The organism is Marinobacterium sp. LSUCC0821 (assembly GCF_012848475.1).
Classification (GTDB): Bacteria; Pseudomonadota; Gammaproteobacteria; order Pseudomonadales; family Balneatricaceae; genus Marinobacterium_E.
In genome coordinates, this window is record NZ_CP051666.1 from 205,172 (window position 1) to 261,947 (window position 56,776).

Sequence of the window (56,776 nt, forward strand, 5' to 3'; positions counted from 1 at the left end):
CTATTATCTCATCTGCAGTGCCGCCATCCTTCCACTGGATCTCAAACACCTTCTTAGCGATGTTACCAGAGATGGTGTTGTCCTTGATGCGCACTAGCGTGCCGCCAAGTTGTTCAGCGGTTACAGGACACTGTTCAATTGTTAGATCTTCAGCGTTTAGGTTTTTAGCTAGTTCGCCCATGACCCAGTTTGCAGCCAGTTTTGCATCTTCACAGACCTTAACAACCTCTTCGAAGTAGTCGGCCTGTGAGCGGTAGGCAGAGAGAACACCTGCATCGTACTCAGAGAGCCCATACTCGCTAACAAAACGCGCTTTGCGAGCGTCAGGTAGTTCAGGCAGTGTGGCGCGAATCGCTTCAACATATGCATCATCAACAACCACTGGCAGTAGATCTGGACAAGGGAAGTAACGGTAGTCGTTCGCATCCTCTTTAGATCGCAAACTGCGTGTCTCGTTTTTATCTGGGTCGTAGAGACGTGTCTCTTGAACGACCTTGCCGCCATCTTCGATTAGATCGATCTGGCGTGCTACTTCTGTATCGATAGCACGCTCAATAAAACGGAACGAGTTGATGTTTTTAAGCTCTGTACGCGTACCTAAGGTCTCACTTCCTTTAGGGCGAATTGAGACGTTACAGTCACAGCGCATCGAACCTTCCGCCATGTTGCCATCACAAATACCAAGGGTAGTGACGATTGCATGGATTTTACGTGCATACTCTGCCGCCTCTTTCGAGGTACGCATGTCAGGTTCTGATACGATTTCAACTAGCGGCGTTCCCGCACGGTTTAGATCTATCCCAGATTGACCATGAAAATCTTCGTGAAGCGATTTACCAGCATCCTCTTCAAGGTGTGCATGGTGAATGCGGACGCGACGCGGGCCGCTCTCTTCGGTCTCAATATCTACATAACCTGCTCCTACGACCGGCGCTTCCAGCTGTGTTGTCTGGTAGCCCTTAGGCAGGTCAGGGTAGAAGTAGTTTTTGCGCTCAAATACAGCACGTTTACCAATCTCCGCGTTGATCGCAAGGCCAAACATGATCGCCATGCGCTGAGCACCTTCATTGAAGACGGGCAGGGTGCCTGGAAGTGCTAAGTCAACGGCGCAAGCTTGAGTGTTTGGCTCTGCACCAAATGCAGTGCTAGCACCTGAAAATATTTTTGTGTTGGTCGCGAGTTGAACGTGAATCTCAAGACCGATAACTGTTTCCCATTCCATATCGCTCTCCTTAGACCTCAACCGGTGACTGTTTGTGCCAGCTTGTCGCTTGCTGGAACTGGTGAGCGACGTTTAGTAGACGCGACTCATCGAAGTAGTTGCCGATAAGTTGAAGGCCGACTGGTAGGCCATCGATTTGTCCGCATGGGACTGACATACCTGGAAGTCCTGCAAGGTTGAGTGAAAGTGTGAAAATGTCCTCCATGTACATAGAGACTGGATCGTCACTCTTTTCACCAATCTTGAACGCTGGAGAAGGTGTGGTTGGGCCTGCAATAACATCAACCTCTTCAAAAATACGCATGAAGTCCTGTTGGATCAGTCGGCGTATCTGCTGAGCTTTGCGGTAGTAAGCATCGTAGTAGCCGGCACAAAGTGCATAGGTACCAACCATGATGCGGCGTTTAACTTCTGGTCCGAAACCTTCACCACGTGTACGTTTGTAAAGATCCTCAAGATCCGCAGGGTTGTCACAGCGGTAGCCGTAACGTACCCCATCAAAGCGTGAAAGGTTTGAAGATGCTTCAGCTGGCGCAATGATGTAGTAGGCAGGAATCGACATACGGGTGTTAGGCAGACTTACCGATTTTACGGTGGCTCCTAATCCTTCAAGCTCGCGAATTGCGGCTTCTACCTGCTCAGCCATCTTTGGATCAAGATCTTGGCTCATGAACTCCGCTGGAACACCGACGCGCAAGCCATTGAGCGGTTTGTTGAGTTCTGCGCTGAAGTCTGGAACATCTTTCGCGGCAGAGGTTGAATCCATAGGGTCCTGACCCGCCATGACATTAAGCATCAGTGCACAATCTTCTGCGCTACGAGCCATTGGGCCGCCTTGATCTAGTGAAGATGCATAGGCCACCATACCGTAACGCGAAACTCGACCGTAGGTCGGTTTGATACCGGTGATGCCACAAAATGCAGCAGGCTGTCGAATTGAGCCGCCAGTATCTGAACCTGTAGCGCCAGGAACTAATCGGGCTGCTACTGCTGCTGCCGAGCCACCTGATGAACCGCCTGGAACACGATCTGTGTCCCATGGGTTGCGGCAAATTCCATAAAATGAGGACTCATTCGATGAGCCCATAGCAAACTCATCCATGTTGGTTTTGCCCAACATCACAGCACCAGCGCTCTTAAATTTAGCGGCTACAGTTGAATCATAAGGAGATGCGAAGTTATCGAGCATTTTTGAACCACAGCTCGTCTTCACATTTTCAGTACAAAAGAGATCCTTATGGGCAATTGGAAGGCCAGTAAATAGGCCTGCATTTCCCGCTGCACGGCTAGCATCAGCAGCTTTGGCTTGCTCAAGTGCTAACTCAGGTGTCTGGGTAATAAATGTGTTGTAGTGTGAATCAGTCGCGGCAATTCGATCGATATACGCTTGGGTAATCTCAACGCTGCTAATTGCGCCACTCTTCAGATCGAGCGAAAGCTCAGAAAGTGTCTTTTCAAACATAGTATAGGGTCCGCAATGTCAGCTTATTCAATAACTTTTGGCACAAGGAAAAGGCCGTTTTTAACTGCTGGTGAAACAGCTTGAAGCTTCTCGCGCTGATCGGATTCAGATACTTCATCAACGCGCAGACGTTGGACCGCATCCAGTGGGTGCGCCAGTGGTTCAACGCCGTCAGTATTGATCTGCTGCATCTCATCAACGAGATGGAGAATGCTGCTAAGATTTTTGGTGTAAGCGGGAATGTCCTGCTCGTCCAGCGCTAGGCGCGCTAAGTGAGCAATACGCTCTACGTCAGATCGATCGATTGACATAATTAACCTTTAAATAACATCGTTAGAGGCAAACTAAAGGGGTCGAGTGCTTCGCGAATATCGAAGCGCCCTCTAGTAGAGAAAACCTTTCAAAGGGCAGTAATCTAACACATTTGCGCCTTGCCCAAAATCCCCACCGTTGCTAAGATTCTCTGATCATAAAACTTGCGTTAAACGCTTGGCTGTAAAGAAGGTTTTTTCTCTGATGTTTAAAAAAATTCGTGGGCTTTTTTCTAGCGATCTTTCGATCGATTTGGGTACTGCCAACACACTTATCTACTTACGTGATAGTGAAATCGTGCTCAACGAGCCCTCTGTAGTAGCAATTCGTACTCAGGGGAACCAAAAAACCGTAGCAGCTGTTGGTATGGATGCTAAACGTATGCTCGGTCGTACACCGGGTAACATCACAGCTATTCGTCCACTAAAAGATGGCGTGATTGCCGATTTCCACGTTACAGAGAAGATGCTGCAGTATTTTATCAGCAAAGTACATAACAACAGTTTCTTGCGTCCAAGTCCTCGTGTACTTATCTGTGTGCCGTGTAAATCTACGCAGGTTGAACGTCGTGCCATCAAAGAGTCCGCTTTGGGAGCGGGTGCTCGTGAAGTTTATTTGATTGAAGAGCCAATGGCTGCTGCTATTGGTGCAGGCCTTCCTGTTGATGAAGCGACCGGCTCAATGGTTGTCGATATCGGTGGTGGTACTACAGAGATTGCTGTTATTTCACTGAGCGGTATTGTCTACTCTGAATCTGTTCGTGTAGGTGGTGACCGTTTCGATGAGGCGATTGTGACCTATGTTCGTCGTAACTACGGCTCTTTGATTGGTGAAGCTACTGCTGAGCGAATCAAACAGGAGATTGGTGCAGCTTACCCATCTACTGAAGTGCTTGAAATCGATGTTCGTGGCCGTAACCTCGCTGAAGGTATCCCTCGGATGTTTACCTTGAACAGCAATGAAATTCTTGAAGCGCTGCAAGAGCCGCTACAGTCAATCGTACAGGCAGTTAAAGGTGCACTTGAGCAGTGTCCACCAGAGCTAGCAGCTGATGTGGCTGAACATGGTATTGTATTGACCGGTGGTGGTGCACTGCTGCGCAACCTAGATCGACTTCTTACCGAAGAGACCGGCTTGCCAGTGATCGTTGCCGAAGATCCACTAACCTGTGTTGCTCGTGGCGGCGGTAAAGCACTTGAGATTTTGGATAATCAGGGCTTCGATCTCCTGTCTCGTGACTAATCTGTATTAAGCGCGGAGTAGCCAGTCATGATCTTTCGTAATGGGCCTTCGCGTATTCTCCTTGTGCTGCTGGTAATCGTTGCTGCAGCACTTATCACTCTTGATTTAACATCCGATAAATTCCGTGAGGGCAAATCTGTTGCAGGCGTCGTAGTGACCCCCTTGCAGTGGTTCATAGATGTGCCGACACGAATAGCAGATTCGGCATCCAATCTGTTGGTGGGACGTGCGAGTCTACTTGCTGAAAATGATTCGCTTCGCAAAGAGGCGCTATTGCTTGAACAGCGGGTTTTACAGAACTCATCGTTGGCGACAGAGAATCGCCGATTGCGTGCGTTGTTGAACGCTCGCTCTAAAGTCACTGATGATGTTCAACTCGCGGAGCTTATTGGGGTCAGTTCTGATCCATTTCGTCATGAAATATTAATCAACCTAGGTGTAGAGGAGGGGGTCTTTACTGGCCAACCTGCGCTCGACGCTGGGGGTGTGATGGGTATGGTGACTTCGACAGCACCCGTTACTAGTCGAGTGATGCTGCTAACAGATTCAAGAGCTGCCATTCCTGTTGAAGTGTTGCGTAATGGCTACCGCACAATTGCATTAGGTACTGGCTCTGTAGATGAGTTGAAACTCGATCATATTCCTAATACTGCGGATATTCGTGTCGGCGATCTCCTCATTACTTCAGGTCTTGCTGGTGCCTTCCCACGTGGCTATCCCGTTGCTGAAATATCACAATTCACTCAAGAGCCGGGGCAGCAGTTTGCTGTTGTTCGTGCAACACCTGTTGCGGATCTAAACAAAAGCCGATATCTCCTTCTTGTGAAAATGGTCAACGATGCAGTCTCAGAAGAGGTTGTAAATGAGTGATGATCGATCTGGTAATGGTGGTTATTTAGTCACCTTCGCAACTTTTATTGTTGCGATTGCATTGAGTGAAATTCCTCTCCACCCATCTCTACAGTGGTTTCGTCCAGACTGGCCGCTCTTGGTTTTGTTATTTTGGGTTTTATGGGCCCCTAATCGAGTTGGTCTGATTACCGCATTTTTGGTTGGTCTACTACTTGACCTCATTCGAGGTGGACTGCTAGGGCAGACTGCGCTAACTCTGACTATACTGACTTTTGTAGCGCAGCTTCTATACCAGCGTGTGCGTGTATTTCCTCTTCTTCAGCAGTCGATTGTTGTTGGTTTGTTAGTTTCTCTGAACCAACTTTTCTACTTTGGAATGCAGGGGTTGTTTGGTAACACAGGTGACTCTTTGATGTTTTTAGTACCTGCGTTAACCAGTGCGATTGTATGGCCACTGCATTTTATGCTGATGCGAAAGCTAGCTCGGGCTTTGGATCTCAATTGATGTTGGTTTTAGCTTCTCAATCTCCTCGCCGAAAAGAGCTGCTTGAGCAGATTGGCGTTATTGCAGAATCTGTTCCGGCGGATATTGATGAAACTCCATTAGCAGGTGAGTTGCCCCAAGCCTATGTTGAGCGCCTAGCTCGTGAAAAGGCGGAGTGTGTAGCAGAGATTAAACCAGGTCGAGTGGTGCTGGGATCTGACACAACTGTTGTATCCGATGGCAAGGTGTTGGGTAAGCCCGAGAGTTTTGATGATTTTAAGTCGATGTTCAGTGCATTGGCGGATAATGTCCATCAGGTTATGACGGCGGTTGCCGTGACCGATGGCTCTACTACTCGATCACAAGTAGTGATCACTGATGTTGTATTTGGTCCTGTTAGTGAGCAGCAACTGCGAGCCTATTGGGATTCTGGTGAACCGCAAGATAAAGCAGGCGGTTATGGTATTCAGGGCTTGGCTGCCATTTTTGTAAAGCGAATTGAAGGGAGTTACAGCGCAGTCGTTGGACTTCCATTGTCTGAAACAGCAGAGCTTTTATCTATTTACTCTGTTCCTGTTTGGCAAACTGAGAAAAGTAAGGAGTTTTAGGTGGGTGAAGAGATACTAATTAACTTCACGCCGATGGAGACTCGCGTGGCTGTTATCGAAAACGGCATGCCACAGGAGATCTATGTTGAACGCACTAAGCGTCGTGGCATATTGGGTAACATCTATATCGGCCGTGTTGTACGAGTTCTTCCCGGCATGCAAGCTGCGTTTGTTGATATTGGTTTGGAGCGAGCTGCTTTCATCCATGTTGATGAAGTTGTTTCGCAACAGCTTACTCAAGAGGAGCGCGCCTCGCTCTCGATTGCTCAAGTATTGCGTGAGGGTCAATCGTTAACCGTGCAGGTTACGAAGGATCCAATTGGCAGCAAAGGAGCACGATTAACAACTCATCTTTCTCTCCCTTCCCGTTATATCGTATTGATGCCTGAAGCGGGTCATATTGGTGTTTCACAGCGTATCGAAGATCCAGAGGAAAGAGATCGACTAAAGTCCTTGCTGACCTCATTAGTATCGACACCAGAAACATCAGAGGCCAACTCTGGTTTTGGATACATTCTACGTACAGTGGCTGAGGGTGTCTCCGATCAAGAGCTTGCGGCTGATTTGAAATTCTTACACCGTCTTTGGGACAACGTGCAGACACGTATTCAGGGAGCTAAGGCACCTGCAACTGTATACGAAGACCTTCCACTGAATATGCGCGCCTTGCGTGACATGACCCACTCTGAGGTAGAGCGTATTCGTATCGACTCAAAAGAGACCTATCAACGTGCGATTAGTTTTGCTCGCTCTTTGGTTCCAGAGATCGAAGAGAAGCTGGAGTACTACCCAGGTGAGCGCCCGATCTTCGACCTCTTTAGTGTTGAAGAGGAGATGCAGCGTGCCCTGGGTCGAAAAATTGAACTGAAGTCTGGTGGCTATTTGATCTTTGACCAGACTGAAGCGATGACCACCATTGACATCAATACCGGAGCATTTGTTGGTCATCGAAATCTTGAAGAGACCATCTTTAAGACTAACTTAGAGGCAGCAACTGCAATCGGTAGACAGTTACGCCTGCGAAACCTTGGTGGCATTATCATTATCGACTTTATCGATATGGAAGATCCTGAGCATCAGCGTCAGGTGCATCGCACTCTTCAGCGCGTATTAGAGAAAGATCACGCCAAGTGTAAGGTGACAGGTGTTTCGGAGTTGGGTCTTGTAGAGATGACGCGAAAACGTACGCGTGAAAGTCTTGAACAGGTGCTCTGTGAAACCTGTAACCAGTGTCATGGTCGTGGGACTATTCGTACGCCTGAAACCGTTTGTTATGAGATCTTCCGAGAAATTCTACGCCAGCATCGCGCTTATGATACCGATTCGTATCTAGTGATTGCTGCACGAACAGTAGTGGAGTATCTGATGGAGGATGCATCGGATCATGTCGCTGAACTTGAGGCGTTTATTGGTAAAACAATTCGCTTCCAGAGTGATAATTTCTATAACCCTGAACACTTTGACGTTGTATTACGTTAATCGAGAGTTGATAGCTAGATGGTAAAGCATACCTTTTGGGCAGGATGGTGGAGTTTGGTGATTGGAGCTGTGCTCGCAATCATTCTCTCGGCTATCCGTTTTGCTTTTCCGTTGTTGGGCCAATACAAACCCTATTTAGAAGATCAGATTGGCCAGTTTGTCGGAACTGAAGTTTCGATTGCAGAGCTCAATACCGGCTGGAATGGTCCATTTCCTCGATTTGAAGTTAGAGGCTTCAAAACTCAAGTTGGCGGACCGCTCAATCCACTACTAGACATTAAGGTCGATTCAGTCAGTTTTGAGATCAATCCTTGGCAATCTCTAATCGATCTTGCCCCCATCTTTCAAAAAGCCACTATCGATGGCGTTAATGTAAAGTGGAGTCAGCAGCAGGGGCTGTGGACGTTTAGTTCAGGGGAGCAAAAGTCGGTAGATCCAGATGCCATGGCGCTGCTAGCCCTTCTGGTTCTGGAGCAGCCTGAAATCCTAGTGACCAATGCCCAGTTGCATCTGAAGCCTGACTCAGGACGTTCTCGCTTTATCAATCTTGATAAGATGCAGGTTGAGAGTAGTGAGACAGAACATCAACTGAGTGGCCAGTTTTGGATGCCGGTACTGGGTAAAGATACCCGTATGGATTTCGCACTGCGCTATGATGGCAAACAAGATTCAGGTGTTGATCTTTTTCCCTTCTATTTGAAACTCAACCACCTAGGCCCAGAGCTACCGGCGCTTTTTAATCTAGAGTCCAATTTGAGCTCGATGTCTGCTGATGCGGAGCTATGGGGCACGCTTCGAGGAGCTGCGCTGCAGAGTTTGAACGGCCAGATTAGAGTTGCAGATTTTGTCTATGGGGATAGTAATAATGGCGTTCTATTTTCAGAGGTTCAATCTAACTTCTCCCTGCAATCGATTATGGGGGATTATCAGCTCTTCTTTGATAATTTAACCCTTGCTCAAACAGGCGATCCCGTAACCATTCCGCCGATTGCAATCGATATTCACAAAGGTATTGATGGTTGGGTACCGAATCGTGTTCAGTTGCCCTCTTTATCCATCGATGATCTTTGGAGCGTAACTCAGTATCAGCCATTACCTGAAAAAATGATGGGTATCCTGCGTGATATGAATCCCCAGGGTTCATTAAGTGCTGTATCGGTCGACCTTTCGGGTGGCTTGGGGGCTTTATCATTGAGTGCCAATCTGGATAACGTCTCCATAAAACCTTGGCATGGTGTGCCAGGTGTTCAGAACCTTAATGGTACCTTGGCCTTATCACCGCAGGGTGGCAAGGTGGAAATTGGGTCTAACAATACGGCTTTTCATTTTGCGTCTGTCTATGAAGAAGCGTTGATGTTCGATCAGGTGAATGGATCTGTGCGATGGTCGCTTGATGATGTTGGCGCACGGGTGAGTGCAGATCATCTGAATATCGTGATCAATGGCTTTGATGCCAATGGTGCATTTGCGATTGACCTACCTTATGAATCAACCGAACAGGCGATGTTTAATCTTGCCATAGGTTTAAGGGGTGCTAAAGCGCGTGATGCACTAACGTTGACTCCAAAAAATGTTGTGGGTGAGAAACTCTACACCTGGATGGAAAACGCACTAATTAGCGGTGAGGTTCCTGAAGCGGGTTTAGTCCTAGTTACACCAACACGTGACGTTGAAGATAGGCCAACCCCACTCTCTGAGCTCTATGTAATTACACAAGATGCTCAGTTAGATTATCAGTCACCTTGGCCACAGCTCGAGCATGCTGATTCAGTGGTGCACATTCGTGATGGGGATGTGCGGGTTCAGTTGCAACAGGGTATTGTTGCAGGTACCGAAGTCGCTTACGGTGAAGCATACAAATCACAAGGCTTAGATGAACTCTCGGTCGATCTATCACTAAATGGATTCGCATTCCCTCTTAATACGTTGCTTCGTTCAGGGCCTCTCAATGAGAGCGTTGGTAAATCTCTGACAGATTGGCAAATTTCGGGTGCCCATCAATCGCTTGTGCAGCTCAGCTTGCCGCTCTCTAAGGGTGAGCCAACCATTCTTGTTGATTCTAAAATTAGCGGTGGCATCTTCGCTTCGCAATCGAATCGAATTGCGGTCACTGATATTGCTGGTGAGCTTAAGTTTGATAACCGTAAGGGGCTTTCAGCGAATTCACTCTCTGCTCATCTTCTAGGTCGGCCGGTTACGGCGGATATAAAAAGTAGTGACACCAAGACCGAAGTTGAGATCTCAGGTCGCATGGATAGTACCTATCTTCTCCATTGGGTTGGCGCGCCATTAGAGCAGATCATTACAGGAGAGATACCACTCTTCTCTACATTGACCCTCTGTAAAGCTAAGGGCTGTAGCTCATCGCTACAAATAGAGTCTAACCTTGTTGGTACAACGGTGGATGCGCCTGCATACCTCTATCATGACCCCAAAGATAAGAGTCGGTTGAGTCTATTGGTCTCCTTGGATAAAGGATCACAGTTACAGCTCAACTATGCAGATCGATTACGTGGTGATCTATCAGTAGGTAGTTCACTTTCTGGTAATTTGCGCATCGGTGGCAAACCTGCCTCTGGTAAAGATGTTTCAGGCCTATTAATCGATGGCCAGTTGCCAGAATTAGATCTTTCAGAGTTGTTGACCTTTTTGGCTAACCTAACCCCTAAAGACACCAACTCTAGTGAACCCTTGAAGGTTACATCTGAAGTAACTATTGATAAGTTGGTAGTATCTGAGTCGATTGCATTTGAAGGGATTCATAGCTCTGCACATCAACAAGAGGGTGCATGGGTTGTCTCATTGGATGGCAAACCGGTGCAAGGTGTAATTAATTATCAGCCTGTTGATAACGCCATGGCAATCAACTTTAAACATCTCGTATTAACCACGCCTGAGAGCGAAACTGACGTTGTTGAGTCTGAAATTCCACTCCCAGAACCGACTGATCCATCCCTTTTAGATCAGATCCCTCAAGGTGCGGTGACAATTGATCGTTTAGTTTGGAACGGCGAAGATTGGGGACGCTGGCAGGCTAATATCTCACCTAAGTCAGACCGTGTTGTTCTTGAGGAGCTAACTGCAGATGTTGCGGGGATTAATCTAGCTGGAGAGGTGCAGTGGATTCTTTATGATGAGCGTACCGAACTCAACCTTACTGCAACGGGTAAAAGTTTGGGTAACTATTTGGAGGCGATGGGTGATCCACGCTTTATAGAGACAAAAGAGCTTTCTGGTGCAGTTGATCTTAAATGGCCGGGTGCTCCATGGTCATTTAGTAAATATCGTCTATCTGGCCCAATTAAGTTTGATCTTCGCAACGGGCAATTGACTGAAGCTAAGGGCAACTCAGATTTGCTACGTCTCTTTAGTATTTTGAACTTTGATGCGCTGTTTAGACGTTTGAAACTTGATTTTAGTGACCTATACAAACAGGGGATATCCTTCGATAAGTTGGTCGGTAATTACCAGATTGATAAGGGCGTTGCACACTCATCTCAGCCTCTCTTAATGCGTGGTCCATCTACGGATATGAAAGCGGAAGGCTCGATAGATCTTATCCATAAAACCTTGGATAAACGGGTTGATATCATTCTGCCATTGGTGGGCACTACACCTTTGGCGGCAGTGCTTCTTGGTGCGCCACAGGTTGCTGGTGCGCTTTGGTTAATTGATAAAGTGATTGGCGACAAAATTAACGAAGCGACCAAGATTAGCTACACCCTAACAGGTCCTTGGAGTGAACCTGCTCTCGAGCTTGTAGAGAGAGCGAAGTGAAGTCTCTGATTGCCGTAGCGCAGCTCTGTTCAGGTACATCACCCGAAAAAAATCTAGCCAAAGCGATCTCTTTGATAGAGCACTCTGCTAGTTCTGGCGCTTCGCTAACCTTGCTGCCAGAGAACTTCATTCTTTTTGATTCACTCAATCTAATTAAGTTTGGACAATCGGATGAGGCAAGAATATACCTTGAGCAGTTATCTAACTTAGCGCTTACGCTCAAGCATTGGATCGTATTGGGTAGTTTTCCAGTGCCGTCGAACGATGGCAGAGTCTATTCGCGATCTATGGTTATATCGGAGCAAGGTGAAATTGTAGGTGCTTATGATAAGCGCCATTTGTTCGATGTGATCGTAGATGATGCTAAGGGTTCTTACCTAGAGTCAAAATTTATAGCACCAGGGGACGCACTTTCGGTTGTTGATACGCCTATCGGTCGATTGGGATTAAGTATCTGTTATGACTTGCGCTTCCCTAACCATTACCAGGCGCTTCGCGATTTGGGTGCTGAAATCATTACAGTTCCAAGTGCATTCACCGCAGTGACAGGGGAGGCGCATTGGGAGCTTCTGTTGCGTGCCAGAGCCGTTGAGACACAATCTTACGTATTGGGTGCCAATCAAGTTGGCGAGCACGGTGCAGGTCGGTTTACCTATGGTCACTCTATGATTGTAGATCCATGGGGTAGAGTGGTTGCATCGCTTAAATCTGAGATGGGTGTAGCATTTGCAGAGGTAGATCTCTCTTTGCTAAATAAAGTTCGAAGTGAAATGCCGCTTTTAGCGCAGCGTCGTTAGCTGCACTAAAAGCTGAGAATATCTTAAACGGTCTCGTCGAGAGTTCGCAGGTACTGGAATAGTTTTCTAAAGCTCGCAGGTGGTTTGTTATGCTCTCGCTCTTTTTGCGCATTTCTAATCAGCTGTCTGATATGTTGGATATCACAGTCTGGATAGGCCGCAAGAGTCTCATTCATCGCAGCTTGGTCACCGTCAATTAAGCGCTCTCGTAGACGTTCAAGTGCGTGGAAGCGTTGGTTATGAGCATCGCTCGCTGAGTCAAATCGCTCAATAGCGACTTTAATTGCCTCTTCATCCTCATGCTTCATCAGTTTCCCAATATAGTTGAGGTGACGTTTCTTCGCCCCATGCGAGCTGATACGCGCCATCTCTTCGACAGCCTCGGCTAGTACCTCAGACATAGGTACCTGTGCCTGCTGATCAGGGCGAAGCTCTGTAATCTTTTTGCCAAGATCTTGAAGCGCCTCTACTTCACGCTTCATCTGGCTGCGACTGACGTATTCGATCTCTTCTTCAGGTTCGATATTTAAATCTTTTTTTCTCATAAACTATCCGTAAAAAAATGTCGCTAGGCCAAGAAACGCAAAGAAACCGACCACATCGGTGATTGTCGTCAGCAAGACGCCGCCAGCGAGGGCTGGGTCTATGCCTGCCTGTTTTAAAAACATCGGTAATAAGCTGCCTGCCATTGCGCCTGCCAACAAGTTAATGACTATAGCTAACGCAATGACTATTCCGATGGTGGTATCTTGGAACCAAAGCATAGAGACTGCCGCAACTACGGCAGCCCAAATTATACCGTTTATAAGGCTTACCACCATCTCACGATTGAACAACCAACCGATATTGTGACGTTCAATGTGGCCAAGAGCTTGGCCGCGAATAACCAGAGTCAGCGTTTGGCTGCCAGCGATACCGCCCATTGAGGCGACGATAGGCATCAAAACAGCAAGTGCAACGACACGATCAATGGTGGCCTCAAATAGCCCAATCACAGCTGATGCTAGAAATGCTGTCAGTAGGTTTATACCTAACCAAACTGCGCGTCTGCGGCTGGTACGCATCACAGGAGCGAAGGTGTCTTCATCCTCATCAAGACCCGCCATACTCATCAGTGAGTGATCGGCGTCTTCACGAATAACATCGACGATGTCATCGATTGTGATACGGCCGAGTAGCTGACGCTCCTCATTGACTACCGGTGCAGAGATCAAATCTCGCTGCTCGAATATACGAGCAACATCGAGTTCCGGCATCTCAGCAGGGATCGCGTGGTCTTGCTCTGTGCGCATGATTTCACGAACCAGCATCTGTGGATCTGAAATCAGCAATCGAGTGATTGGAAGTACACCGATTAATGTGTTTTTACGACGGCTTACAACGAAAATGCTGTCAGTATTATCCGGTAGTTCACGGTGACGGCGCAGGTAACGTAGGGCTGTCTCCACTGTGATATCAGGACGCATGGTCACGGTATCAGTATTCATCAGACCGCCAGCTGTATCCTCTGGATAGGATAGGACTGCTTCAACGCGCTCACGGTTTTGAAGGTCCATGTTCTGAAGCATCTCCTGCATGATCGTGTCAGGCAGTTGCTGCAAAATATCGGCAAGGTCATCAGTATCGAGTGATTCTGTCAGAGCTAGAAGCGATGCCGCGTCCATCTCGCTAATGATCTCGGCCTGAATGTCTTCACCTAGGTGCTGTAGAACATCACCCTCATTTTCAGAACTGATAAGGTTCCAGAGAATACGTCGCTCACGAGGCGGTGTTTTTTCAAGAAGGTGTGCTACTTCAACAGGACGCATGCCTTTATTCAGCATGTAGCGTATCTGTTTGAGGTTTTCTGATTGGAGTGCTTCGCTCAGCGTATCGAGTGCGATGTGTGCGCTATCTGTGCTCATCTGTGACTCCTAGCTGATCGAGATTAAAGAGGAGTGTTACTCCTCCTCATCGAAACGGTTGTTAATTAGCGCGACGACTGCATCCATCGCTTCGACTTCGTCTTCACCTTTTGTGGTGATCTTAAGTTCAGTGCCAATAGAGGCTGCAAGCATCATAACGGCCATAATGCTCTTTGCATCGACCTCACGGCCCGCTTTGTCGAGACGAATATCTGCACTGAATCGACTCGTTGTCGCAATCAGTTTCGCAGTCGCTCGTGCGTGCAAGCCCAATTTGTTGATTATAGTAACGTTTTTTTCGATCATTGCGAATTCTAAACCGACAATTCCCTATGGCGAACCTGCACATTTTCCATTTTTTTGGTAAAGATGTCTGCTAGCTGCTCAGCGATAAATACGGATCGGTGCTGTCCACCGGTACAGCCGATGCCGACTGTAACATAGCTACGGTTATTATTTTTAAATTCTGGTATCCAGTCGCTGATAAAACGCTCGATGTCCGCAATCATTTTTTGCACTTCTGGTGAGCTATTTAGAAACTCTTGAACTGGTTTGTCCTTGCCCGTCAGGGAACGTAGTTCAATAAACCAATAGGGGTTCGGCAAAACTCGAACATCAAAGCTAAAGTCCACATCCAGCGGTACGCCATGCTTAAAACCAAAGGATTCAAATTGCAAAGAGAGCGCCTGCTCCTTACGTTGTGCAACCCTTAACTTAATGGTGTCTCTAAGTTCATAAAGAGATAGTCGCGTGGTATCGACCCGCATGTCTGCAGAACTAGCTATCGGTTCAAGGAGGGTTCGCTCACGATGGATAGCCTCCTCTAAGCCTATTTCGGAAGTGCTGAGTGGGTGCTTACGGCGCGTAGCACTGTAACGTTTAATAAGTGTTGCTTCTGAAGCATCTAGAAAGGTGATCTCTAGTGAAATTTCAGAGCGTTTTCTTAGGGTGCTGATGATTTCAGGAAATGCAGCAAGATCACTATCGAGGTTACGCGCATCGATGCTGACAGCAATTAGATTTGTCTTGTCACGATTTTGCCACATCTGCTCCATCAACGATGGAAGTAGGGTGGCAGGTAAGTTATCAATGCAGTAGAAGCCTACATCCTCTAGGGCTTGTAGCGCGGTACTTTTACCTGAACCGCTTCGACCGCTAATGACAACAACACGCATGATAAATGGTCCTAGGAGAACTGATTAATAGTTTCAGTAATCATCTCTGCCGTTGCACATTCGCGAAGTGCCGCAAGTGCTTCTGGTTTGTTGAATAGTTCAGCAAGCCCACCCAGAGTTTGTAAATGTTCATCATTGCCATCATCTGGAACAATCAGCGCACAAATAAGATCAACTGGTTTTTGATCGATCGCATCATAATCTATCCCCTCTTCAAGGGTGATTAGTGCGGCAGTAGCTTTCTCTGCGCCAGATAAACGGCAGTGGGGAATTCCAACACCTGATCCTATTCCTGTGCTTCCAAGTCGTTCACGATTGAGTAGGCCGGTAAAAATTTCATCTTCAGTAACGCCTCCAACGGAAGTGGCCAGCTTGGAGCTGGCCACCTGTAGAACGCGTTTCTTACTGTTTACAGACTCGCGACATGCGATAGCGTCTGTGGTCAGTAGTTCACGTAGTTGCATTGTTTTGGTCGATTATTTGTGTGATTTCATTTTTTCTTTGTGACGAATAATTTGTCGATCCAGTTTATCAACTAGGTTGTCGATAGCTGCATACATATCGTCATTCTCATCTGATGCGACTATCTGTCCACCCGCTAGGTGTACATCCGCTTCAGCTTTTTTACCTTGCTTCTCAACGCTCAGTGTTACTTGTACGTTCTGAATGTTGTCGAAGTGTCGTTCAAGTTTGTCGAACTTCGTGCGAACGTATTCACTGAGAGATTCAGTCAGGTCCACGTGATGGCCAGTGATGTTGATCTGCATATGACTTCTCCTCGTCCAGGGCGGGGTAGAAAATGAGGCCGCCCACCTCAATTAAACCAAACGTTTTCGTTCATTAGAAGGTGGAATGTTCAGTGCTTCGCGATATTTTGCGATTGTTCTACGAGCAACATTAACTCCTTCCTCTTCTAGCAGTGTAGCAAGTTTGCTGTCACTTAGAGGTTTTCTTGGATTTTCTTCTGAAATTAATTTTTTAATGATGGCACGAATCGCTGTAGAAGAGGCCGCGCCGCCATCTGCAGTCCCTACATGGCTTGAGAAAAAGTACTTCAACTCAAAAACACCACGCGGGGTGAGCATATATTTCTGGGTGGTCACACGAGATATGGTCGACTCGTGCATCTCAACCGCATCAGCTATATCGTGAAGCACGAGAGGCTTCATACCTTCATCACCAATATCTAAAAACTCTACCTGCCTAGCAACTATTTCGCTAGATACTCTTAATAAAGTTTCATTTCGGCTCTGCAAGCTTTTTAGAAACCAACGTGCATCCTGCAGTTGATCTCTAAGAAATTGCTGGCCCTCATCACTAGAGTGCTCATTAATGAGGGCGGAGTAGGTCTCATTGATTCTGATTTCAGGCGCCGCATCAGAGTTAAGGATTACTATCCACTCACCAGAACGCTTTCTAACGATAACATCTGGGATAACGTAGTCTGTTCGGCCAAGGGATAGTTGTTCGCCAGGTGTTGGATTTAAACTTTGTATCAATTGAATGACACTGGTGAGCTCGTGCTCTTTGATTCGTAACCGGCGGACTAGTGTTTTGAAATCACTAGCACCTAATAGGTCAAGGTAATCAGTGACTAGACGAAGTGCTTCAGCGCGCCAGGGAGTATCCTGAGGAAGTTGGCGAAGTTGTATCTTTAAACACTCTGATAGGTCGCGTGCACCAACGCCTGGAGGATCAAACTGCTGAACACGATGCAGTACAGTTTCGACCTCATCAAGCTCTACTTCGAAAAAGAGTTCTGGTAACTCCTCTTGGCAGCTCAAAAGGATCTCATCCAGAGCGGTTGTTAAATAGCCACGCTCATCAATCGAGTCGATGATTATTTCAGCCACGTGGCGATCGATATCAGAGAGTCGAGTTAAATTTAACTGCCAGCTGAGGTGGTCTTGAATCGTTTCATCGGCACTCTCATTATCGCCTGGCATCCAATCATCATCACGACTACTGAAGTCGCTCGACTGGTAGGTGTCATCCCACTGACTATCGGTGCTTAGATGCTCTGGTATCGCATCTGACCACTGTTCATCTCCAAATTCTTGAGAGCTATCTTCATTCTGATTATCAGAGAGTAAACTCTCGTCGTTGAATGAAGGTGAATCAAACTCTGATTCGAACTCATTTGATTCGGAGTGATCGATCGATTGCTCTGACTCACTCTCAAAATCATCAGTTGATTCGACAGATTCGTTCTCCTCTTCCTCTGCAAGCTCTAGCAGCGGGTTGTTGTCGAGGGCATTCTGAATCTCTGTTTGGAGTTCTAGCGACGATAGTTGCAGCAGTTTGATTGCTTGCTGCAATTGTGGGGTCATGGTCAGGCTTTGCCCGATCTTTAATTGAAGTGAGTGCTTCATGACTTAACAATGACTCAAATAAACAATCTTTTCCATCCTTATAAACGGAAATCTTCGCCAAGATAGGCGTCACGTACAGCACGGTTTTCCATGATCACAGAAGGCGCGCCCTCAGCAAGGATAGTTCCCTCACTGACAATGTAAGCGCGCTCACATATGTCAAGCGTCTCACGGACGTTATGGTCTGTTATAAGTACCCCGATACCACGCTCTTTTAAATGGCGTATCGTCTGTTTGATATCGCTAACTGATATTGGGTCTACGCCTGCAAATGGCTCGTCCAGCAGGATAAACTCAGGGTCGTTGGCGAGTGCACGAGCTATCTCAACGCGTCGACGCTCACCACCGGAAAGAACCATGCCTTTGCTGTCGCGGATGTGAGTGATGTGAAACTCTTGCAGCAATGCTTCAGCTTTCTCATCACGTTCAGTTTTTGTCAGATCTTTACGATTCTCAAGGATCGCCATCAAGTTGTCGTAGACACTCAACTTTCTGAATACCGACGCCTCTTGAGGAAGATAGCCTAATCCGCGAGCGGCCCGTTGATGGATAGGCATGCGGGTGACATCATCTTGATTCAACCGAATGTTTCCCTGGTCTGCTCTAATGAGTCCTACGATCATGTAGAAACAGGTGGTTTTACCAGCACCATTTGGGCCTAAAAGGCCGACAATTTCACCACGTTCGACACGCACTGAAACATCTCGGATGACAGCGCGCCCTTTATAGCTCTTAGCTAGGTTTAATGCTTCTAATGAACTCATTTTTTCTTATCTGAACGTGGCTGCAGAACCATTTGTACACGCTTATTCGAACCGCTGTCGCTAAATGCTTTAACCTTCGCGTTAGCCATGTCGTAATTGATCTTTGCGCCCGTAAAACTATCTGCACCCTGAGTAACTTTGGCATTATCTGAAATGACAAGGAACTGTGAGCTGACGGTGTAGTCCAGCTTATTGCCAGTCGCATAGGTCACTTTCTGATCGAGTTGTGGTTGTTGCTGGAAGTGCGCCGGCTTACCAAGTGAAATAATTTGGTTGATGTCTCCGGCGTCATCACGGTAGAGCTCTACACGGTCGCCTTTTAAGATCATGCTGCCCTGTGTGATCTTTACGCTGCCTGTATAAACCGTAATCCCCTTGGCGTCATCAATTGAGGCCGCATCAGCTTCGACATAGATAGGTTCTTCTCTATCTGTTGGCAACGCAGAAACTTGGCTAGCGAATAACGATGAAATTAAAAGAGCTGGAAGTGTCAGCAAGTGAAAAGATTGAATTGAAAAAAACTTAGTTAGTCGTTGCGGGTACATAGGTGCCTCTAACTTTCGTCAAAATGTCGAGCTTCTGTTGTTCAGTATCAAGTTTCATACCGACACCTGTTGTAATGCCTTGTTGATTCAAAAACTCAACAGCAACATCACTGGTTGCTATGCCGGTATCTGGGAAATAACTCAGGGCTTCTGCAAATAGCGCTGTATCACTCTCTGTCTCAGGATTATGGTGAAGCTCTACTTCCCCTGCAAGGTCGAATCGACTGTTATCATCGAGAAGCGTCCCTTTTTTTGCAGAAAGGGTATGGTCTACGCTGCCCTTGGTTGTAAAACCAACACTGTACGGGGTGTCGATCAGCATCACTTTGCTGTTGGGAAGGTGTTCTGCATATGGGGTGTTTGTAACCGAAACCAGTGAACCTGTTTCATCCCAGCGTCTTAGTGTTCCATCTGTAACAAAAAAATCGATCTGTTCAGTAGCGGCAGTGGTCGGCTTTTGGATTGTTTCTCCCTCTTTTTGCCAAAAGAAGGTGGTGGCAAGGATCGCTGCGACAAGTGCAGTCGCAATGACTATCCGAAGTTTTGACCGCAGGTGTCTGATCAAAGGTATTGCCCCAGAGCTGAATCAAGGTTTCCTTGTGCGGCCATGATCAGTTCACAGATTTCGCGAGCCGCCCCTTTTCCGCCTTCACTTGTTGAGATCCAGTCGGCGTGTTCTTTAATCAACCAGTGTCCATTTGGCACTGTTGCACCAAACTGTACTGCTCGAATCGCGCTTAGATCTGGGAGATCATCGCCCATGTAAGCTGTGTTTGAAGCGTCATATCCCGTGCGCTCCCAAAGCTCTTTTAGCGCAACTAATTTATCTTCGCGACCCTGCTGGGTGAAATTAATCCCAAGGGATTCTGCGCGCAGTGTGACCTGAGGCGAGCTTCTTCCGGTAATGATGGCTGTCTCTACACCGCTAGACATTAATAATTTAAGACCTAAACCATCGAGAATACTGAAAGTTTTAATCTCAGTACCATCAGCAAGAAAGCTAAGCGTTCCATTCGTCAAAATACCGTCCACATCAAAGACCATTAGTTTGATTTTGGATAGCTTTTCAACTTGTTCAGAAGTGGGTGAAGGACGCATTAGATTACACCTGCTTTAAGCATGTCATGCATGTTGAGCGCGCCTGTGACCTGTGATTGATCATTAAGAGCAATTAGTGCATTAATTTTCTTATCTTGCATGATTTGAAGTGCTTCAGCGGCAAGCATGTTTGGCGTCACGGTGGTGAACTGTTTTGTCATCACAGCATCAATAGGGGTGTTGTAAAGATCAACGCCCTGGTCAATTGCACGACGCAGGTCACCATCAGTAAATATACCAAGTGGCTGATCATTCGCATCAACCACGGTTGTCATACCCAAACGCTTACGAGTGATCTCAAGAAGTGCATGTTGAATGGTGGTTTGTGGAGATACGCGAGGGATCTCGTCACCACTGTGCATTAGATCTTCAACCTTAAGGAGAAGGCGACGACCCAATGCTCCACCTGGGTGAGAAAATGCAAAATCTTCAGCACTAAAACCTTTCGCCTCTAAAAGGGCGGTCGCCAAGGCATCGCCCAACACCAATTGCGCTGTTGTGCTTGAGGTAGGCGCAAGGTTAAGTGGGCAGGCTTCTCTTTCAATAGGAATGTTGAGTTGTACATCTGCAGCTTTAGCTAGTGAGGAGTTTGGGTTAGCCGTGATTGAGATAAGACCAATGTTTTTTCGTTTGAGTAGCGGCAGTATGGTTACAACTTCTGCTGACTCACCAGAGTTTGAGAGTGCAATAACCACATCTTGCTCAGTAAACATGCCGAGGTCGCCGTGGCTGGCTTCACCTGGGTGTACAAAAAATGCCGGAGTTCCGGTGCTGGCAAGAGTCGCCGCAATTTTGGTGCCGATATGGCCTGACTTGCCCATACCTGTCACTATCACTCTCCCTTTGCACTCGATCATCAGCCGGCAAGCCGCATCAAATGATTGATCTAAAGAGTTGAGAAGGTCGTTAATGGCCTCTTGTTCAAGCTGGATAGTCCGCTTGCCTGCAGAGATGAAGTCAAAATTGGCGTATTGATGATTGCTCACCCGATGAGGCCTCTTAAGTTAGTGTTAATGCACTATAATTTACCCTAACACTTCGAATTTATCGACGGAGAAGGGCGAGTTTTCCCCTTCATAATCAATAAAATGTGCCTTTATTGCTGTATCTAGCCTTTTTATTGCGCGAATTGTTGATAATCCCAGTTTGCAGACTAAAATTCACTGCAAGATTAATAACCCATAAGCGGACTGATGATGCCTGAACAGCAGAATCACATCGATGTTGAAAATTTGACCTTCTCAAGAGGTGAAAGAAAGATCTTCGATCAACTTTCACTATCAATTGAGCGGGGCAAAATTACCGCGATTATGGGGCCTTCCGGAACCGGTAAAACTACCTTGCTTAAACTCATCGGCGGCCAGTTATCTCCAGATGCGGGTGAAATTCGAGTTGAAGGTAAAAATGTTCACAAGCTTTCTCGCTCGGATCTTTTCGCTTTACGAGCAAAAATGGGGATGCTTTTCCAAAGTGGTGCCCTTTTTACCGATATGAGTGTTGAGGAGAATGTAGCCTTCCCTCTGAAAGTTCATACAGACCTTCCTGAATCGGCAATCTTTGATCTGGTGTTGATGAAGTTGAATGCCGTTGGTTTGCGCGGCGCTTTCAAGCTTAAACCTGCTGAGCTATCAGGTGGCATGGCGCGCAGAGCTGCTTTGGCGCGTGCTATTGCGCTAGATCCTGAGATTCTGATGTATGACGAGCCGTTTGCCGGTCAAGACCCAATCGCCATGGGTGTTCTCATTAATCTGATTGCACGGTTGAACAGAGCGCTAGGGCATACTTCAATTATCGTCTCGCATGATATTCAAGAGACGTTAAGTATTGCGGACTATGTTTACCTAATTGCAGACGGCAAGGTCTTAGCTCAGGGGCGGCCGGATGAGCTAAGTAGCTCAGAGGATGAGCGCGTACTTCAATTTATGAAAGGTCAGCCTGATGGGCCTGTACCATTCCATTATCCTGCTCCAAATTTCATGACACAGCTGTTAGGTGAGTAATTAGATGTTAAATGTTCTCCAGCGTCTGGGTCATCAGTTCTTTAATCGTCTCTCTGCACTTGGACGGGCAGGCCAGTTATTATTTCAATCCCTGATTGCAAAGCCTGCGCCATTGATGATGCTTCCACTATTGGTTCGCCAGCTCTACTTTGTAGGTGTTTTGTCATTAGTCATTATTGTGGTCTCAGGTCTATTTATCGGTATGGTTTTAGGGCTTCAGGGATATACGATTCTGGTAGATTATGGCTCTGAGCAAGCAGTGGGGCAGATGGTGGCATTGTCGCTCGTGCGAGAACTAGCTCCTGTAGTAACAGCGCTTCTGTTCGCAGGTCGTGCAGGTTCTGCCGTGACAGCAGAAATTGGTTTAATGAAAGCCACTGAGCAACTGGCAAGTTATGAGATGATCGGTGTGGATCCTATGCGCCGTATTATTGCACCAAGACTTTGGGCGGGTTTTATCAGTATGCCTATCCTTGCGGTGATCTTCTCAGTTGTTGGTATTTGGGGTGGTTCACTTGTCGCTGTCGATTGGCTAGGTATTTTTGAAGGTAGCTTCTGGGCCAACATGCAAGCTTCTGTGAATTTTTATGATGATGTCGTCAACGGCATTATTAAATCTGTTGTGTTCGGGTTTGTTGTGATCTGGATCGCAGTTTTTCAGGGTAATGATTGTGTGCCAACCTCTGAGGGTATATCTCAGGCGACAACGCGCACGGTGGTTTACTCATCACTGGCTATACTAGGGTTAGATTTCTTACTAACCGCAATGATGTTTGGGGAGTTGTAATGCGAATTCGCACACTCGAAATTAGTGTTGGTGCTCTAATCCTAGCGGGTTTATTAGCGCTTGTTGTTTTAGCGATCAACGTCAGTGGTTTGAATGTTGCTGATCAGGGACAGGGTTACAAAGTTGTCGCTCGATTCGACAATATCGGCGGTCTAACTGAACGCGCTAAGGTCTCTCTATCAGGCGTACAGATTGGTCAGGTATCGGCTATACGAATCGATAAGAAACGACTGATGGCTGAGGTGGAGATGACTATTTTCTCCGATGTAAATTATCTCTCTTCAGACAGTTCCGCACAGATTTTGACGGCTGGGCTTTTGGGTGAAAAGTACATTGGTATTACACCAGGCTTTGAAGAGGAGCTGCTGAAAGATGGCAGCACCATTGAAGATACTCAGTCAGCACTTGTGCTTGAAGAGATAGTTGGTAAGTTTCTGTTCAACAAGGTGAGCGAGTAATGAATCCTTTGAGTATTGCTAAAGCTCTTTTGCTGTCACTCGCATTCATCAGTTTCAATGCGAGTGCAAGCTATGATGATGCCAAAGCGCTTGTTGCAAAAACTACGCAAGAGATGTTGGGGCTTGTGAGTAATAAAGAGCTTCGTCAGCCAGAAAATATTGATCAGTTAATTGATGGTATCGATAACGTGATTGGCTCTTTTGTCGATTTCCAGTACATCGGTAACTCTGTTATGGGTAAGTACTATCGTCGTGCCAGTGACGGCGAAATTGAGTCATTCGCTGGAGTCTTGAAAACGACACTGTTAAGAACTTTTTCAAAGGCTATTGTTGGTTTTGAGTTTCAATCATTTGAAGTTGTAGATCCAGCTGAAGCAAGTCCTGAAGAGGATAAGCAGATTGTCTCAGTGAATATGACCTCCACCAATGGCACCGTATATTCTGTGGTCTACTATCTTGTTCTAAAAGACGGGCAGTGGACTCTGGTGAACGTGGTTGTGGATGGCATTAATTTACGCATAACGTTCCGAAATCAGTTCGCTAGCCTTATGGAGCGTTTCGGAAAGATATCTGTCGTGATTGATCATTGGGCAGAAGCGATGTCCGACAGTTCAACCAAGGCTGGCGCTTAATGGCTGAAACGTTAAAGCTTCAGGGTGACTTAACCCGTGTGAGTTATACCCAGCAGTTAACTCTTCTAGAGTCTGCCGCAAAGCAAGGCTGCCAAACTGTTGATTTATCTAATGTGGGTGCAATCGATAGTACGGCTGTAGCACTTTGGGTGGAATCGAAACGTCGTTTCAACTCGGTAAAATGGGTTAATTTGCCAGTTCAAATGGTAACCATCGCTGAGCTTGTGGGTGTCGATTTAGAGTAAATTTTCGGTTTTATCTTTGTAGTTGATAAACCGGTCAGGAAAAAGGGCCTTGATAGATGCTATCAAGGCCCTTTTTCGTTATTATACGTGGCTAAATTTTGGTTATAGGTTACGGAGATAGAGATGCACGCTGAAGAGGTAAAACAGCTCGTTGAGAGTCAGTTAGATGGTTGCACAGTGCACACGGCTGGTGAGGGTTGTGATTTTCAGATTACAGTTGTTGGCGATCTTTTTTCGGGCATGAGTCCTGTTAAGAAGCAGCAAGCTGTCTACGCATGTCTAAATGAACAGATCGCATCGGGTGCTATCCATGCAGTCTCTATTAAAACCTTCACTCCTGAACAGTGGGAAGCGCAGCAGTAACGTCCGCTGTACAGAATCGAAAGGCTGATTGAATGGATAAATTATTAATCGAAGGCGGTAAGACGCTTAACGGTGAAGTTTGGATTTCTGGTGCAAAAAACTCTGCACTACCTATTCTGGCTGCGACTCTAGTTGCAGATGAGCCAGTTACCATCTGTAACTTACCTCACCTTCACGACATCACCACGATGTTGGAACTGCTTCGTCGTATGGGTGTCGAGCTAACCATCGGTGATAAGCTGAGTGTTGAGCTCGATCCAACAACAATCACTGAATTTACAGCTCCATACGAACTAGTTAAAACGATGCGTGCATCGATTCTAGTGCTTGGACCTCTGCTTGCGCGTCATGGTCAAGCTCAGGTTTCACTGCCAGGTGGGTGTGCGATCGGTAGCCGTCCTGTTGATTTGCACCTTCGTGGCCTAGAAGCGATGGGTGCACAGATTACTGTTGAGAACGGCTATATCGATGCCCGAGTTGATGGTCGTCTTAAAGGTGCTACCGTATTTTTTGATACGGTAACTGTTACAGGTACTGAAAACATTCTTATGGCTGCAGCGTTGGCCGATGGCGAGACCATCATTGAGAATGCAGCGCGCGAGCCTGAGGTTGTTGATCTAGCAAACTGTCTAATTGCTATGGGTGCAAAGATCACCGGTGCTGGTACCGATACGATACGTGTACAGGGTGTTGAGTCGCTTAAAGGGTGTACATACTCTGTAATGCCTGACCGTATTGAGACAGGAACTTATCTTGTAGCAGGTGCGATCACCTCGGGTCGTGTTCGTTGTCGTAACACCCGTGCAGATATCCTTGAAGCTGTGCTGAAAAAGCTTGAAGAGGCTGGCGCTAAAATCACTCATGACGATGATTGGATCGAGCTGGATATGGAAGGTCGTCGACCTAAAGCTGTGAACATTACAACAGCGCCTTACCCTGCATTTCCAACTGATATGCAAGCTCAGTTTGCTGCACTGAATGCAGTGGCTACGGGCGTAGGACGTATCAAAGAGACTGTCTTTGAAAATCGCTTTATGCATATCCAAGAGATGATTCGACTGGGTGCTAAGGTAGCGATTGAAGGTAATACAGCGATTATCGAGGGCGTTGAAAAACTTAAAGGCGCTCCTGTAATGGCGACTGACCTTCGTGCATCTGCCAGTCTAGTATTGGCTGCACTTGTTGCAGCAGGACAGACTCCAATTGAGCGTATTTACCACATAGACCGTGGTTATGAGTGCATTGAAGAGAAGATGCAGTCTCTTGGCGCAGTGATTCGTCGAGTTCCGGCGTAACAGGATTAGATTAAATGAAAGAGCAACTCACCATTGCCTTGTCTAAAGGGCGTATCTTGGAAGAGACCCTGCCGCTATTTGCTGCCGCTGGGATTGAACCGACGGAAGATATTTTCAAAAGTCGCAAACTCATCTTTGATACTAACCATGAAAACATCAAATTAGTTGTTATTCGTGCGACTGACGTACCGACCTATGTTGAGTATGGCGGTGCTGATATGGGTGTTGCCGGCAAAGATGTGTTGATGGAACACGGCGGCGCAGGCCTCTATGAGCCGTTGGATCTTGAGATCTCTACCTGCCAGCTTCGCGTAGCTGGTATGAAAGGTGCGAAGCCTGTAGAAGGGCGTATGCGCGTTGCCACTAAATTTGTAAACGTGACGCGTGAGTTTTTTGCTCGCCAGGGTCAGCAGGTCGATATTATTAAGCTTTACGGTGCGATGGAGCTGGCTCCAATTATGGGTTTAGCAGATCGTATCGTTGATATAGTTGATACCGGAAATACACTGCGCGCGAATGGTCTTGAGGCGATGGAGCATATCGCAGATATCAGTTCGCGTTTGGTAGTTGGTCAGCCATCGATGAAGATGAAGTATGACCAAATTCAACCAATTCTAGATCGACTAACTCAGGCTGTGATTGCTAAGCGGAGTGCATCGTGACATCGAAAATTACGATTAAGCGACTGGTTAGTAGCCAGATAGATTTTAATCAGCAACTCGATCAAATGCTGGCTTGGGAATCAGTCTCTGACCAAGCGGTAAATCAGCGAGTTGATGAGATCATTGCGGCTGTTCGTGCTTCTGGCGACAGTGCAGTTGTTGAGTTAACGAACCGTTTCGATCGTACCCAGGTCAGCTCATTCGCAGAATTGGAGATGAGTAAGGATCGCCTTCAAACAGCTCTTACTCGCATATCTCCCGAACAGCGTGAAGCACTTGAGGTTGCGGCTAATCGTGTGCGTAGCTATCACGAACGTCAATTAAGCCACTCTTGGCAGTACGAAGAGGCAGACGGCACGCTATTGGGTCAAAAAGTGACACCGATGGATCGTGTAGGTATCTATGTCCCAGGTGGTAAGGCAGCTTACCCATCATCGGTGCTTATGAATGCAATGCCAGCCAAAGTGGCCGGTGTGGCAGAGATAATTATGGTTGTGCCAACACCTGATGGAGTGGTCAATGAGATGGTACTTGCTGCTGCGGCTATTGCCGGTGTTGACCGTGTATTTACCATCGGTGGTGCTCAGGCCGTAGCTGCATTGGCATACGGTACTGAGACTGTTCCACGTGTCGATAAGATAGTTGGTCCTGGTAATATCTATGTCGCAACCGCTAAACGTGCTGTTTTTGGTGCTGTAGGTATTGATATGATTGCTGGTCCTTCAGAGATTCTTGTGATCTGTGATGGTAAGACAGACCCTGATTGGGTGGCGATGGATCTCTTCTCACAAGCGGAGCATGACGAAGATGCACAGCCAATTCTTATTGCGACTGACTCTGCCTTTATAGATCAGGTTGAAGCAAGTATCGCTAAGCTTCTTCCGACTATGGAGCGTGAACAGATCATCACTGCATCTTTGTTGGATCGTGCGATTCTTATTGAAGTTGCTGATCTTGATGAGGCAGCTGCGATCTCAAATCGTATCGCACCAGAGCACTTGGAACTTTCAGTTGAAGATCCGATTGGTTTGGCCGAGAAGATTAAGCACGCAGGTGCAATCTTTATGGGACGTTACACAGCTGAAGCGCTGGGGGATTACTGCGCAGGGCCTAACCATGTGTTGCCAACCTCTGGTACTGCTCGTTTTAGCTCGCCTTTGGGTGTGTATGACTTCCAGAAACGCTCATCACTCATCATGTTCTCTGCTGATGGTGCTTCAGAGATGGGTAAGGTTGCATCGGTATTGGCCCGAGGCGAGGGGCTTACCGCTCACGCTCGTTCTGCTGAGTACCGAATCAAAGAGGATTGATCTGTTAGGTAGGTTAGGTAGCCTATGCTTACCTAGGCTACCTAACTAAATACTTGGCAAATCCCAATGAAGGCTTTATCGGCTTCTTGGGCGCTCAGTCGTCGTGATCTGAATCTCTTTTTCTGCTTTATCTCTAAATATCGTAAAGTTCGTCACATCGCCCGGTTTTACTCGGGCGATTTTGTTCATGGCATCGATACCTGAGCCGATGATCGGTTCGCCATCTATTGCTAATAACACATCGCCTGGTAGTAGGCCTGCTGTTTGAGCTGGACTATCTTTGTAGATGCCTGAGAAGAGAAGTCCGCGAGTCGCTTTATCAAGGCCTGCAGCTTCAGCCTCAGCTGGAAGTATGATTCTAGCTTCAACACCGACCCAGCCACGAATTACACGTCCATAGCGGACTAGGTCAGACATTACCTGAAGTACTTGATCCGAGGGAATTGCAAAGCCTATACCTTGAGATCCACCCGATTTCGAGAAAATAGCCGTATTGATACCTGCTAAATCTCCCATGGCTGTTACTAGTGCGCCACCCGAATTGCCCGGGTTGATTGCAGCGTCAGTTTGAAGAAAGTCTTCGTAGGTGTTCAGCCCTAAACTATGACGATCCATTCCGGAGATAATGCCTTGGGTCACTGTCTGGCCAACCCCAAACGGATTACCAATAGCGAGCACCACATCGCCAATAGAGAGTGCTTTGCTTGGAATTAGTGTAATGGCGGGTAGTTCGGTCGCATCAATTTTAAGCAGTGCTAAATCTGACTCAGGGTCTGTTCCAACTACCTTGGCTAACAATTCTCGTCCATCACGCATAGAGACAAGGATCTCATTCGATCCACTCACAACGTGGTTATTGGTGACTACAAAACCATCTTTGGTGAGGATTACACCGGAGCCCAAGCTCTGTGGGATAACCAGTGCATCCTTTTGAGGGTCGGTCTCGGTTCGGCCATAAATACTGACAACAGATGGTGCAGCCTTCTCAACTGCATCTGCGTAACTAGTGATAAGCTGAGCGCCTGCCTGATCTGCAGTAGCCGGAAGTACTTGAATTTCAGTCTGCTTAGAACCGGTTAGCTGAGGAAAAAATTGTACGATGAGGACAGCCGCCAGTATCCCTGTAAGTGTCGGCCAAACAATCGTATTTAGTGTTTTGCTCATCTTTCTATTCCTAGCTCATTTACAGCTACTGATTATAGGGATAGAGGAGGGTAAGATGTAAGGCTTGTTAAAGTTTTATTGGGGCGTGTATGTCGGTAAATCTAAAAGAGCTGGTCAATTTTGCAAATGAAACCCTGTCTGTCGAGCGTTTCAAGGATTACTGCCCAAATGGTCTGCAGATAGAAGGTAAGTCAGCCGTTACAAAAATTGTATCAGGTGTCACTGCAAGTCAGGCATTGATTGATGCCGCTATAGCAGCTAATGCTGATCTTCTATTGGTGCACCATGGCTACTTTTGGAAGGGTGAATCTGAACCTTTAGTTGGAATAAAAGGGAAGCGAGTTAAGGCGCTGATGCAAGCGGATGTAAGCCTACTTGCCTATCATCTACCTTTAGATGCACATCCAGAGTTAGGAAATAATGCTCAGTTAGCCAAGATTTTGGATATAGAAATTGAGTCAGGCATGGAGCCTGGAAACCCTTTTAGTGTTGGAAATATAGGTTCGCTATCCGAAGCTATCAGCGCAGAAGATTTCACTCATAGGGTGACTACACAATTGGGTCGTGAAGCAACCCTGATATCCGGTGGTGATCGATCAGTAAAACGTATTGCCTGGTGCACGGGTTCAGCAGATCGAATGATCGAGCAAGCTGATAAATTAGGTGCCGATCTATTTCTCAGCGGCGAGATTTCTGAGCCTGTAGTGCACTACGCGCGGGAGGCGGGTATTCATTATCTATCTGCAGGACATCATGCGACAGAACGCTATGGTGCAAAAGCTTTAGGTGAGTTCTTAGCAGACCGTTTTGGTTTGGAGCATCAATTTATCGATATTGATAATCCGGTTTGATAGCAGCTTGCTGTACTAAAACTGGAAATAAAAAAGAGCGCTTAAGCGCTCTTCTCATGTTTGCTGTAAACCTTAGCAGGATCTGCCGGGTTCTCTACAATTTCAGAGTGTAGGCCGAAACTGTCTGAAAGCGTTCCAGGCTCATCGTTGCTGCGCTTTGGTGCGTAGTCGAGAGGAACGTGAATTGCACTGCTCTCCTGAGGACTAACGCTAGCTGAGCCGTTCTGGTTCTCAATCTGCATGGTTGCAGAGCGCTGTAGGCTCGCAACGAGCTTCTCATCACGAACTAGCTGACCTGCGCTCTCAGCAAGATGCTGGTGTACCTTTTGGTACTGAGTGGTTAAACCATTTACGAGTTCTGCAGTTTTAGAGAAGTGCTCATTAACCTCATCTCGGTATTTAGCAAGTTCTAACTGAGCTTTTTCCAACTCATTTGCGAGTTGAACCTCTCGACTGCCATTGCTACCGCTGCGACCAAAGAGGAAGCCAAGTAGTACACCGATAACTAGAGCAGCAATTGCAATTACCCAAACAGAATTCTGATCCACGATTTAACCCTTGTTGTATCTATCCATGAGCCTTAAGAATAAAACAAAGATTCAGTGTTGCCCATGCTAAGATTCAATTTCTTAATGAAAAAACTGACTGTGGGCAAAATGTTTCGAGTTCTTACTGCTCTCTTACTCTCTTCTCTGCTTTCGATTGATGCGTTTGCGGCTCGATTCGTCGTACTTGCTCCTGATTTAACTGAAAATATGTTTGCTATAGGTGCAGGGGAGTCGGTAGTAGGTCGTGTTGAATCAGCGGATTTTCCATCAGAAGTTACCTCTATCCCGGTAGTTGGAGACTTTCAATCTATTAATGCTGAATTGATTCTTTCACTTAAACCCGACTATGTATTAGCTTGGCAAGGGGGGAATCCCGAGAGGCATTTGCAGTATCTGGAAGGGCTTGGATTGAATGTGGTGCGTCTAAGTTCTCAGTCAATTCTAGATCTGCCCGAGCAGCTTAGATTATTAGGAGAGCTGAGTGGTCAGATTGAAGTAGCTAATAAACGTGCAGTTGAATTTGAAACCGAGCTGCAAGGTCTATCTGAGGGGCGTAAAGGTCGAAATTTACCGATCTTCTATCAAATTTGGCACTCTCCATTGATGACTATTAATAGCTCTTCATGGATTACCGAGGCTATCACCTATTGCGGTGGCTTGAACCAGTTTGCGGATAGGGCAGAGGCTGTACCGCAATTAACGGTAGAATCGATAATTGCCGCTAATCCAAAGCTGATTATTGCAGGCAGCGGGGCGGATCAAAGCTGGGTCGAATTTTGGAAGCCTTGGGGTATGATCGATGCTGTGGCTAATAATCAGCTCAAGATAGTGGAGGCTGACTATCTTCACCGTTTGACTATGCGAACTCTGTTGGGGATGGAGCAGCTGTGTCAGACAATTGATTCAGCTGCAGAGGTTTATCATTAGGGTTAGTTAGACTCTTTTTTCATTCCGTTTAAGAAGTCTTTTGTTTTATCCCAAGCATTCTCACCCATCTCTTTAACCGAGTCTGAGGTCAGACCGTTGATAAAAGACTTGGAGTCTTCAAGAACCTCTTTGCCAATATCGGTCGCTTTATCAGCTCCAACTTTGGCCGAGCAAACCGCGCGCTCTGCAACGCATCGTGATATGCAGCCGGCTTGTTCTGCGTCATTCGTTACAAAACGAACTTTGCAGGTCGCCTCACACCAATTCTGCTCCAATGCACAGTCTGCATTGGCTAAAGGTGAAACTAGAGAAAGGGCTAGAACAAACCGATACATCATTAACTCTCACGCTGTTTAGATGGCTGCCAGAGTACTTCCTCTTCGCCATTACGTCGAGCGAAAACCCTCGCAATCACAAATAGCAGATCTGAAAGTCGATTGAGATAGGCTACTGACTGCGGGTTAATCGTTTCGCTTTGAGCAAGCTCCACTAAACGACGCTCTGCACGGCGACAGATGCTGCGCGCTAGATGCGTCTGCGCAGCACTTGGCGTGCCGCCCGGTAGTATGAAGTTCTCAAGCGGCGGTAGTGCTTCGTTGTATGAGTCCAATGTCTGCTCTAAACGATCAATCATAGCTGGCGTAATAGCCTGATATTCGTCGCTTGCCATCGCCAACTCACCACCTAGATCAAATAGATCGTTCTGAATCTGACGCAGCACAGGCGAGAACGCATCCTCATAAGAGAGATGTGCATCAATAACGCCAATCAGACAATTAAGCTCGTCAATATCGCCCATCGCTTCAATGCGAGGGTGTGTCTTATGCACTTCAGTGCCAGTGGCAAGTCGGGTAGTCCCCTTGTCGCCAGTGCGTGTGTAGATTTTGGTGAGTCGACTCATTGTTTACTCAAAGTAATATTTTGCAGTTATTGAAAGGTTTCTTTCAGTAATGGGATAGTAACCAATTGTGCTTCCAGATAGGCTAGCAGTATTGACTGATTTTTTGTCGAATATGTTGTTTAGCTTGAAGCTAAATTCCCAACTTTTTTGTTTCAACAAACTGCTAAAGTTGAACGTGCTGTATCCTTTTATTTTATCGTAATTATTCAGGAAGTCCGCACCAACATAGCGTTCCCCAATATATTTCCAGTTTAGGTCGTTGATCAATCCGTTGTTGGTTTTCCAGGTTACCCCAGCATTGGCTGAGTGTTTTGCAGTTAAGGGGATGGTCTTATTGTTAAAGTCTAATGTTGTTCCGTAGTAATCAATTACAGCGTTTTCGACCTTCGCATTCAGATAATCATATCCAAAATTAAGGTCTGTTAATTCATTGATGCTTTTCTTAAGTGAAATGGATATGCCATTTCTCTCAGTCTTTTCAAAGTTAGTTGTTAAATAATTAGCGCCATCATAAATCAACTCATCATCTAGTCTTAACGTATATGCTTGAATTTGAGCAGTAGTTCCTTGTTCCTCAAACGTCAGAGCTGCTTCATAAGAGTTGCCAGTTTGGGTTTTAAGTGTGCTTGTTGAGCCTGCGTATAGATAATTGTTGTGCTCATCAACCAGTGCGAATCTGTAATTTTGGTCAGCCCTTAAATCAACACTCCAGTTTGGTGATATGTGTAATGTTAATCCTATATTGCCAACGGTTTGATTGTCGTTATTCTTTTGAGACAACGGAGATGTATGGGTGTTGCCAATATGAGTATATTCCATATACGCATGGCGTAATCCAGTGTTGATTGTGACTCTGTCGTTTATCTTGTGATCAAGAACCCCGTAAACGGCATATATGTTTTGATCAATGTTCATCGGACCAAAAGAAGACGAAAAAGCATAGTCTGTGTATGTATAGTCAATGCCTGTAAGAAGGTTTGTGTCTTCGTTTAGATTGCTTATAACTCTTGGGCTAAACGAGACGCTCTTTCTGTCTTGAATGGTGTTATCAACAGAGCCGCCAATGTAAGCATTTGCATTAGTTTTTTCACTATTTACAAATGCATCGACGGTAAGGGTATTAATACTGTCTATTGATTTTAAGTGATTAAGTTTAATTGAGGTCCCTTTTTTATCGTACCAATCATCAGCATAAATATTTTGTGAAACGGTAGGATTGTTTAGAACATCGTTCACCGAACTTAATGGACCGCTGTTAAGCCAGTAATCTTCAATTCTTTGAATCGAAATTTGTGTATCACCCAACTGACTTTTTTTCTGAAAATTAACATTAAATTTCTTTAAGTCTGAGTCATTGTGGTCTCTAAAATTATTAGCTTCCGTTCTCTCTAGTGTGAGGTTGAATGAACTGTCTTTTGATAAATAGTCACCAATTGACGCTTTTACGGAGCTTCTATCAAAACTTCCAACCTCAACTGATGCGCTGTTATGGCGTCTGTTGTTCTTTTTGGTGATGATGTTAATAACTCCGCCAACCGCCTCATGGCCATAAAGTACTCCAGCACTACCTTTTATGATTTCAATTCGGTCTATCTGTTCTAGGTTGAACATATTTAGATCTATGGATGATTGGTCTGCAGCGCGGTTGATCTTTTGACCATCAATTAGAATTACAGTATTGAAAGAGCTGAATTCACCAAACCCTCTCATATCTATGTTCCCTTTGCCGTTCACTCCAGAACTGTCAGTGATTTGAATGAAGCTCTGTTGGCGAAGAATATCGGTTAAAGTAGAAGCACCACTATTCAAAATTTCATCTGATGTAATTACAGTCTTAGCAGCAGGAATTCCGATTGTTGATGATTCCATTCGGCTCCCTGTCACGAAAACCGTAATTGGATTTGCTAAGGCAAAAGAAGAAACAGTCGACGCTGCTAGGATAAGGGTCGTAAGTAATTTCATGATCTCTCTCAATGCGCCCACCGCGCATGGTTGGATGGTATTGAGAGTGGGCCGGTATCCGGGCTTGGAGGTCTCTATTTCAACGCCTTCCCAGCTGTCGCCAGTGGCATGATGTTGAAATAACCTTCCTTACCGTTGCGGGGGCAGCGTCAGCTTCTACTGATCTTCCCGTTTAACGCTCAAAAAAGCGCACCTACTCCATTAAGGGGCGGGATTTTAGAGATAAGAGGGTAGTTTCACAACCGAAAGCTTTTCAGCTCTCGATGAAAGCAACTCAAGCTAGTCTTGAACTATATGAAGGTCTGCCTTTAGGCTCTCTTCGAGGATGGTCTTGGCATTTAACAGGTCATTTCCCTCAATCTTTGTCTGAGCTTCTTTAGGGCTGTACCCATAACTCAACCAGCGATCGAGGAGTCTACTTTCAATTGCTTTAATGGATGGAGCAAGAAAAACTGTTAGATCAAACAGGGGCCTTAGCTCTCGCCAATAATCTCTGTTTAACAGTAGGTAGTTGCCTTCAACGATAACCACTTTGCATTTAGCATCGAGTTGCGCGCCATTGGGCACAGTGCATTCGTTTGAGCGATCAAAAGTTGGGTAGTGGACGTTAGTATTTGAGTCTTTTAATTGAGAAACCAGCTCGACAAAACCTTTAGCATCGAAGGTCTCGGGTGCACCTTTGCGACTCAAAAGCCCCATCTCAATCAACTCTGGATTATTCAGGTGGAAGCCATCCATCGGTACCACCGCACTTTGATAGGTTGGGTATTTGAGGTTCCACTCTGAAACTAAGTGCTCTGCAACAGTTGATTTACCGGATCCAGGAGGCCCTGCTAAAGCGATAAGAGTTCTATTCTCATTGTCCAATGACTCTATCTTTTCAATGATGAGTTTTACTTCTTCATCCAGTGTCATCTTGCTTTCCCGGTTAGCCGTTTGTTTCTAAATCGATGATCAATTTTAAAAGTGATTGGTTATGAGGAACTGCTAAACCTGATTGCTCTGCTAGGTCACAAAGTGCACCTGTAATTTGTCGAATCTCGGTCCGCCTTCCTGCACGTATATCTTGCAACATAGACGATATGTTCCCTTGAGTTGTTCGTGCAACTAGTTTGGCTTGATCCAGCAAAGGGGTATCGAATAAATGTTTCTGAGTAGCATTGCTGATGGCTTCGAACTCTGACGCGATAATAGACATCTCTGCCATTGCGCCCGGAATATCCAATAACTCGCCATTTCGACAGTTGTATTTCACAGTTAATGGGTTGATACAGCAGTTAATGGCCAGCTTTCGCCAAAGGATTAAGTCTATATCTTCGGTTGCCTCGATCTGCGGAAGCGCCTCCCACTCCTTAGGAGTCTTTGCAGTGCCTTTAATGCTCCCGACAAGTGTTTTGCCTTGGCCTGCCCAAACTGTCTCAAACTCTCCGGTTTTATAGCCACCGTCGGTCGTGCTGGCGAAGGTGAAAATCAAATGAGGAAATTTGGTCTGAAGCTCCTGTTGCACACCATAGCCATTGATCATGACCACAATTGTGCTCTCCGCTGTTAACCAGTTACTTAGAGTAGTAATAGCGCTTACGGCATCAAAGGCTTTGGTTGCGACAAGCAGGTTTTGAATAGGGGTTGTCAATTTGTTGGCTGTAGTCGCTAAACATTGAAATTGATCCAGCCCCTGATCGCTTCGAACAGACACAAGATTGCCAGTAGTTGCAAAGCTGCCTAATCGCTCTTCATCCCGAAAAATAAGCGTAATGTCGAGATTTAGGGAGTTAAGTTTACTGGCCCAAATCGACCCTATCGCTCCTGATCCTAGAATATGCCACATCTTTGCTAACAGCCTTGCCAAAAAGAGGTATCATACCGGTCATTGTTAGTTTCAAGAAATAGGAGAGGGCTATGCCATCTTTCGATATCGTATCTGAAGTAGATGTTCATGAGGTGACCAACGCAGTTGATCAGGCTAATCGTGAAATCACAACACGATTTGACTTCAAAGGCGTGGATGCTGGTTTTGAGCGCGATGGTGACAACATCAACATGCACGCAGAAGCTGAGTTCCAGCTGCAGCAGATGATTGATGTACTTCGTGCAAAACTTGTTAACCGTAAGGTAGATCCAGATGCTATGGACCCGCAAAAGGTTGAACAAAATGGTATGCAAGCACGCCAGAAGATCGTTATGCGTCAGGGTCTAGATCAGGATGCAGCTAAGAAGATTACCAAAATCATTAAAGAGTCTAAGTTGAAAGTTCAGACCCAGACTCAAGGTGAGCAGGTTCGTGTCACTGGTAAAAAGCGAGATGACCTGCAAGATGTTATCGCACTTTTGCGTGAGTCTAATGTTGGCTTACCGCTGCAGTACAAGAACTTCCGCGACTAATCTAGCTTTGAACCAAAAGGCGAACTCGTGAGTTCGCCTTTTTTGTGTCTCTGGTCCCGTTCTGAAATAGGTGTCCTGACCTAGGTTAGATCTATTGAGAATCTTGACGTTGATTATGCTCTAGGGTTTTCGCTTGTGCAGCTTCTAGCTTGTCACGAAGAAGCCAAAGCATAACCAGAGACGGGATCACCATTAGCGTTGTAATAATGAAGAATAGACTCCAGTTACCTGCGAGACTGTCCACCATGCTGCCACTGAAACCTGCTAGGGTAGTGCGTCCCAAGTTTCCTAGGGATGCAAGTAGAGCATATTGGCTGGCACTGAATGCCCTGCCCGTTAACGCTGTTAGGAATGCGACAAAGGCGACGGTTGAAAAGGCTGTAGTGAAGTTGTCAACAATGATGGTTGCAGCAAAGAGCCACTCGATGGGTCCCATCTCTGCTATCAGAGCAAACATTAGATTAGACGCAGCCATGGCGATACCGCCAATCATCAATCCCTTCAAAACACCGAAGCGAACGTTGATGGCACTACCGATTAGCGTGAAAAAGACGGTTGCAACCCAACCGAGCATTTTGGTGTATTCACCTATCTGCTCATTGGTAAAGCCAATCTCTTTGTAGAATACAACTGACATTCGGCCGAGGAAGGCCTCGCCAATTTTAAACATAAAAATGAAAGCGAGAAGGGTAATAGCAACACTCAATCCGTTACGGCGAATGAAGTCGGCAAAGGGTTCTACAACCGTTACTGCGATCCAGGATGCAAAGCGTCCTAAACCATAGCGCTTCTGATAGCTGTTCTCCATGTCGTTTTGAATGGCAGAGCGGCGATCCTCAGGTTCACCCACGAATAGGGTGAAAATCATCAACAGCGCCATAATTAAGGCCATTGCGGCATAAACACCGTTCCAGCCAATTGCATCGGCATTAACAAACGCGAGGTAACCAGGAAGTGAATATCCAGTCCACCAGCCGACGACAGCCATGGCTGATGCTGGTGGCATCTTCTCTGTCTCATTGACATTGAATTGATCGATACGGAAGGCGTCAATGGCGATATCTTGTGTTGCAGAGGCGATAGCGATAAGCAGAGCAACTAATGAGATAAACATCATGCCAGGGATTTTCCCAGCCTCTGTGGTTGGAGCCCCCATCGCTTGGTAGGCGCCGCCTGGATCTGCCTGAGTAATTGCCAGAATCATAATGAGCATGATTCCCTGACAGAGGAAAATCCAAGATCTACGCTGGCCTAGTCGCCCTAAAAGCGGGAGACGAACACGGTCGACTAGTGGCGCCCAGAGAAAATTGAACGCATAGACTGCAAAGATAGAGCCAAAGAAACCAATCGCAGTACGAGAAAGGCCTTCATCCTTGAGCCATCCACTCATATTGGAGCCGATCAATACCCATGGGAAACCGGAGCTACAACCCATAAGGAAAACCCAGAGAAGGCGTTTATCTTTATAAACACGAAAAGTATCAATCCACTTAGAGATCATCGCTAAATCCAGTCACAGTTAATCGCCATAAATTAACAGGCTAAAACTGAATAGTGAATGAAGTGGGCATAAAAAAAGCCGGCACAGAGGCCGGCTAATCTAATGACTAGTTTTAAGTTAGATGCGAAGACCGCCATCAACCTCAAAACAACGACCAGAGATGTAGTCGTTTTCGAAGATGAACGCAGCTGTGCGTGCGATCTCTTCTGGCTTACCTAGACGTTTAGAAGGGATGCCAGCCGCAATCTTCTCGCGAGCTTCCTCTTTCATTGCCATAACCATCTCAGTACCGATGTAACCCGGTGCAATTGATGCAGCACGGATACCGTAGCGAGCAAGTTCTTTAGCCCAGGTTACTGCCATTGCTTCTACGCCTGCTTTAGTTGCAGTGTAGTTTGTCTGACCCATGTTGCCTGAACGTGAGATCGAAGAGATGTTTACGATACAACCTTCCTGCTTATTCTTGATCATCTGCACAGCAGCTTCACGAGCACATAGGAAAGTACCTGTTAGGTTTACATCCATAACTAGGTTCCACTGATCCATAGACATCTTAGAGACGATTTCGCCATCTTTAACTTTGATGAATAGGCCGTCACGTGTGATACCGGCGTTGTTAACTACACCGTTAAGTGCGCCGAAATCGTTGTAAACTTTTTCAAATAAAGTTTCTACTTCAGCTTCTTGAGCAACGTTGCACAGGTAAGTGCGACCATCGCTGCCTGCAGCTTTAACTAATCCAAGAGTTTCATCTAGATCGGCTTGGTTAAGGTCGACAAGTGCAAGCTGAGCACCTTTGCCTGCGAATTCCAAAGCCATTGCGCGACCAAGACCGCGGCCGCCACCAGTGATTACGATTACTTTACCGTTGAGTTCCATCAAAGGACTCCTTATTTGTATTGTTCTTTATATCGTTTAACGATGCTGCACTGCAGCTTTTGCACTGCATCAAATTACGTAGATTTAATGTGGAAATCTATTAGTCCTTTGAATCATTTGGGAATAAAAATATTTTTTTTAATTACTAATATCGAATTTTTGCGTTTTACGTCTTATAACCTATTGATTTTATAAGGCGGATATCTAGATGGGTTTTTCTGCTTTCCTTATTAGACATAGGTAAAAGGGATGTGCACAAAAATCGGATTTTTGATGCATGGCAAAAAATATAAGCTGTGCAAGTGCACAAGATTGAGGTGTTTGTGTGCTGCTTTTATGAAAGGGAGATGCCTGTTACATTGTTCTTACAGTTCGCTTAGGAGTTAGCATGCCAATTCTATTTATTCTTTTTGTTGTCATCCCCGTCATTGAAATCACCATATTGATTAAAGTAGGGCAGGCAATAGGTGGTTGGTACACGGTCGGCTTGGTTCTTCTTTCTGCTTTTATTGGCGTTAATATGCTCCGCTACCAGGGTGTCACCACGCTCATGCGGGCGCAGGCAAAAATTCAATCAGGTGAAATGCCGCTCTCTGAGATGCGCGATGGGATTGTTATCGCCATTGGTGGAGCGCTCCTCATTACTCCCGGATTTGTAACTGATGCCATCGGTTTTGCCTGTCTACTTCCCTTTACCCGTGGATTGTTTTTCAAGATCTTCGGCGAAAGGGTTGCTTCAGCTTTTGTTAGTCGCGGTGGATCTGCTCACTTCTACTCACAGAGTGATTCATCCTTTGGTGAGTCAAATAGATCATCGGGTGATGACATAATTGAGGGTGAGTTTGTTGATGTCGAAGATTCAAATAAAACTGACGATCGTAAACGCATCGAATAATTTTTTGCCAAATCCAACTTTTTTTTCAATTTGCAGTTGAAATAGTCCAACTCCTCCCCAATTTACTTTTTCACAAGATAAAGACTCCCGGCTCAAATGGGTCGGGTTTTTACTAACAAAAACCAACATCGCATTGGATCCTTAACTCAGGAGAAAAATAGATGACTATTCGTCCACTACATGACCGTGTTGTTATTCGTCGCAGCGAAGAGGAAGCAACCTCGGCTGGCGGTATCGTTCTTCCAGGTTCGGCTGCAGAAAAGCCAAACCAGGGTGTTGTTGTAGCTGTAGGCCCAGGCCGTGTGGCTAACAACGGTGAAGTAATCGCTCCTTCTGTTAAAGAAGGTGACAAAGTTCTTTTCGGTCAGTACGCAGGTACTAACACCATTAAAGTTGATGGTGAAGAACTACTGATCATGCAAGAGAGCGAAATTTACGGCGTGTTAGAAGCTTAATAGCTCTAACGTTTTAGATTTATAGACGTAACTATTTAAAGGATTTTGAACAATGGCAGCTAAAGACGTACGTTTTGGCAATGATGCTCGTCAGAGCATGCTTGAAGGTGTAAACATTCTTGCTAATGCGGTTAAAACAACTCTTGGCCCTAAGGGTCGTAACGTTGTACTCGATAAGTCATTCGGTGCACCTACAGTAACTAAAGATGGTGTATCTGTTGCGAAAGAGATCGAACTTAAAGATAAGTTCGAAAACATGGGCGCACAGATGGTTAAAGAAGTTGCTTCTAAAGCCAACGATGTAGCTGGTGACGGTACAACTACTGCAACTGTTCTAGCTCAGGCTATCGTTAACGAGGGTCTTAAGTCAGTTGCTGCTGGCATGAACCCAATGGATCTTAAGCGTGGTATCGACAAAGCTGCTGCTGCAGTTGTTGAGAATCTTCGCGCTATGGCTGTTCCTTGTGCAGACACTAAATCAATCGCACAGGTTGGTACTATCTCTGCAAACTCTGATGCAGAAGTAGGTAACATCATCGCTGAAGCGATGGAGCGTGTTAGCCAAGATGGCGTAATCACAGTTGAAGAAGGTTCTGGTTTTGATAACGAACTAGACGTAGTTGAAGGTATGCAGTTCGATCGTGGTTACCTGTCTCCTTACTTCGTAACTAACCAGGATACTATGGTTGCTGAGCTAGAAGATCCGTTCATCCTTCTAGTAGACAAGAAAATTTCTAACATCCGTGAACTTCTTCCAGCACTTGAAGGCGTAGCTAAAGCTTCACGTCCACTTCTACTTGTAGCTGAAGATGTTGAAGGCGAAGCGCTTGCAACTCTAGTTGTAAACACTATGCGCGGTATCGTGAAAGTGTGTGCTGTTAAAGCTCCTGGCTTCGGTGATCGTCGTAAAGCGATGCTTCAGGATATCGCTATCCTAACGGGTGGTCAGGTTATCTCTGAAGAGGTTGGTCTAAGCCTAGATACAGTTGAACTTGAGCACCTTGGCCAGGCCAAGCGCGTTCAGGTAAGCAAAGAGAACACAACTATTGTTGATGGTGCTGGCGCTAAAGAGGCGATCAATGCACGTGTTCAGCAGATTCGTGTACAGATGGAAGATACTACTTCTGAGTACGACAAAGAGAAGATGCAGGAGCGTGTCGCTAAGCTTGCTGGCGGTGTTGCGGTAATCAAAGTAGGTGCTGCAACTGAAGTTGAGTTGAAAGAGAAGAAAGCGCGTGTAGATGACGCTCTTCACGCAACTCGTGCAGCTGTTGAAGAGGGTATCGTACCTGGCGGTGGTGTTGCACTTATCCGCGCACTTCAGCAGGTAGAAGGTCTTGAAGGTGATAACCACGACCAGACTATCGGTATCCAGCTTGCGCTTCGCGCTATGGAGTCACCACTACGTCAGATCGTTGCTAACTGTGGTGGTGAGCCATCAGTAGTAGTTAACGAAGTACGTAACGGCAAAGGTAACTTCGGCTTCAACGCAGGTACTGAAGTTTACGGCGACATGCTAGAAATGGGCATTATTGACCCAGTTAAAGTAACTCGCTCTTCACTTCAGGCTGCTGCTTCTATCGCGGGTCTTATGATCACAACTGAAGCGATGGTTGCTGAAATTCCAGAAGATAAACCAGGCATGCCAGACATGGGCGGCATGGGTGGTATGGGCGGCATGATGTAATCATCCTCCCTGTTCCAAATAGAGACCCCGCACAAGAAATTGTGCGGGGTTTTTTATTATGTGAAATGAGCTAAGTTATTAGGTTATAAGGCTTTATTCCTTGCAAAGAGAAAGGTTATAGCCCTCTCATCCATTGGTCTAAATCATGCTTTAGTGGGGTTGAAGGTTTGCTCTGAGTATCCTAACTTGTCCATTCCGCTTGTACATAACAACAAATTAACAACGGAGTTAATCTAATGACTGATAAGAAAACTGGCTACTCTCGCCGTACGGTACTTAAAGGTACTGCTGCGTCGGCTGCAGCCATCGCTGTACCAAGCTTTTACATCCCAACTGCATCTGCTGCTGGTTCGTTCCGTAACGACCCAGCCGCATCTGGTAAGTGTGTCCTAGGCTTTAACGTGCCTCAGACTGGTGCTTACGCAGACGAAGGTGCAGACGAACTACGCGCATTCAAACTGGCTGTTAAACACCTAAACGGTGAAGGCGACGGCGGTATGATGAACACCATGAAACCAATGAATCTTAAAGGTAACGGTATTCTTGGTATGAAAGTTGAGTACGTAACAGGTGATACTCAGACTAAGTCTGACGCTGCACGTGCATCGGCTAAGCGTATGATCGAGAAAGATGGCGTAATCATGTTCTCTGGTGGTTCATCATCAGGTGTGGCGATCGCTGTACAGGCTCTAGCTGAAGAGATGGGTACCATCTTCATGGCGGGTCTAACTCACTCAAACGATACAACTGGTAAAGACCGTCGTCGTCACGGTTTCCGCCACATGTTCAACTGTCACCAGTCAGCACTTGCTCTTCGTCCAGTGCTAGCTAAAGAGTACGGTGCAGATCGTCAGGTTTACCACCTAACGGCTGACTACACTTGGGGTTGGTCACAGCAGGACTCAATCGAGAAAGGTATGGCTGCGGAAGCAAACTGGCAGACAGTTGCTAACGTTAAAACACCAGTAGGTGCAGGCGACTTCTCTCAGTACATCACACCAATTCTAAACTCTGGTGCTGATACCCTAATCCTTAACCACTACGGCGGTGACATGGTTAACTCTTTGACTCAGGCGATTCAGTTCGGCCTGAAAGATAAGCAGGTTAACGGTAAGGACTTCCAGATCATCGTTCCTCTTTTCTCTCGTCTAATGGCGAAAGGTGCGGGCGACAACATGAAGGGCATCCTAGGTTCTACGAACTGGAACTGGAAGCTGACTGACGAAGGTTCTAAAGCATTCGTTAAGTCGTTCGGTCAGGAATATGGTTTCCCACCATCACAGGCAGCTCACACTTGTTACGTTCAGACTATGCTTTACGCAGATGCTGTTGAGCGTGCAGGTTCATTCGATCCGCAGGCAGTTATTGCTGCGCTTGAAGATCACGAGTTCGATGGTATGGGTAACGGTGCTTCTCTATACCGTAAAGCGGACCACCAGGTTATGAAGAATGGCCTAGTTGTACGCGGTAACATGAACCCAACATCTGACTTCGACCGTCTTGAAGTTCTTGATGTGGTTTCTCGTGAGAAGCTTACTTACGATCCAAACGAAGGACCATTCGCCGGCGGCGCTCAGTGGTCTTAATCCAAGTGTAATTTTTTATTACACCTTGGCGTGCGAAGGGGTCCAAGGGACCCCTTCGTTTTATTAGCATTTTTGGAGATTCGTAGCTGTGGATGCAATAATCCTCCAGATTTTGAACGGTCTAGATAAGGGTGGTGCTTATGCGCTGATTGCCCTGGGTCTAACGTTGATTTTCGGTACCTTAGGCGTCGTGAACTTTGCTCACGGTGCGTTATTCATGTTGGGTGCTTTCGTCGCAGTATCAGTTCGCGAAGTACTTACAATTTCAACAAAAATTAAAGATGAATCGGTAACATTCTTTGAAGCATTCAAAGAAGTACCATATCTTGAGTTATGGCTTGGAGATACTGGTAAAGCGATCATAGATTGGTCCGTACCGATATCTATACTCATTGCAGTTCCGATCATGTTGGCGATTGGCTTGATTATGGAGCGCGGTCTTATCCGTCACTTCTATCGCCGTCCGCACGCTGATCAGATTCTTGTAACCTTTGGTTTGGCAATTGTCATTCAAGAGATTATCAAGGCTATCTACGGTGCTAACCCAATTCCACAGCCAGCACCTGAAATATTCGAGGGTACAGCTAACATAGGTGCGCTCTTTGGATTAGGGGACAATATTGTCTACCCTAAATGGCGTCTTGTTTACCTCGGTTTTGCAGGCTTAATCATAGCTGCTGTGTTTGCATTCTTGCAGTTCACCACCTTTGGTATGGTCGTGCGTGCAGGTATGGCTGATCGTCAAACGGTTCAGCTCCTAGGTATTAACATTACCAAACGCTTTAGTATTGTCTTTGGTCTTGCCGCTGTCGTAGCGGGCTTGGCTGGTCTTATGTATACCCCAATACTCTCACCTAACTACCACATGGGTATGGACTTCTTGGTTCTCTCCTTTGTCGTGGTTGTAGTCGGCGGTATGGGCTCACTCCCTGGTGCAGTAGCGGCTGGATTCCTCCTAGGTATTTTGCAGTCATTCGCGTCAATGAATGAAATTAAGAGCATTATTCCAGGTATCGACCAGGTCATCATTTATCTTGTAGCTATGATCGTACTGCTTGTTCGTCCACGCGGTCTCATGGGTCGTAAAGGTGTGATGGAGGACTAACATGCATATTGAAAAATTTACCCCTAAATCGGACATGATGCTGTTGCTTGGTTTCTCAGCATTTGTCCTTCTAATGCCATTGTGGATGCAGCCTTTCGGTGCAGCTTACCCAGACTTGATGCAGCGTTTCGCTATCTTCGGTCTATTTGCAATTGGCTTTAACATTCTCTTTGGTCAGACGGGTTACCTGTCATTTGGTCATGCCGCATTTATCGGTATGGGCTCGTACACAACGGTTTGGATATTCAAACTGTTTACACTCAATATCATTCCGGCAATGGTTGCAGGTGTAGTGGTGTCAGGTATCTTTGCTCTGTTGATTGGTTTTATCTGTCTTCGTCGTACAGGTATCTACTTCTCAATTCTGACTCTTGCATTGGCTCAGATGTGTTACAACCTTGCGTACTCTGTACTAACCCCGCTTACTATGGGTGAGACAGGTCTTCAGGTTGAAGCAGCAGATCCGCGTGCTTGGGATGCTCCACTAGCGGCAGGTGAAGTACCACGTACACACCTCTTCGGTATGGAGATGACAGATATGGGCGGCCTAGCAGGTTTCTACATCTGTGCAGTCATTCTGATTATCGGTTTCTACGTCGCGCTACGAATCACACGCTCTCCTTTTGGTTCGATGCTGCGCGGTCTTAAAACTAACCAGAACCGTATGGCGTACACGGGTTTGAATACACGTCCTTATGCACTAGCGGCATTTGTAATCTCTGGCATGTATGCAGGCCTTGCAGGTAGCTTGATGGCAGCAATGGACCCACTTGCGGGCGCTGAACGTATGCAGTGGACAGCATCAGGTGAGGTTGTTCTTATGACCATCCTAGGTGGTGTGGGTACGCTAGTCGGTCCTTTCCTAGGTGCTGTTTCAATCAAGTACTTCGAGAATATCTTCTCTGCTATCGATGGTGCAGTGCTTACTAGCATGTTCGATTTCTTACCAGATTTTCTTGTGTCAGCGATTGTTCCAGTACTCTCGTTGTTCGTAGGTAAAGGGTGGCACCTAACACTGGGTCTCATCTTTATGCTAGTGGTTATCTTCCTGCCTGGCGGCATCATGGAAGGTTACCGTCGAATCAAAGCTCGCTTTACGAAGTCGGCTGAAGAATAACTTAAGCTAACAGGATATTGATATGTCAGTACTAGAAATCTCTGGCGTAAACAAAACATTCGGTGGCTTGAGAGCACTGGATGACGTCAACTTAAAAATTGAAGAGAAAACTGTGCATGCGGTTATCGGACCGAATGGTGCAGGTAAATCAACTCTACTAAACGCAGTTATCGGTAAGCTGATTCCGGACAATGGTTCGATCACTTTTGCGGGTAACAGCATGATCGGTCTAAAACCGCACAAGATTAACCAGTTGGGTATCTCTCGTGTATTCCAGACTCCTGAGATCTTTGCAGATCTCTCGATTATGGAAAATATGATGATTCCTCTGCTTGCGCACCGTGATGGCGAATTCAAGCTTAACGCTTGGAAACGTTCTGATACGGATGCTGATCTGCAAGATAAAGCAGCTAAATACCTTGAGTATGTGAACATGCTCGGCAAGTCAGATGACCATGCGGGCAGCATGAGCCGTGGTGATAAACGTCGCCTTGAACTTGCTATGTGTCTCTCTCAAGAGCCAAAACTATTGCTACTTGATGAACCAACTGCGGGTATGGCTCGTGCTGATACCAACAACACCATCGACCTTCTTAAGAAGATTAAAGCGGATGGTATGACCATGGTTATCATTGAGCACGACATGCACGTTGTATTCTCGCTTGCTGACAAAGTAAGCGTTATGGCTGCGGGTCACGTAATTGTGGAAGGTTCACCGGATGAGATTAAAGTTAACCCTAAAGTTCGTGAAGCGTACTTGGGAGGAGCAGAAGTATGACAAACTCTGTAGCAACTGAAGCGGTACTTACCCAAAATTTGGGTACGCCGGTTACTTACTGTTCAATACACGATATCCACGGCTACTACGGTGAGTCTTACATCGTTCAGGGTGTTAGTTTTAATATCCACGAAGGTGAAATTCTTGCCCTGTTAGGCCGAAACGGTGCGGGTAAGACCTCTACACTTCGTACAATTGCACGTTGTGATGACCCAGTTCTTAAAGGCGGTGAGATCTGGTTGGATCACCAGAATATCCATGAAATGACAGCATACGAGGCATCACAAGCGGGTATCGCACTCGTGCCTGAAGATCGCTGTATCATTCCAGGACTTACTGTTGAAGAGAACTTGCAGCTCGCTCAAATTGCCCCGCCTAAGGGTTGGAGCATTGAGCGTATATACGAACTCTTCCCACGTTTGGGTGAGCGCCGCAACCAGGAGGGTGTAACTCTCTCGGGTGGTGAGCAGCAGATGCTTGCCATTGGACGTGCACTTTGCCGTGACATTAAAGTCCTTCTTCTTGATGAGCCATATGAAGGTTTGGCTCCAGTAATCGTTCAAGAGATTGAACGTACCCTGAAAGAGATTAAGGGTCTTGGTATCACTACAGTTATCGTCGAGCAGAACGCCATAGCGGCACTTAAACTTGCCGATCGTGCTGTTATTCTAGATACAGGTAATGTGGTATTTGATGGAACTGCACAGGAGGTGCTTGAAAATGAAGCACTTCGAAATGAGTACCTCGCGATCTAACATTTGTTGTTAGATGCAAGTGGAACTAAGTGCCCGGCAATTGCCGGGCACTCTTTTTTGAACTCGCCAAAACTGCTAGTGTTAGCACATCTTTTTACTGATTATAGATTTAAGCAATGTCAGAACGTCGCGAACCCGGTTTCAATATTGATCAGCTTAATGATCCAGTCCCTACACTGGAGCCTTCGGCACCTACTAAAACTCAGTCCAAGCCAAAAGCGCTTAGAGCATCTGAAGCTCCAGTACCCGCGCGTGGCAATGGTCTGTTAGTGGGTTTGGTAGTAGTGTCGTTAGCTGCAACGGCTGCCATCGGATTTCTTAACTATAAGATGCAGCAAAAATTAGATCAGCAGTCCTCATTGATCGAGCAGATGAATCTCTGGCTTGAGAGCACCGATGCGAACCTAGCAAAAACTTCAACTACAGCATCACAGTCAGGTGAGACCCTTCAGTCACGAATGGAGCAGGTAAGTCAGCGCCTTGAAGATCGTATCAAACACTTCGACTCTGAAATCGCTAAGCTGTGGACTGTCTCATACCAGAGAAATAAGCCGCAACTTGAAGAGCAGGGTAAACTTTTGGATGCGCAGACCAGTAAGCTAGATAAGCTAGCCGCTACGGTTGAGGTTCAAAGCAAAGAGCTGCAAAAGCAGATTGCTACCGTCGGTGGAATTCAAACCGCCAGTGACACTGCCGCTAAAGATGCAAAAGAGGCCCTCAATAAGGCTTCAGGTGTTGATAAGCAGCTTAAAACGCTTTCGGATTCCCTAGCTAAATTAAGTAAAGCAAATAGTGCGCTACAGAAACAGCTCACTCAACTCACAAGTGACACTGAATTCCAGTTGTCGATTGAGCGTGACGAGCGCGCCAAGCTAGCTGATCGTATTCAAAAGGGGGGTGATACCCTGCCTATTGAGCGTCGCCTAGTGACTATTGAAGAGCGACTTGCTTCTATCGATTCAAGTAGAAAAACAGTTAACGATGAGTTGCTAAAAGTTAAACAGCAGGTCAATACCTTGCTGTTAGAGGGAGCAATCCGTTAATTTGAAAAGTTTTCAACTGATCAATACTTGTTCACTTCGTCTCGAATCGGCACAATACGCGCCACGCGTGAACGTGGGACAAAAAAGTTTTGAAACTTAGGACTTTTTTTGCACTCAGGGTCCCGGAACGATTAGCCAGAGATCTGGCTAACTTTTCGGATGAGCTCTGTGAATATGATCGTGGCTTGGATGCCCTATGGGTCGATTCGAGCGGTTACCATCTCACCTTGAGTTTTCTAGGTGATATCGATCTCGATCAGGTTGAATTGCTTGAGTCACGTGTGAGAGATATTTCACTCGGACCACGATTCGATGTCCAGCTTGACCATATTGGTTACTACGCTGTAAATCCTTCACTATCTGTTGTGGCTGCAATGACAGCTCAGCAAGAGGAGCTGATTTGTTTACAGCAGAGTCTAGTCGATATAGCGACTGATGTCGGAATCGAGTTAGATGATCGAAACTTTATGCCCCATGTCACACTTGCTCGTTTGCCATCGCAAAGTCGTTTCGCAATAGAGTCAGAATTACCCAAGATCGATAAACATCTTCCAGCTGATTCAGTAGTTCTTCTGCAGAGTCGGCCAGGTGAAAAAGGGTCGATCTACACGCCGCTGTTTGAAGTTGAATTGCCGCGGTCAGATGTTTAACCAAAATTTGAGAAAGTAATGCGTAAGCCAGAACTTCTATCCCCTGCGGGAACCCTTCGTAACATGAAGTACGCCTTTGCGTACGGTGCTGATGCTGTATACGCAGGACAGCCACGTTACAGCCTTCGTGTCCGCAACAACGACTTTACCCACGAAAACCTTCAAGAAGGTATCAATATCGCTCATCAGTTAGGTAAGAAGTTTTTTGTGGCAAGTAATATTTTGCCGCACAACTCAAAACTCGGTACCTACATGAAGGATATCGATCCCGTTATTGCGATGAATCCAGACGCGATGATCATGTCAGACCCAGGTTTGATTATGATGGTTAAGGATAAGTACCCAGATCTCCCAATCCACCTATCAGTTCAGTCAAACACTATGAACTGGGCGGCAGTGAAATTTTGGGAGCGTGCTGGTATTGAGCGCATCATCCTATCGCGTGAATTGAGCCTCGATGAAGTTGAAGAGATTCGTCAGCAGTGTCCAGATATTGAGCTTGAAGTATTCGTTCACGGTTCACTCTGTATTGCTTACTCTGGTCGTTGTCTGCTCTCTGGTTACATCAACCACCGTGATCCTAACCAGGGTACCTGTACTAACTCTTGTCGTTGGAAATACGATGCGCATGAAGCGAAAGAGGATGATTCAGGTGATGTGGTTGCCGTTCAAAGCTTTGATCCTGTAGCTGAGAAGAAACCAGCGCTGGGTGAGGGTGAACCAACTGATAAGATCTTCCTGCTTCAGGAAGAGACTCGTCCTGGTGAATACATGCCAGCGTTTGAAGATGAGCATGGTACTTACATCATGAACTCTAAAGACCTGCGAGCTATTCAGCACGTACACCGTCTTGCTGCGATGGGTGTGGATTCACTGAAGATTGAAGGTCGTACGAAGTCGCACTACTACGTAGCGCGTACAGCTCAGGCCTACCGTCAAACGATCGATGATGCTGTTGCTGGTCGCCCGTTTGATAAGGGTTTGATGGATGTTCTTGAGAACCTGGCAAACCGCGGTTACACCGAAGGTTTCTACCGTCGCCATGTGCACGATGAGTACCAGAACTATGAGACTGGTAGCTCTGTTGGTGTACACCAGCAGTTTGTTGGTGAAGTTGTCGAGCATGATGCGGCTGCAGGCAAGCTCGTTATCGATGTTAAGAATAAGTTTGAAGTGGGTGATACGCTTGAACTGATGACCCCTGTTGGTAACCGTCGCTTCAAGCTAGGTGAGCTTTACGATAAGAAAGGTGCTTCAATCGAAGTTGCACCGGGTTCTGGTCACCGCGTAACCCTGCCACTCGATTTCGCGACTGATATGGAATATGCACTTCTGATGCGTGACCTGCCAAACGCCCCAGAGCGAGGCTAACAAATAAATACCGGCACCTGTTGCCGGTATTTTTTATCTAAATTTATCCCAATTCGTTATGTAAAAAGGTCTTTTCTTAGACCAACGGTGGCATCCAAGCTTTGCTGCAATGCGTTATAATGCGCACCACATTTTGGGTTCTTTATTCATAACCCTTTGCTTTCACCTGTAAATGGAGTCTTACAATGAGCGTAATCCGCCAGGACGATTTGATCAGCAGTGTTGCTGATGCACTTCAGTTTATTTCGTACTACCACCCGATCGACTTTATCGAAGCGGTAAACGAAGCGTATTTACGAGAAGAGAACCCTGCCGCTAAGGATGCGATGGCTCAAATTCTTATCAACTCACGTATGTGTGCAGAGGGTAAGCGTCCAATCTGTCAGGATACTGGTATCGTTACCGTCTTCCTGAAAGTGGGTATGAATGTGCAGTGGGATGCGACCATGTCTGTAACCGATATGGTTAACGAAGGTGTACGTCGTGCCTACATGAATCCAGATAACGTGCTGCGTGCCTCTATTCTTGCAGATCCAGCAGGTAAACGTCAGAACACCAAAGACAACACGCCAGCGGTTATTCACTACGAAGTGGTACCAGGTGATGAGGTTGAAGTGCACGTCGCAGCGAAAGGCGGCGGCTCAGAAAACAAATCTAAGATGGTCATGCTTAACCCATCAGATAGCATTGTTGACTGGATTGTTAAAACAGTCCCAACAATGGGTGCAGGCTGGTGTCCGCCAGGTATGCTGGGCATAGGTATCGGCGGTACTGCTGAGAAAGCTGCAGTCATGGCCAAGGAGTCTCTAATGGATCCAATTGATATCCATGAGATTCGCGCACGTGGACCGCAGAACCGTATCGAAGAGCTACGTCTTGAGATCATGGATAAGGTCAATGAGTTAGGTATTGGTGCTCAAGGTCTTGGTGGTCTTACAACCGTGCTTGATGTGAAGATTATGGACTACCCAACCCACGCAGCTTCGCTGCCTGTATGTATGATCCCTAACTGTGCGGCAACTCGCCATACTCACTTCAAACTTAACGGTTCAGGTCCTGCGGTTCTAACTCCGCCAAGCCTAGATCAGTGGCCAGATGTAACCTTTGAGGTGGGTGCAAATACACGCCGAGTTAACCTTGATGAGATTACCCCTGAAGATGTCAAAGATTGGAAGGTAGGTGAGACAGTTCTTCTTAACGGCAAGATGCTAACTGGTCGTGATGCTGCTCACAAACGCATGGTTGAGATGCTAAACAACGGTGAAGAGCTTCCAGTAGATCTGAAAGGTCGTTTCATCTACTACGTAGGCCCAGTAGATCCAGTACGTGACGAAGTAGTAGGTCCAGCAGGCCCAACTACCTCAACACGTATGGATAAGTTCACTCGCCAGATTCTTGAGTCGACAGGGCTGCTTGGCATGATCGGTAAATCGGAGCGTGGTCCAATTGCGATTGATGCAATCAAGGACAACCAAGCTGTTTACCTCATGGCTGTAGGTGGTGCTGCGTACCTTGTATCTAAAGCGATTACTGATGCTAAGGTGCTAGCCTTCCCAGAGATGGGCATGGAAGCGATCTATGAGTTTGAAGTGAAAGATATGCCAGTGACGGTGGCAGTAGATGTGAATGGTGAGTCTGTTCATACCACTGGTCCAGCTAAGTGGCACGACATCATCGTTAAAGCGAAAGGCTAAACAAAAACTCACTCTATGGGCCGCGTTTATCGCGGCTTTTTTGTCTGTGGAATATACAACACTTGCCGTGGGTCGCTAATCTCGCTAGAGTCCCATGATTACATGACTGTTTGGTTAAGTTTTAATGTCCCAAGTTTTACAACCAGCTACTGCGCTTCGTCTGGTCGATATTCATAAATCCTACGGATCCCTGAACGTTATCAAAGGGGTCTCACTGGAGGCGAAAGATGGCGATGTGATCTCTATTCTCGGTTCGAGTGGTTCGGGTAAGAGTACGCTACTGCGCTGTATTAACCTGCTTGAAAATCCAAGCAAGGGTGAGATCTACCTTGGTGATGAGAAGCTTGAGTTAGTGCCTTCCAAGAGTGGCGAGTTGCATGCAAAGAGTCGGAAGCAGCTTGAAAATATGCGTTCGCGTATTGGCTTTGTATTCCAAAACTTCAATCTCTGGCCACACCGTACGGTTTTAGAGAACATTACAGAAGCCCCCATTCAAGTTTTAAAACAGTCGAAAGATGAAGCGGTGGGTCAGGCGAAACTGATCCTACAGCAGGTCGGGCTCGTAGATAAGATCGATGCCTATCCGAGTCATCTATCAGGTGGTCAGCAGCAGCGTATTGCGATAGCTCGTGCTTTAGCGATGGATCCGCAGCTGTTGTTGTTCGATGAGCCAACCTCCGCATTAGATCCTGAGTTGGTCAATGAGGTGTTGGCGGTCATGCGTGATCTTGCCTCCCAGGGGCGCACTATGTTGATTGTGACCCATGAGATGCGGTTCGCACGTGATGTTTCAAGTCAGGTGGTCTTTCTTCATGAAGGGCACATCGAAGAGCAGGGAACACCAGAGAAACTATTCGAAAATCCTTCATCTGCAAGGGTGAAGGCCTTTATGTCGAGTCATCAATAGGACAGTAGATCCTAATAGGAGAAAATAATGAAATTAAAAAACCTCGTTGTTGGTCTTACTTTGAGTGCTGTTGCAGCCTCTTCAGCTTTCGCTGGCGATAAAATCCGTATCGCTACTGAAGGTGCATACGCGCCTTTCAATATGGTCGATGACAAAGGTCAGCTTCAGGGCTTTGACGTGGATATCGCTAATGCACTTTGTGCAGAGATGAAAGCTGACTGTACTCTAGTGGCACAGGATTGGGACGGTATTATCCCTGGTCTTATGAGCCGTAAGTACGATGCAATCATCGCATCAATGTCGATCACTGAAGAGCGTCTAAAAGTTGTCGACTTCACTAACCCATACTACTCAAACGTTCTCGCTTACGTGGGTCCTAAAGGTCAGTCTATGGGTGACATGAAGGGTAAAACCCTTGGCGCACAGCGTGCGACTATCGCTGGCCAGTACCTAGAAGACAACATGTCAGGTAGCGCGAGCGTAAAACTTTACGATACACAGGATAACGCATACCTAGACCTTGCTGCCGGCCGTCTTGATGGCATGCTGTCAGATAAGTTCCCAGCATACGACTGGCTGCGTACTGATGACGGTAAAGGCTTTGAATTCAAAGGCCAGGATATCGACATCGACGATAAGATCGGTATCGCAATCCGTAAAAACGATGCTTTAAAAGAGAAGTTTAACAAAGCTCTTCAAGCGATTGTTGATAACGGTACTTACGCGAAAATCAACGCTAAGTACTTCCCATTCTCGATCTACTAATCGGGACAGGCTGCTCCTAACGGGCGCAGCCACTATCTTACTCTATGTTTGATCTTCACGGCTTCGGTCACCTTCTTTGGGAGGGTGCCTGGGTAACTATTCAGCTTGCAGTCGTTAGCCTATTTTTTGGGCTGATTATTGGACTTGCTGGCGCCTCAGCAAAACTATCTTCGAAAGCGCCACTTCGCTGGTTAGCAACCGGATATACAACGCTGATTCGCGGAATACCTGAACTGCTTCTAGTGCTTACCATCTACTTTGGTGGTTCGATGCTGTTGATGGCTATCGCAGAGCGTTTTGGTTACACAGATTACATAGAGGTTGGTGCTTTTGCAGCGGGCGTCACTGCGCTCTCTATTGCATTTGGTGCCTACGCTACTGAAGTTTTTCGAGCTGCTATTCAAGCGCTCCCGAAGGGCCAGTGGGAGTCAGCCTATGCGTTGGGCTTACCTCGCCTGACAACCTTCTATCGAATTATTCTGCCCCAGGTCTGGCGTCTTGCACTGCCAGGTCTTGGCAACCTTTTCCAAGTACTTCTAAAAGATACCGCACTCGTCTCTGTTGTTGGTTTGAACGACATTATGCGACAGTCTTACGTTGCGACGGGATCTACCAAAGAGCCGTTCACTTTCTACATGGCTGCAGCTCTGATCTATCTTGGCCTGACGGCAATATCTACTTTTATAACTACTTATCTAGAGCGTGCATCAAATCCTGCTGATAAGAGGGTTGCTGCATGAACTGGTCATGGGATGTTATCTGGGAATATTTCCCGCGCCTCTTTGACGGCGTGTGGTTAACACTCGAATTGGTTCTCTATTCAGCGTTAGCGGGGCTAGCGATTGCTGTGCCTCTAGCACTGATGCGTGCCTCTAAAAACCGCGTAGTATCTGCGCTTCCTTGGGCTTACATCTATTTCTTCCGCGGCACGCCGTTATTGGTTCAAATATTTCTGATCTACTATGGCTCAGCGCAGTTTGATTTCATCCGAAACACATCCCTCTGGGAGATCTTCAGTGAACCCTTCTGGTGTGCACTGATAGCGTTAACGCTGAACACAGCGGCTTACAGTGCTGAGCTTATTCGGGGCGCAATCCAGTCTATTCCTAAAGGGGAGATTGAAGCAGCAGAGGCTTTTGGAATGTCTAAACTGGTTCAGATTCGGCGTATCGTCCTGCCTCGCGCATTTGGTATTGTGCTGCCTGCCTACGGGAATGAGTTAATTCTGATGTTGAAGGGGAGTGCGCTCGCCTCAACCATTACTCTGTTGGATCTTACCGGTATGGCGAGAACCATTATTGCTCGTACTTATACCCCGTTGGAGATCTTCTTTGCGGCAGGTATGTTGTATCTTGCTATCGCTGCGCTCTTTATTTTGGCGTTCCGTTTCATTGAGCGCTGGCTAAACCGCTACCAATATCCGCGTTAACTTTTATCGATTCTGAGCAGATCTTCTAACTGCTCTCACGTATAATTTCACCCTAACCATTAGATCCCTGGATTGATCATGCAAACCACTCCAACAATCACCGCGATTGCCCAGCGTAACGATGCGCCACATGCACCGTTTTTGCCGCTGTCTAAAGCTGAGATGAAGAAGTTAGGGTGGGACCAGTGTGACATCATCATTGTGACCGGCGATGCCTATGTAGATCATCCCTCTTTTGGTATGGCGATTATTGGTCGTTTACTTGAGTCGCAAGGGTTTCGTGTAGGCATTATTTCTCAGCCGGATTGGCAGAGTGCTGATGCTTTCAAAGCTTTAGGTAAACCGCGCCTCTTCTTTGGTGTTGCTGCCGGCAATATGGATTCAATGATCAACCGCTACACAGCTGATCGTAAGATTCGCTCTGATGATGCCTATACCCCTGGCGGTAAGGCGGGTAGTCGTCCTGATCGCGCTAGTATCGTCTACAGTCAGCGCTGTCGTGAAGCCTATAAAGATGTGCCTATTGTGCTCGGCGGTATTGAGGCGTCGCTGCGTCGCATTGCTCACTACGACTATTGGCAAGATAAAGTGCGTCGCTCTATTTTGCTCGATTCGCGTGCTGATATTTTGCTTTATGGTAATGCGGAACGTGCTGTAGTTGAGGTCGCCAACCGACTCGCACAAGGTGTGTCTATTGATCAGATTCGCGATGTGCGAGGTACAGCATTTGTTCGTACAGACACCCCTGATGGGTGGATGGAGATGGATTCAACGCGTATTGATAGACCGGGAAAGATCGATCGTATCGTAAACCCCTACGTCAATATGAAAGAGCTTGATGCCTGTGAGTTAGAGAAGCGAGCTAACCCACCCGTTGAAGATGATGGCGTACAAGTTCTCCATATTCAGCAGAAAGTACCTCTAGATCGATCTAAAACGGTGATTCGTCTACCTTCATTTGAGAAGGTGAGCAAAGACCCGGTGCTCTATGCTCATGCGAGTCGTGTACTGCATCTTGAGACAAACCCAGGAAATGCCCGTGCGCTTGTGCAACAGCAGGGTGATCAAGAGGTGTGGTTAAATCCGCCTCCGATTCCACTTACAACTGAAGAGATGGATTTCGTCTTCGGACTTGAGTATGCACGCATTCCGCATCCAAGTTACAAAGGTCTAGAGATTCCTGCGTACACAATGATCCGTTTTTCGGTCAACATAATGCGAGGATGTTTTGGTGGCTGTACCTTCTGTTCAATTACTGAGCATGAGGGGCGAATCATCCAGAACCGCTCCAAAGAGTCCATCCTGAAAGAAATTGAAGATATTCGCGATAAGGTCCCAGGTTTTACTGGAGTTATATCGGATCTGGGCGGTCCTACCGCGAATATGTATCGCATTGCTTGTAAGTCAGAAGCAATCGAGAAGTCTTGTCGTAAGCTCTCTTGTGTCTATCCAGATATCTGCCACAACCTTAATACAGACCACTCAGCTCTGACGGAACTTTACCGTGAGGCTCGCAAAACCAAAGGGGTTAAGAAAGTTCTTATCGCCTCAGGTCTGCGTTATGACCTTGCTGTTAAAG

General features: G+C 46.5%; 60 protein-coding genes and 1 riboswitch (2 of these 61 cut by a window edge). Of the genes, 36 read left to right on the top strand and 24 right to left on the bottom strand.

Translation table 11 applies throughout. The features are described 5' to 3' along the window. The 3 genes in view from gatB to gatC are tightly spaced (at most 23 nt apart) and all read right to left on the bottom strand, a layout consistent with a single transcriptional unit that may run on beyond the window. A protein-coding gene (gatB, locus tag HH196_RS01070) for an Asp-tRNA(Asn)/Glu-tRNA(Gln) amidotransferase subunit GatB (protein ID WP_169450258.1) crosses the window boundary here: on the bottom strand, positions 1–1,222 show its 5' portion. The gene continues 233 nt to the left of window position 1, outside the view; the window shows 1,222 of its 1,455 coding nt (coding positions 1–1,222); its start codon is at positions 1,220–1,222; its stop codon lies off the left edge, out of view. A gap of 10 nt (positions 1,223–1,232) precedes the next feature. Further along, positions 1,233–2,684 (bottom strand): Asp-tRNA(Asn)/Glu-tRNA(Gln) amidotransferase subunit GatA, encoded by a 1,452-nt coding sequence (gatA, locus tag HH196_RS01075; RefSeq protein ID WP_169450259.1) that lies wholly within the window; start codon positions 2,682–2,684, stop codon positions 1,233–1,235. Positions 2,685–2,707: 23 nt separating this feature from the next. After that, positions 2,708–2,995: an Asp-tRNA(Asn)/Glu-tRNA(Gln) amidotransferase subunit GatC gene (gene gatC / locus HH196_RS01080; protein WP_169450260.1), complete on the bottom strand. Its 288-nt coding sequence runs from the start codon at positions 2,993–2,995 to the stop codon at positions 2,708–2,710. A 205-nt stretch (positions 2,996–3,200) separates the two neighbouring features. Between gatC and HH196_RS01085 the strand changes: the two genes are divergently transcribed. From HH196_RS01085 to HH196_RS01115, 7 genes are read left to right on the top strand one after another with little or no spacing between them, the layout of a single operon-like run. Beyond that, entirely contained in the window at positions 3,201–4,238 is a 1,038-nt protein-coding gene (locus HH196_RS01085) for a rod shape-determining protein (RefSeq protein WP_169450261.1), read from the top strand. A gap of 27 nt (positions 4,239–4,265) precedes the next feature. Continuing rightward, the gene (mreC, locus tag HH196_RS01090; RefSeq protein WP_169450262.1) at positions 4,266–5,108 is read left to right on the top strand and encodes a rod shape-determining protein MreC; all 843 of its coding nucleotides are present in this window, start codon (positions 4,266–4,268) and stop codon (positions 5,106–5,108) included. Next, positions 5,101–5,595, top strand: a complete 495-nt coding sequence (gene mreD / locus HH196_RS01095) for a rod shape-determining protein MreD (protein ID WP_169450263.1) — start codon at positions 5,101–5,103, stop codon at positions 5,593–5,595. Before mreC ends, mreD begins: the two co-directional genes overlap by 8 nt. Beyond that, positions 5,538–6,182 carry a nucleoside triphosphate pyrophosphatase gene (locus HH196_RS01100; RefSeq protein ID WP_248276868.1) on the top strand — a complete coding sequence of 215 codons (645 nt, stop codon included), beginning with the start codon at positions 5,538–5,540 and terminating at the stop codon, positions 6,180–6,182. Before mreD ends, HH196_RS01100 begins: the two co-directional genes overlap by 58 nt. Further along, positions 6,183–7,661, top strand: a complete 1,479-nt coding sequence (gene rng, locus HH196_RS01105) for a ribonuclease G (RefSeq protein ID WP_169450264.1) — start codon at positions 6,183–6,185, stop codon at positions 7,659–7,661. It abuts the gene before it with no gap. Between the two features lie 18 nt (positions 7,662–7,679). Beyond that, positions 7,680–11,438 carry a YhdP family protein gene (locus HH196_RS01110; protein WP_169450265.1) on the top strand — a complete coding sequence of 1,253 codons (3,759 nt, stop codon included), beginning with the start codon at positions 7,680–7,682 and terminating at the stop codon, positions 11,436–11,438. Further along, positions 11,435–12,235, top strand: a complete 801-nt coding sequence (locus tag HH196_RS01115; protein ID WP_211160800.1) for a carbon-nitrogen hydrolase family protein — start codon at positions 11,435–11,437, stop codon at positions 12,233–12,235. Before HH196_RS01110 ends, HH196_RS01115 begins: the two co-directional genes overlap by 4 nt. Positions 12,236–12,258: 23 nt before the next feature. Here the strand turns inward: HH196_RS01115 and yjgA are convergent, their stop codons facing one another. From yjgA to HH196_RS01175, 12 genes are read right to left on the bottom strand one after another with little or no spacing between them, the layout of a single operon-like run. Beyond that, complete coding sequence (yjgA, locus tag HH196_RS01120) at positions 12,259–12,780, bottom strand: ribosome biogenesis factor YjgA (RefSeq protein ID WP_169450266.1); 522 nt, start codon at positions 12,778–12,780, stop codon at positions 12,259–12,261. 3 nt (positions 12,781–12,783) lie between these two features. Further along, positions 12,784–14,139, bottom strand: coding sequence for a magnesium transporter (gene mgtE, locus HH196_RS01125; protein WP_169450267.1), 1,356 nt, complete (start codon positions 14,137–14,139; stop codon positions 12,784–12,786). A 36-nt stretch (positions 14,140–14,175) separates the two neighbouring features. After that, complete coding sequence (locus tag HH196_RS01130) at positions 14,176–14,445, bottom strand: HPr family phosphocarrier protein (RefSeq protein ID WP_169450268.1); 270 nt, start codon at positions 14,443–14,445, stop codon at positions 14,176–14,178. Positions 14,446–14,453: 8 nt separating this feature from the next. Continuing rightward, positions 14,454–15,314, bottom strand: coding sequence for an RNase adapter RapZ (gene rapZ / locus HH196_RS01135; protein WP_169450269.1), 861 nt, complete (start codon positions 15,312–15,314; stop codon positions 14,454–14,456). Positions 15,315–15,325: 11 nt separating this feature from the next. After that, complete coding sequence (locus tag HH196_RS01140; protein ID WP_169450270.1) at positions 15,326–15,778, bottom strand: PTS sugar transporter subunit IIA; 453 nt, start codon at positions 15,776–15,778, stop codon at positions 15,326–15,328. 12 nt (positions 15,779–15,790) lie between these two features. Then, positions 15,791–16,081 (bottom strand): ribosome hibernation-promoting factor, HPF/YfiA family, encoded by a 291-nt coding sequence (gene hpf / locus HH196_RS01145; protein ID WP_169450271.1) that lies wholly within the window; start codon positions 16,079–16,081, stop codon positions 15,791–15,793. Between the two features lie 51 nt (positions 16,082–16,132). Further along, positions 16,133–17,686: an RNA polymerase factor sigma-54 gene (locus tag HH196_RS01150; protein WP_169450272.1), complete on the bottom strand. Its 1,554-nt coding sequence runs from the start codon at positions 17,684–17,686 to the stop codon at positions 16,133–16,135. A 38-nt stretch (positions 17,687–17,724) separates the two neighbouring features. Beyond that, positions 17,725–18,450: an LPS export ABC transporter ATP-binding protein gene (lptB, locus tag HH196_RS01155; protein WP_169450273.1), complete on the bottom strand. Its 726-nt coding sequence runs from the start codon at positions 18,448–18,450 to the stop codon at positions 17,725–17,727. Then, positions 18,447–18,995 carry a lipopolysaccharide transport periplasmic protein LptA gene (gene lptA / locus HH196_RS01160; protein WP_169450274.1) on the bottom strand — a complete coding sequence of 183 codons (549 nt, stop codon included), beginning with the start codon at positions 18,993–18,995 and terminating at the stop codon, positions 18,447–18,449. The genes lptB and lptA overlap by 4 nt, the downstream gene beginning before the upstream one ends. Beyond that, the gene (gene lptC / locus HH196_RS01165) at positions 18,973–19,560 is read right to left on the bottom strand and encodes an LPS export ABC transporter periplasmic protein LptC (protein ID WP_169450275.1); all 588 of its coding nucleotides are present in this window, start codon (positions 19,558–19,560) and stop codon (positions 18,973–18,975) included. Before lptC ends, lptA begins: the two co-directional genes overlap by 23 nt. Further along, positions 19,557–20,093, bottom strand: coding sequence for an HAD family hydrolase (locus tag HH196_RS01170; RefSeq protein WP_169450276.1), 537 nt, complete (start codon positions 20,091–20,093; stop codon positions 19,557–19,559). Before HH196_RS01170 ends, lptC begins: the two co-directional genes overlap by 4 nt. Next, positions 20,093–21,079 carry a KpsF/GutQ family sugar-phosphate isomerase gene (locus tag HH196_RS01175; RefSeq protein WP_169450277.1) on the bottom strand — a complete coding sequence of 329 codons (987 nt, stop codon included), beginning with the start codon at positions 21,077–21,079 and terminating at the stop codon, positions 20,093–20,095. The genes HH196_RS01170 and HH196_RS01175 overlap by 1 nt, the downstream gene beginning before the upstream one ends. 207 nt (positions 21,080–21,286) lie before the next feature. Here HH196_RS01175 and HH196_RS01180 point away from each other — a divergent pair, with 207 nt between their 5' ends. From HH196_RS01180 to hisD, 9 genes are all read left to right on the top strand, one after another. Beyond that, positions 21,287–22,093: an ATP-binding cassette domain-containing protein gene (locus HH196_RS01180; RefSeq protein WP_169450278.1), complete on the top strand. Its 807-nt coding sequence runs from the start codon at positions 21,287–21,289 to the stop codon at positions 22,091–22,093. A 4-nt stretch (positions 22,094–22,097) separates the two neighbouring features. Further along, the gene (mlaE, locus tag HH196_RS01185; protein ID WP_169450279.1) at positions 22,098–22,880 is read left to right on the top strand and encodes a lipid asymmetry maintenance ABC transporter permease subunit MlaE; all 783 of its coding nucleotides are present in this window, start codon (positions 22,098–22,100) and stop codon (positions 22,878–22,880) included. Further along, the gene (mlaD, locus tag HH196_RS01190) at positions 22,880–23,338 is read left to right on the top strand and encodes an outer membrane lipid asymmetry maintenance protein MlaD (protein ID WP_169450280.1); all 459 of its coding nucleotides are present in this window, start codon (positions 22,880–22,882) and stop codon (positions 23,336–23,338) included. The genes mlaE and mlaD overlap by 1 nt, the downstream gene beginning before the upstream one ends. Next, positions 23,338–23,970, top strand: a complete 633-nt coding sequence (locus HH196_RS01195; RefSeq protein WP_169450281.1) for a phospholipid-binding protein MlaC — start codon at positions 23,338–23,340, stop codon at positions 23,968–23,970. The genes mlaD and HH196_RS01195 overlap by 1 nt, the downstream gene beginning before the upstream one ends. Next, complete coding sequence (locus HH196_RS01200) at positions 23,970–24,215, top strand: lipid asymmetry maintenance protein MlaB (protein ID WP_169450282.1); 246 nt, start codon at positions 23,970–23,972, stop codon at positions 24,213–24,215. Before HH196_RS01195 ends, HH196_RS01200 begins: the two co-directional genes overlap by 1 nt. A gap of 123 nt (positions 24,216–24,338) precedes the next feature. After that, positions 24,339–24,578 (top strand): BolA family protein, encoded by a 240-nt coding sequence (locus tag HH196_RS01205; RefSeq protein ID WP_169450283.1) that lies wholly within the window; start codon positions 24,339–24,341, stop codon positions 24,576–24,578. 32 nt (positions 24,579–24,610) lie between these two features. Further along, positions 24,611–25,873 (top strand): UDP-N-acetylglucosamine 1-carboxyvinyltransferase, encoded by a 1,263-nt coding sequence (murA, locus tag HH196_RS01210; RefSeq protein WP_169450284.1) that lies wholly within the window; start codon positions 24,611–24,613, stop codon positions 25,871–25,873. Positions 25,874–25,887: 14 nt separating this feature from the next. Next, complete coding sequence (gene hisG, locus HH196_RS01215) at positions 25,888–26,535, top strand: ATP phosphoribosyltransferase (RefSeq protein ID WP_169450285.1); 648 nt, start codon at positions 25,888–25,890, stop codon at positions 26,533–26,535. Next, complete coding sequence (gene hisD / locus HH196_RS01220; RefSeq protein WP_248276869.1) at positions 26,532–27,845, top strand: histidinol dehydrogenase; 1,314 nt, start codon at positions 26,532–26,534, stop codon at positions 27,843–27,845. Before hisG ends, hisD begins: the two co-directional genes overlap by 4 nt. A gap of 75 nt (positions 27,846–27,920) precedes the next feature. On the opposite strand, the gene HH196_RS01225 is transcribed toward hisD, so the two are convergent. After that, positions 27,921–29,009 (bottom strand): S1C family serine protease, encoded by a 1,089-nt coding sequence (locus tag HH196_RS01225; protein WP_169450286.1) that lies wholly within the window; start codon positions 29,007–29,009, stop codon positions 27,921–27,923. An 89-nt stretch (positions 29,010–29,098) separates the two neighbouring features. On the opposite strand from HH196_RS01225, the gene HH196_RS01230 reads away from it, so the two are divergent. Then, positions 29,099–29,860 carry a Nif3-like dinuclear metal center hexameric protein gene (locus HH196_RS01230; protein ID WP_169450287.1) on the top strand — a complete coding sequence of 254 codons (762 nt, stop codon included), beginning with the start codon at positions 29,099–29,101 and terminating at the stop codon, positions 29,858–29,860. A gap of 41 nt (positions 29,861–29,901) precedes the next feature. Here the strand turns inward: HH196_RS01230 and HH196_RS01235 are convergent, their stop codons facing one another. After that, entirely contained in the window at positions 29,902–30,408 is a 507-nt protein-coding gene (locus HH196_RS01235) for a YhcB family protein (RefSeq protein ID WP_169450288.1), read from the bottom strand. An 84-nt stretch (positions 30,409–30,492) separates the two neighbouring features. On the opposite strand from HH196_RS01235, the gene HH196_RS01240 reads away from it, so the two are divergent. Then, a complete protein-coding gene (locus HH196_RS01240) occupies positions 30,493–31,335 on the top strand; it encodes a cobalamin-binding protein (protein WP_169450289.1) in 843 nt (280 codons plus the stop codon). A 2-nt stretch (positions 31,336–31,337) separates the two neighbouring features. On the opposite strand, the gene HH196_RS01245 is transcribed toward HH196_RS01240, so the two are convergent. The 5 genes from HH196_RS01245 to HH196_RS01265 all read right to left on the bottom strand — a co-directional run bounded on the left by HH196_RS01245 (position 31,338) and on the right by HH196_RS01265 (position 36,047). Beyond that, complete coding sequence (locus HH196_RS01245; RefSeq protein ID WP_211160801.1) at positions 31,338–31,673, bottom strand: hypothetical protein; 336 nt, start codon at positions 31,671–31,673, stop codon at positions 31,338–31,340. Next, positions 31,673–32,236 (bottom strand): cob(I)yrinic acid a,c-diamide adenosyltransferase, encoded by a 564-nt coding sequence (locus tag HH196_RS01250; RefSeq protein WP_169450290.1) that lies wholly within the window; start codon positions 32,234–32,236, stop codon positions 31,673–31,675. Before HH196_RS01250 ends, HH196_RS01245 begins: the two co-directional genes overlap by 1 nt. A 3-nt stretch (positions 32,237–32,239) precedes the next feature. Continuing rightward, positions 32,240–34,198, bottom strand: coding sequence for a TonB-dependent siderophore receptor (locus tag HH196_RS11615; protein WP_169450291.1), 1,959 nt, complete (start codon positions 34,196–34,198; stop codon positions 32,240–32,242). Between the two features lie 31 nt (positions 34,199–34,229). After that, a riboswitch (cobalamin riboswitch) is annotated at positions 34,230–34,410 on the bottom strand. 67 nt (positions 34,411–34,477) lie between these two features. Continuing rightward, the gene (locus HH196_RS01260) at positions 34,478–35,113 is read right to left on the bottom strand and encodes a uridine kinase (protein WP_169450292.1); all 636 of its coding nucleotides are present in this window, start codon (positions 35,111–35,113) and stop codon (positions 34,478–34,480) included. A gap of 13 nt (positions 35,114–35,126) precedes the next feature. After that, on the bottom strand, positions 35,127–36,047 hold the full coding sequence (locus tag HH196_RS01265; protein ID WP_169450293.1) for a 2-dehydropantoate 2-reductase: 921 nt from the start codon (positions 36,045–36,047) through the stop codon (positions 35,127–35,129). A 50-nt stretch (positions 36,048–36,097) separates the two neighbouring features. On the opposite strand from HH196_RS01265, the gene HH196_RS01270 reads away from it, so the two are divergent. Then, on the top strand, positions 36,098–36,580 hold the full coding sequence (locus HH196_RS01270; protein WP_169450294.1) for a YajQ family cyclic di-GMP-binding protein: 483 nt from the start codon (positions 36,098–36,100) through the stop codon (positions 36,578–36,580). 91 nt (positions 36,581–36,671) lie between these two features. On the opposite strand, the gene HH196_RS01275 is transcribed toward HH196_RS01270, so the two are convergent. Both HH196_RS01275 and HH196_RS01280 read right to left on the bottom strand, forming a co-directional pair. Beyond that, positions 36,672–38,081, bottom strand: a complete 1,410-nt coding sequence (locus HH196_RS01275; protein WP_169450295.1) for an MFS transporter — start codon at positions 38,079–38,081, stop codon at positions 36,672–36,674. A 117-nt stretch (positions 38,082–38,198) separates the two neighbouring features. Then, positions 38,199–38,960: an SDR family oxidoreductase gene (locus HH196_RS01280; RefSeq protein WP_169450296.1), complete on the bottom strand. Its 762-nt coding sequence runs from the start codon at positions 38,958–38,960 to the stop codon at positions 38,199–38,201. Positions 38,961–39,348: 388 nt separating this feature from the next. Between HH196_RS01280 and HH196_RS01285 the strand changes: the two genes are divergently transcribed. The 17 genes from HH196_RS01285 to HH196_RS01365 all read left to right on the top strand — a co-directional run. Then, positions 39,349–39,855 carry an FxsA family protein gene (locus tag HH196_RS01285; protein WP_169450297.1) on the top strand — a complete coding sequence of 169 codons (507 nt, stop codon included), beginning with the start codon at positions 39,349–39,351 and terminating at the stop codon, positions 39,853–39,855. A gap of 161 nt (positions 39,856–40,016) precedes the next feature. After that, positions 40,017–40,310 (top strand): co-chaperone GroES, encoded by a 294-nt coding sequence (locus tag HH196_RS01290; protein ID WP_169450298.1) that lies wholly within the window; start codon positions 40,017–40,019, stop codon positions 40,308–40,310. Between the two features lie 52 nt (positions 40,311–40,362). Beyond that, positions 40,363–41,997 carry a chaperonin GroEL gene (groL, locus tag HH196_RS01295; protein ID WP_169450299.1) on the top strand — a complete coding sequence of 545 codons (1,635 nt, stop codon included), beginning with the start codon at positions 40,363–40,365 and terminating at the stop codon, positions 41,995–41,997. A gap of 236 nt (positions 41,998–42,233) precedes the next feature. Further along, a complete protein-coding gene (locus HH196_RS01300; RefSeq protein WP_169450300.1) occupies positions 42,234–43,583 on the top strand; it encodes a substrate-binding protein in 1,350 nt (449 codons plus the stop codon). Positions 43,584–43,671: 88 nt separating this feature from the next. Further along, complete coding sequence (locus HH196_RS01305) at positions 43,672–44,688, top strand: branched-chain amino acid ABC transporter permease (RefSeq protein ID WP_169450301.1); 1,017 nt, start codon at positions 43,672–43,674, stop codon at positions 44,686–44,688. Position 44,689: 1 nt separating this feature from the next. After that, positions 44,690–45,805, top strand: a complete 1,116-nt coding sequence (locus tag HH196_RS01310) for a branched-chain amino acid ABC transporter permease (protein WP_169450302.1) — start codon at positions 44,690–44,692, stop codon at positions 45,803–45,805. Between the two features lie 22 nt (positions 45,806–45,827). Further along, positions 45,828–46,583, top strand: coding sequence for an ABC transporter ATP-binding protein (locus HH196_RS01315; RefSeq protein ID WP_169450303.1), 756 nt, complete (start codon positions 45,828–45,830; stop codon positions 46,581–46,583). Further along, positions 46,580–47,338: an ABC transporter ATP-binding protein gene (locus HH196_RS01320; RefSeq protein WP_169450304.1), complete on the top strand. Its 759-nt coding sequence runs from the start codon at positions 46,580–46,582 to the stop codon at positions 47,336–47,338. Before HH196_RS01315 ends, HH196_RS01320 begins: the two co-directional genes overlap by 4 nt. 116 nt (positions 47,339–47,454) lie before the next feature. Beyond that, positions 47,455–48,381, top strand: a complete 927-nt coding sequence (locus HH196_RS01325) for a hypothetical protein (protein ID WP_169450305.1) — start codon at positions 47,455–47,457, stop codon at positions 48,379–48,381. An 89-nt stretch (positions 48,382–48,470) separates the two neighbouring features. Next, the gene (gene thpR / locus HH196_RS01330; RefSeq protein ID WP_169450306.1) at positions 48,471–49,031 is read left to right on the top strand and encodes an RNA 2',3'-cyclic phosphodiesterase; all 561 of its coding nucleotides are present in this window, start codon (positions 48,471–48,473) and stop codon (positions 49,029–49,031) included. 18 nt (positions 49,032–49,049) lie between these two features. Next, entirely contained in the window at positions 49,050–50,402 is a 1,353-nt protein-coding gene (gene yegQ, locus HH196_RS01335) for a tRNA 5-hydroxyuridine modification protein YegQ (protein WP_169450307.1), read from the top strand. Between the two features lie 185 nt (positions 50,403–50,587). Continuing rightward, the gene (locus tag HH196_RS01340) at positions 50,588–52,096 is read left to right on the top strand and encodes a fumarate hydratase (RefSeq protein ID WP_169450308.1); all 1,509 of its coding nucleotides are present in this window, start codon (positions 50,588–50,590) and stop codon (positions 52,094–52,096) included. Positions 52,097–52,220: 124 nt separating this feature from the next. Continuing rightward, positions 52,221–53,003, top strand: coding sequence for an ABC transporter ATP-binding protein (locus tag HH196_RS01345; protein ID WP_169450309.1), 783 nt, complete (start codon positions 52,221–52,223; stop codon positions 53,001–53,003). A 27-nt stretch (positions 53,004–53,030) separates the two neighbouring features. Then, positions 53,031–53,768, top strand: coding sequence for an ABC transporter substrate-binding protein (locus HH196_RS01350; RefSeq protein WP_169450310.1), 738 nt, complete (start codon positions 53,031–53,033; stop codon positions 53,766–53,768). Between the two features lie 44 nt (positions 53,769–53,812). Then, complete coding sequence (locus HH196_RS01355) at positions 53,813–54,508, top strand: ABC transporter permease (RefSeq protein ID WP_169450311.1); 696 nt, start codon at positions 53,813–53,815, stop codon at positions 54,506–54,508. Further along, positions 54,505–55,197 carry an ABC transporter permease gene (locus HH196_RS01360; protein ID WP_169450312.1) on the top strand — a complete coding sequence of 231 codons (693 nt, stop codon included), beginning with the start codon at positions 54,505–54,507 and terminating at the stop codon, positions 55,195–55,197. Before HH196_RS01355 ends, HH196_RS01360 begins: the two co-directional genes overlap by 4 nt. A 78-nt stretch (positions 55,198–55,275) precedes the next feature. Beyond that, a protein-coding gene (locus tag HH196_RS01365) for a YgiQ family radical SAM protein (protein WP_169450313.1) crosses the window boundary here: on the top strand, positions 55,276–56,776 show its 5' portion. The gene runs 698 nt beyond the window's last position; the window shows 1,501 of its 2,199 coding nt (coding positions 1–1,501); its start codon is at positions 55,276–55,278; the stop codon falls past the right edge of the window.

Excerpts from the sequence above, each read along its gene's own strand:
- HH196_RS01130 (WP_169450268.1), bottom strand. The coding sequence starts at position 14,445 with ATGATCGAAAAAAACGTTACTATAATCAACAAATTGGGCTTGCACGCA.
- HH196_RS01355 (WP_169450311.1), top strand. The coding sequence starts at position 53,813 with ATGTTTGATCTTCACGGCTTCGGTCACCTTCTTTGGGAGGGTGCCTGG.
- yegQ (WP_169450307.1), top strand. The coding sequence starts at position 49,050 with ATGCGTAAGCCAGAACTTCTATCCCCTGCGGGAACCCTTCGTAACATG.
- HH196_RS01275 (WP_169450295.1), bottom strand. The coding sequence starts at position 38,081 with ATGATCTCTAAGTGGATTGATACTTTTCGTGTTTATAAAGATAAACGC.
- HH196_RS01360 (WP_169450312.1), top strand. The coding sequence starts at position 54,505 with ATGAACTGGTCATGGGATGTTATCTGGGAATATTTCCCGCGCCTCTTT.
- gatA (WP_169450259.1), bottom strand. The coding sequence starts at position 2,684 with ATGTTTGAAAAGACACTTTCTGAGCTTTCGCTCGATCTGAAGAGTGGC.
- HH196_RS01150 (WP_169450272.1), bottom strand. The coding sequence starts at position 17,686 with ATGAAGCACTCACTTCAATTAAAGATCGGGCAAAGCCTGACCATGACC.
- HH196_RS01350 (WP_169450310.1), top strand. The coding sequence starts at position 53,031 with ATGAAATTAAAAAACCTCGTTGTTGGTCTTACTTTGAGTGCTGTTGCA.
- groL (WP_169450299.1), top strand. The coding sequence starts at position 40,363 with ATGGCAGCTAAAGACGTACGTTTTGGCAATGATGCTCGTCAGAGCATG.
- HH196_RS01340 (WP_169450308.1), top strand. The coding sequence starts at position 50,588 with ATGAGCGTAATCCGCCAGGACGATTTGATCAGCAGTGTTGCTGATGCA.
- HH196_RS01085 (WP_169450261.1), top strand. The coding sequence starts at position 3,201 with ATGTTTAAAAAAATTCGTGGGCTTTTTTCTAGCGATCTTTCGATCGAT.
- HH196_RS01290 (WP_169450298.1), top strand. The coding sequence starts at position 40,017 with ATGACTATTCGTCCACTACATGACCGTGTTGTTATTCGTCGCAGCGAA.
- mlaD (WP_169450280.1), top strand. The coding sequence starts at position 22,880 with ATGCGAATTCGCACACTCGAAATTAGTGTTGGTGCTCTAATCCTAGCG.
- HH196_RS01230 (WP_169450287.1), top strand. The coding sequence starts at position 29,099 with ATGTCGGTAAATCTAAAAGAGCTGGTCAATTTTGCAAATGAAACCCTG.
- HH196_RS01100 (WP_248276868.1), top strand. The coding sequence starts at position 5,538 with ATGGCCACTGCATTTTATGCTGATGCGAAAGCTAGCTCGGGCTTTGGA.
- HH196_RS01345 (WP_169450309.1), top strand. The coding sequence starts at position 52,221 with ATGTCCCAAGTTTTACAACCAGCTACTGCGCTTCGTCTGGTCGATATT.
- lptA (WP_169450274.1), bottom strand. The coding sequence starts at position 18,995 with ATGTACCCGCAACGACTAACTAAGTTTTTTTCAATTCAATCTTTTCAC.
- HH196_RS01315 (WP_169450303.1), top strand. The coding sequence starts at position 45,828 with ATGTCAGTACTAGAAATCTCTGGCGTAAACAAAACATTCGGTGGCTTG.
- HH196_RS01200 (WP_169450282.1), top strand. The coding sequence starts at position 23,970 with ATGGCTGAAACGTTAAAGCTTCAGGGTGACTTAACCCGTGTGAGTTAT.
- murA (WP_169450284.1), top strand. The coding sequence starts at position 24,611 with ATGGATAAATTATTAATCGAAGGCGGTAAGACGCTTAACGGTGAAGTT.
- HH196_RS01140 (WP_169450270.1), bottom strand. The coding sequence starts at position 15,778 with ATGCAACTACGTGAACTACTGACCACAGACGCTATCGCATGTCGCGAG.
- HH196_RS01280 (WP_169450296.1), bottom strand. The coding sequence starts at position 38,960 with ATGGAACTCAACGGTAAAGTAATCGTAATCACTGGTGGCGGCCGCGGT.
- HH196_RS11615 (WP_169450291.1), bottom strand. The coding sequence starts at position 34,198 with ATGAAATTACTTACGACCCTTATCCTAGCAGCGTCGACTGTTTCTTCT.
- HH196_RS01325 (WP_169450305.1), top strand. The coding sequence starts at position 47,455 with ATGTCAGAACGTCGCGAACCCGGTTTCAATATTGATCAGCTTAATGAT.
- HH196_RS01270 (WP_169450294.1), top strand. The coding sequence starts at position 36,098 with ATGCCATCTTTCGATATCGTATCTGAAGTAGATGTTCATGAGGTGACC.
- HH196_RS01225 (WP_169450286.1), bottom strand. The coding sequence starts at position 29,009 with ATGAGCAAAACACTAAATACGATTGTTTGGCCGACACTTACAGGGATA.
- hisG (WP_169450285.1), top strand. The coding sequence starts at position 25,888 with ATGAAAGAGCAACTCACCATTGCCTTGTCTAAAGGGCGTATCTTGGAA.
- rapZ (WP_169450269.1), bottom strand. The coding sequence starts at position 15,314 with ATGCGTGTTGTTGTCATTAGCGGTCGAAGCGGTTCAGGTAAAAGTACC.
- HH196_RS01310 (WP_169450302.1), top strand. The coding sequence starts at position 44,690 with ATGCATATTGAAAAATTTACCCCTAAATCGGACATGATGCTGTTGCTT.
- HH196_RS01300 (WP_169450300.1), top strand. The coding sequence starts at position 42,234 with ATGACTGATAAGAAAACTGGCTACTCTCGCCGTACGGTACTTAAAGGT.
- HH196_RS01260 (WP_169450292.1), bottom strand. The coding sequence starts at position 35,113 with ATGACACTGGATGAAGAAGTAAAACTCATCATTGAAAAGATAGAGTCA.
- HH196_RS01205 (WP_169450283.1), top strand. The coding sequence starts at position 24,339 with ATGCACGCTGAAGAGGTAAAACAGCTCGTTGAGAGTCAGTTAGATGGT.
- HH196_RS01170 (WP_169450276.1), bottom strand. The coding sequence starts at position 20,093 with ATGCGTCCTTCACCCACTTCTGAACAAGTTGAAAAGCTATCCAAAATC.
- hpf (WP_169450271.1), bottom strand. The coding sequence starts at position 16,081 with ATGCAGATCAACATCACTGGCCATCACGTGGACCTGACTGAATCTCTC.
- HH196_RS01110 (WP_169450265.1), top strand. The coding sequence starts at position 7,680 with ATGGTAAAGCATACCTTTTGGGCAGGATGGTGGAGTTTGGTGATTGGA.
- mgtE (WP_169450267.1), bottom strand. The coding sequence starts at position 14,139 with ATGAGCACAGATAGCGCACACATCGCACTCGATACGCTGAGCGAAGCA.
- gatC (WP_169450260.1), bottom strand. The coding sequence starts at position 2,995 with ATGTCAATCGATCGATCTGACGTAGAGCGTATTGCTCACTTAGCGCGC.
- HH196_RS01180 (WP_169450278.1), top strand. The coding sequence starts at position 21,287 with ATGATGCCTGAACAGCAGAATCACATCGATGTTGAAAATTTGACCTTC.
- HH196_RS01285 (WP_169450297.1), top strand. The coding sequence starts at position 39,349 with ATGCCAATTCTATTTATTCTTTTTGTTGTCATCCCCGTCATTGAAATC.
- HH196_RS01250 (WP_169450290.1), bottom strand. The coding sequence starts at position 32,236 with ATGAGTCGACTCACCAAAATCTACACACGCACTGGCGACAAGGGGACT.
- HH196_RS01320 (WP_169450304.1), top strand. The coding sequence starts at position 46,580 with ATGACAAACTCTGTAGCAACTGAAGCGGTACTTACCCAAAATTTGGGT.
- HH196_RS01195 (WP_169450281.1), top strand. The coding sequence starts at position 23,338 with ATGAATCCTTTGAGTATTGCTAAAGCTCTTTTGCTGTCACTCGCATTC.
- mlaE (WP_169450279.1), top strand. The coding sequence starts at position 22,098 with ATGTTAAATGTTCTCCAGCGTCTGGGTCATCAGTTCTTTAATCGTCTC.
- yjgA (WP_169450266.1), bottom strand. The coding sequence starts at position 12,780 with ATGAGAAAAAAAGATTTAAATATCGAACCTGAAGAAGAGATCGAATAC.
- HH196_RS01245 (WP_211160801.1), bottom strand. The coding sequence starts at position 31,673 with ATGATGTATCGGTTTGTTCTAGCCCTTTCTCTAGTTTCACCTTTAGCC.
- lptB (WP_169450273.1), bottom strand. The coding sequence starts at position 18,450 with ATGAGTTCATTAGAAGCATTAAACCTAGCTAAGAGCTATAAAGGGCGC.
- mreD (WP_169450263.1), top strand. The coding sequence starts at position 5,101 with ATGAGTGATGATCGATCTGGTAATGGTGGTTATTTAGTCACCTTCGCA.
- HH196_RS01240 (WP_169450289.1), top strand. The coding sequence starts at position 30,493 with ATGAAAAAACTGACTGTGGGCAAAATGTTTCGAGTTCTTACTGCTCTC.
- mreC (WP_169450262.1), top strand. The coding sequence starts at position 4,266 with ATGATCTTTCGTAATGGGCCTTCGCGTATTCTCCTTGTGCTGCTGGTA.